The sequence below is a fragment of the Streptosporangium sp. NPDC002524 genome, from assembly GCF_040295985.1.
In the GTDB taxonomy this organism is placed as follows: Bacteria; Actinomycetota; Actinomycetes; order Streptosporangiales; family Streptosporangiaceae; genus Streptosporangium.
Genome location: NZ_JBEOWK010000015.1, coordinates 228419 through 286089 on the forward strand (window position 1 = coordinate 228419; position 57671 = coordinate 286089).

Genomic DNA, 57671 nt, shown 5'->3' on the forward strand with positions numbered 1-57671 from the left:
GTGACGAACGGCTTCCTGCCGCCGTGGTTCCGCTCCCGCGAGGACCAGGTCGTCGTGCAGACCTGGCACGGCACCCCGGTCAAGCGGCTGGGCAACGACCTGCCGCACATGTCTCGCGACCCCAGGCCGCCGGCCTGGCACCGGCAGGCCGTCGAGGTGCGCGGCTGGGACCTGCTGGTCTCCCAGAGCCCCTGGGCGACCCGCGTGCTGCGCAAGGCGTTCGGCTACCAGGGCGAGGTCCTGGAGAGCGGATACCCGCGCAACGACGTGCTCGTCGCCCCCGACCGTGACGAGCTGGCCGCGGCGGTGCGCGCGCGGCTCGGCATCGCCGCGGACGCCAGGGTGGTGCTCTACGCGCCGACCTACCGCGACTACGACCGCAAGAACGCCTCGATCCGCCTGGACCTGGCCGAGGCGCACCGGGTGCTTGGTCCCGGCCACGAGTTCCTGATCCGGGGTCACTCGATGCAGGCGGCGCCGAACGTGCGCGCCGGGCTCGGGCGTGACGTCACGACATATCCGGATATCACGGATCTGCTGTTGATCACGGACGTGTTGATCACGGACTACTCGTCGGTCATGTTCGACTTCGCGGCGACCGGCAGGCCGATGCTCTTCTTCACCCACGACCTGCAGCGCTACTCGTCCAAGCGGGGCGTCTACCTCGACCTGGCCGCCGAGGCCCCCGGGCCGCTGCTGTCCACCGGGGCGGAGGTCGTCAAGGCCCTGCGGTCGCTCGACGAGGTGGTCGCCGCCCACGCCGAGAAGTACGACCTGTTCCAGCGCACCTATGCGCCCCGCGACGACGGCAAGGCGACGGCGAGGCTCGTCGACCACGTCTTCCCGACCTGACCGTCCCGGACGGTTCGATCGGCTCCGGGGGCCGTTTCCCGAGGTTTCCTGGGAACGGCCCCCGGAGCCGTCTCCGGGCTCGCTCCCGGGGCGTTTCCCGCGCGTCCCCGGCCGTCTCGTGATCCCTGCTTGTTCCCTGACCGTCTCGCGCCCCTTGAACCGGCTCCTCGTGTCGCCCGGCGTCTCGTGATCCCTCTGCTCGTTTCCTGACCGTCTCGCGCCCCTTGGCCGGTTCCCCATCGTTTCCGGGCATTCCGCGATCCCCGGCCGGTTTCCGGCGATTCCATGAGGGGCCTGCGTGGCACCCGTACCACCCGTGAACCCGCCCTGACCTCACCCTCCGGAGGCTCCCGCCCAGGTCCGCGCGGTGCTCCGGCCGCCGGATCCTCCGGAAACCGCCCCCCGCCCGTCGCATCCGGTGGAGAATCCGCCATGCCGTACCCGCCGACTCGGCACGATCATCGTCCGGGATCTGGTGGAATGGCGAGTTGTGAGTGGTCAGGACTGGCGGCTGATACGTCGTGAGGGTGCGGGGAGGGCTGTTGCCCCTGTGCTCGACGAGCACCAGCGGGCGGTGGTGGCCCATGGGAGCGGCCCGCTCCTCGTGCTCGCGGGGCCCGGCACCGGCAAGACCACCACGATCGTCGAGACCGTCGTCGACAGGATCGAGCGCCGGGGCGTCGACCCCGAGCGGGTGCTCGTCCTCACCTTCAGCCGCAAGGCCGCCGAGGAGCTGCGCGAGCGCATCACCTCCCGGATGCGCCGGACCACCCGCACCCCCCTCGCCCTCACCTTCCACAGTTACGCCTACGCGCTGCTGCGCCGCGAGGCCGTGCTCGCCGGGGGGCTGCCGCCGCGCCTGCTGACCGGTCCCGAGCAGCTCCTGGAGATCCGCCGCCTGCTTCACGGCGAGCTGGAGGACGGCGCCGAGCACTGGCCCGGCGACATGCACGAGGCGCTCAAGACGCGCGGCTTCGCCCAGGAGCTCCGCGACTTCCTGGCCCGCGCCGCCGAGCGCGGCCTCGACGGGCCCGAGCTGAGGGAGCTGGGCCGCCGCCACGGCCGTGCCGACTGGGTGGCCGCGGGAGGGTTCGCCGACCGCTACCAGGCCAGGTTCGACCTCGACCTCGAACCGGTCCTCGACTACGCGGAGCTGATCCGCGCGGCCGGTGCCCTGCTCTCCGACCCCGAGGTGCGGACCCGCGAGCGGTCGGCGTACGACGCCGTCTTCGTCGACGAGTACCAGGACACCGACCCCGCGCAGGAGTTCCTGCTGCAGCAGCTGGCGGGGGAGGGGCGCGACCTGGTCGCGGTCGGCGACCCCGACCAGTCGATCTACGGTTTCCGCGGCGCCGACGTCCGCGGGATCATGAACTTCCCCGACCGGTTCCGCGACTCCGCCGGCGCGAAGGCCCCCGTCGTCGCGCTGCGCGTCTGCCGCCGCAGCGGCCGGGACCTGCTGCGGGCCACCCGCCGCGTCACCGCCCGCCTGCCCGCCACCCCCGGCGGCGCCGCCCACCGCGACCTGCGTGCCCTGCCGGACGCCGAGCCCGGCGACGTACGGGTGCTGGTGGCCGACGGCGCCACCCAGGAGGCCGCGATCGTGGCCGACACGCTCCGCAGGGCGCACCTGCTGGACGGCGTCCCCTGGTCGCGGATGGCCGTGCTGGTGCGGTCGGCGACGCGCCAGGTGCCGCTGCTGCGCCGCGCCCTGGTCACCGCCGGGGTGCCGGTCGTGGTCGGCGGCGGCGAGGTGCCGCTGTTCCAGGAGCCGGGCGTACGGCCGCTGATCAGGCTCATCCAGGTGGCGCTGCACCCGGAGACCCTCGACGAGGGGGTCGCGGAGGAGCTGCTGACCGGGGCGCTCGGCGGCACCGACATGATCGGGGTGCGCCGCCTGCGCCGCGCCCTGCGGATCGCCGAGCACGAGGCGCTCGCCGACCCGGGCGGACACGAGGCGTTCGCGGACCCCGGCGAGCACGAGACGCCGGACGGCCCCGGCGCGCGCGACGCGGACCGCGTGGACGACGCGGACGACGTGGACGCGATCGACGTGGACGAGATGGTGGAACGCGTCGCCGAGCGCGAGAGCCCCGGCCCGCGTTCCTCGGGCGAGCTGATGGTCGCGGCGCTGAAGGACGCGCGGGAGCTGGTGAGGGTGGAGGAGCACGTCGCGAAGCCCGCCGAGCGGCTCGCCGGTCTCATCTCCGCCGCCACCGAGGCCGTACGGCAGGGCGGCACCGCCGAGGACGTGCTGTGGGCCGTCTGGCAGGCCACCGGCCTGGCCAGGAAGTGGACCGACGTCAGCCTCAGGGGCGGTGTCAGGGGCACCATGGCCGACCGCGACCTCGACGCCGTCGTGGCGCTGTTCGACCACACGGCCAGGTTCGTCGACCGGCTCCCGCACGCCGGGGTGGACGTGTTCGTCGAGGACCTGGTCGCCCAGGAGATCCCCGGCGACTCCCTCGCCGACCGGGCCCCCGACGGGGACACGGTCCGCATCCTCACCGCGCACCGGTCCAAGGGCCTGGAGTGGGACGTGGTGATCGTCGCGGGGGTCCAGGAGGGCGCCTGGCCGGACCTGCGGCTGCGCGGGTCCATCCTGAGCACCGACGACATGGTCGCCAGGGCCGAGGGCTCCGAGCACGAGAACCCGGCGGCCGTCTCCGCCGCCCTCGCCTCCCAGCTGCTGGCCGAGGAGCGCCGCCTGTTCTACGTGGCCGCGACCAGGGCGAGGAAGCGGCTCATCGTCACCGCCGTGGGCGGCGACGACACCGAGGAGCGGCCCTCCCGCTTCCTCACCGAGCTCGTCCCCGGTTCGGCCGAGGACGCGGGGGTCGACGAGCGGTCCCGCTGGCTCAGCATGTCCGCGCTCGTCGCCGACCTGCGCTCGGCGGTCGCCGACTCCACCAGGCCCGAGCCGCTGCGCAGGTCCGCGGCCGAGCACCTGGCCAGGCTCGCCGCCTCCGGGGTGCCCGGCGCCCACCCCAACGAGTGGTACGCCCTCACCCCCATCTCCGACGACCGCCCGCTGAGCTGGCCCGACGACATCGTGCGCGTCTCGCCCTCGGCGGTGGAGAGCTTCAGCAAGTGCGGCCTGCGCTGGCTGCTGGAGACCTCCGTGGGCGCGGGCGGCACCGACGTGGCCCGGGGGCTGGGCACGGTCGTGCACGCGCTCGCCGTCCTCGCCGCGACGGGCATGCCCACCGAGGAGACCCTCGGCAAGCGCCTGGACGACGTCTGGCACGAGCTCGACTTCGGCGGCGTCTGGTACAACCGCAAGCAGCGCAGGGTCGCCGAGGAGATGATCTCCAAGTTCGTCCGCTGGCACGAGGAGAACCCCCGGGAGCTGGTCGGCCTGGAGGAGGCGTTCACGGCCATGGTCTCCGAGGGCGTGCAGATCAAGGGCAGGGTCGACCGGGTCGAGCGCGACGGCGACGGCCGGGCCGTGATCATCGACATCAAGACCGGCAAGAACGGCCCCAAGGACGCCGACCTCGAACGCCACCCCCAGCTCGGCGTCTACCAGCTCGCCGCGCTGCTGGGCGCCTTCCAGCGGCACGGCATGACCGAGCCGGGCGGCGCGGCCCTGGTCCAGGTGGGCGACGCGGCGGGCAAGAAGGCCGCCAAGGAGCAGACGCAACCTCCCCTGGCGGACGACGCGGACCCCGGCTGGGCCCGCGACATGGTCGACACCGTCGCCATCGGCATGTCGGGACCGTTCTTCCAGGCCAAGGTGAACGACGGCTGCCGCACCTGCGCCGTGCGGGCGAGCTGCCCGGTCAGCAAGAACGGAGATCAGGTGTGCTGAGCCGCACGACCCCGGGGGACGCCCCGTGCTGAACCGCGTCACGCGTACGGGGATCCCGCGCCCCGCACCCGAGCGTGCCGTGCGCAGGGGAGGCCGGGGTCCGGCGCTTGGTCGTGTCGTGCGTACGGGGAGCCGGGGTCCGGCGCTTGGTCGTGTCGTGCGTACGGGAGGCCGGGGTCCTGCGCTTGGTCGTGTTGTGTGTACGGGGGGATCGGGTTCGCGCCGCGCGGCCCGGCACGGGGGCGCCACGTGCTGAGTCCGGTCCAGCTCGCCGCCAAGCTGGGCATCCTGCCGCCGACCCCCGAACAGGCCGCCGTGATCGAGGCCGGTCTCGAACCGATGGTGGTGATGGCCGGAGCCGGTTCGGGCAAGAGCGAGACCATGGCCGGGCGCGTCGTCTGGCTGGTCGCCAACGGCCTGGTACGCCCCGAGCAGGTGCTCGGCCTCACCTTCACCAGGAAGGCCGCCGGAGAGCTGTCCGCGCGCGTGCGCGAGCGGCTCAACGGCCTGGTCGAGACCAAGCAGGTGCCCGCCGACCTGATGGAGGGCGAGCCGACCATCTCGACGTACCACGCCTACGCGGCCCGCCTGGTCACCGACCACGCCCTGCGTGAGGCGCTGGAGCCGACCATGCGCCTGGTCTCCCCGGCCGTCTCCTGGCAGCTCGCGGGACGGGTGGTCAGCGCGTACGACGGGCCGATGGAGCAGGTCGAGTGGAGCCCGGCGACCGTCACCCGGGCGGTGCTGGAGCTGGCCGGGGAGCTGGCCGAGCACCTGCGCACCCCGCGTGACGTGCGCGAGGTCGGCACCTGGCTCGCCCAGCGGTACGCCCGGCTGCCCGGCACGCCGGTCAAGGACCAGCGCAGGCCGCTCGTCGTCCAGCGGGCCAGGGAGCAGCTGCTGCCGCTGGTCGAGGCGTACGACCGGCTCAAGCGGAGCAGGGAGGTCGTCGACCACGGCGACCAGATGGCGCTCGCCGCCCGGATCGCGGCCAAGCACGCCGACGTCGGCGAGATCGAGCGCGGGCGGTTCGCCGTGGTCCTCCTGGACGAGTACCAGGACACCAGCCACGCCCAGCTCGTCCTGCTGCGCGCGCTGTTCGGCGGGGGCCACCCGGTGACGGCCGTGGGCGACCCCTGCCAGTCCATCTACGGCTGGCGCGGCGCCTCCGCGGGCAACCTGACCCGCTTCCCCCGCGACTTCAGGACGGCGTCCGGGGAGCTCGCCCCGATCAACCGCCTGTCGGTCAGCTTCCGCAACGGCGACGCCGTGCTGGACGTCGCCGCCCGGCTCCAGCTGCCGCTGCGGATGGAGGCCAGGGAGGTGCCGGTCCTGGTGCCCGGCGGCAACCGGGTCGACCGCGGCCGGGTGGTGTGCGCCTTCCACGAGACCGCCGACGACGAGGCGGAGTGGGTCGCGTCGGGGATCGCCAGGGTGCTGGGCGCGGAGAGCGCGCCCGACGGCATGCCCTGGGGCGAGGGCGAGCGCAAGCGGGCCAAGCAGAGCGCCTGGGGCGGCCCGCAGTGCCTCCAGCCGCACGACGTGGCGATCCTGGCGCGCAAGCGCTCGCAGTTCCCCGCGCTGCGCAGGGCGCTGGAGGCGCGCGGCATCCCGGTCGAGATCGTCGGCCTGGGCGGCCTGCTCACCGTGCCCGAGGTGGCCGACATCGTCTCCACCCTGCGCGTCGTCTACGACCCGAGCGCCGGGGACGCCCTGGTGCGGCTGCTGTCCGGTCCCCGCTGGCGGATCGGCCCCGCCGACCTCAAGGAGCTGGGCGAGCGGGCCCGCGAGCTGAACCGGGAGACCCGCGAGGGCTCCTCGCCGGTGGCCGACCCGCTGGACCAGGTCGTGGCGGACATGGCCGAGGAGCGCGGCAGCCTGGTCGACGCCCTCGACGAGCTGCCCGACCGCCCCGCGTGGCAGGACCTGTTCTCCCCCCTGGCCGCGGTGCGGCTGGTGGCGATGGCCCAGGAGCTGCGCGTGCTGCGCGCCCACACCGGCCAGCCGCTGCCCGACCTGATCCTGGAGATCGAGCGCACGCTCGGCCTGGACATCGAGGTGGCGGCCAGGGGGACCGCCGTCGGCCCGTTCGCCGCCCGCGCCGACCTCGACGCCTTCCTGGACGCCGCCTCCCGGTTCGCCGGAGACTCCGAGGACCCGACGCTGGGCGCGTTCCTGGCGTTCCTGAAGGCGGCCGACGAGGAGGAGAACGGGCTGGACGCCGGGCGGGTGGGCGAGAGCAACAGCGTGAAGCTGATGACCGTGCACGCCTCCAAGGGCCTGGAGTGGCCGGTCGTCGTGGTGCCCGGCCTGTCCCAGGCGCTGTCCAAGGCCGGGACGCTCACCGTCGGCACGATGTTCCCCGCCCGCGCCACGACCAGCCCGAAGTGGACGGAGAACCCCCGAAAGCTGCCCTACCCGCTGCGCGGCGACGCCTCGGACCTGCCGGAGCTGGCCGGGCTCGCCAAGGAGGAGCTCGCCGACTTCGACGAGCGCTGCCGCGACCGCGACCTGCTGGAGGAGCGCCGCCTGGCGTACGTCGCCGTCACCCGCGCCCACTACCTCCTGATCGCCTCCGGCTACCGCTGGGGGACCGCGGCCAAGCCGCTGGAGCCGTCCGACTTCCTGGTGGAGATCCGCGAGACCTGCGGCCGGGTGGCCTTCTGGGCGCCGGAGGTGGAGGAGGGGGCGACCAACCCGCTCCTCGCCGAGCCCGCCGAGTCCGTCTGGCCGATCGCCCCGGAGGACGTCCGGTACGCGGCGGTCCTCGACGGCGCCACCATGGTCGAGGCGGCCCTGGCCGCCCTGGCGGGGGGCGGCGCGGCTCCCGGGGGCGGTTCCGTGTCCGGTCCCGGTTCTGCGTCCGGAAGCGGTTCCGTGTCCGGGGCCGGTTCCGTGTCCGCGTACGAGGATGTCCCCTTCCCCGAATTCCCCGGGGCCCCGGGGGGCGGGGTGCCGTTCCCGGAGGAATCCGGTGAAGCGGACGTGCCCTTCCCGGACGACGAGAGCGTGCCCTTCCCCGGTGACCCGTGGGACGAGTCCTTCCCGGCGGACCCGGAGGACGAGGACGTGCCATTCTCATCCGGCCCGCAGGACGCGGGCGCTTCCACCGAGGCGCCCGGAGGTGTTCTCCCCACCCGGCGGAGCGAACCGGCCGGGACCGGCCCGGGAGCGGTGTCCGGGACGCTGCCCGAGGGCGGGGCCGGGCCGGAAAGGGTGTCCGAGCCGGTGTCCGGACCTCAAGCCAAGTCCGGACCCGAAGCAGAGTCCGGACCCGAAGTCGACTCCGGATCCGAAGCCGAGTCCGGATCCCAAGCCGAGTCCGGACCCGAAGCCAAGTCCGGATCCGAAGCAGAGGCCGCGCTCGAAGCCGGACCCGGACCCGGACCCGAGTCCAGGCCCGGAGCAGGGGTCGCGTTCGAAGCCGACTCCGGACCCCATGCCGGGTCCGCACCCGCACCCGAGACCGAGCCCGAGCCCGAGCCCGAGCCTGAGAACGAGAACGAGTTCGAGCCCTGGGCCGGGTTCGAGGCCGAGGCCGGGGAGTCGCCCGAGCGGTGGCCGGTTCCCGTGGCCGACCTGCGGGGATGGGACCGGGAGCGGGCGAAGGCGTGGGAGCGCGACATCGAGCTCCTGCTCAGGGAACGGGAGCTGAACCGGCGGCGCGGTAGCGGCCGGGTGGAGCTGCCCACCCACCTGACCGTCTCCTCCCTCGTCACCCTGGCCTCCGACGCCAAGGCGCTGGCCCGGCAGATCCGCCGCCCGGTGCCCAAGAAGCCCGCCCCGCTGGCGCGCCGGGGCACCTCCTTCCACCGCTGGCTGGAGGGGCGCTGGGGCCAGCAGCGGTTGATGGACGAGTTCGAGCTGCCCGGCGCGTCCGACGACTTCGAGGAGACCGACGCCCATCTCGACGAGCTGCGCGCCCGCTTCGAGGAGAGCGAGTGGGCGGGCAGGGAGCCGTTCGACGTCGAGGTCCCCTTCGAGACCATGATCGCCGACCGGGTGGTCCGCGGCCGGATGGACGCGGTCTTCCAGGTCTCCGACGACCGCTACGAGGTCGTCGACTGGAAGACCGGCCGCCGCCCCAACGGGAAGAAGGCCGAGGCCGCCGCCTCCGTCCAGCTCGCCGCCTACCGGCTGGCCTGGTCCCACCTGGCGGCGGTCCCCCTCGACCGGGTGAGCGCGGCCTTCCACTACGTCCTGCTCAACGAGACGGTCCGCCCGGTCAACCTCCTCGACGAGCGCGGCCTCGTCACCCTCGTCGAGTCGGTACCGGCCCTCCGCTGACGGTGGTGCCGCCACCGTCGACGACACCCGAGAACGTATTGCCCGTGCCCGAAAGGAGGTCTACTCTCTGACTTGTTGACCAGATTTCATATTTGGTCACGAAGTCAGGGCAATCAGGGTGAGCAGCGCGATTCAGGGCGAAGAGGTGCCGGGTGGCGGAGCGAGCGGGGCAGGCCGACGGGCGCGCCGACCGGATTCTCGACGCGGCGGCCGAGCTGCTCGTACGCCTCGGCTACCGGAAGGTGACGATCGAGGACATCGCCCAGCTGGCGGGCATCGGCAAGGGCACGGTCTACCTGCACTGGCGGACCAAGCAGCAGCTGTTCGAGGCCGTGCTGCTGCGCGAGTCCATCTCGTACGTCGAGCAGCTCCTCGACGGGCTGCGCCGGGATCCGGCGATGCTGCTGCCGCACCGGTTCGTGTCGGAGTCCTTCCTCATGGTCGGCGACCGGTCGGTGCTGCGGGCGTTATCCGAGGCGTACGTGCAGCAGAGGCAGCACAGGTTCGCCGACGCGTTCCTGCACAGCCAGGAGCTGCTCGCCTCCGAGCGGTTCTACGGCCTGATGATCCGGCACGGCCTGTTCCGCGACGACGTGCCCAACCTGTCGTACACGCTGAGCGCGATGATGATGGGGTTCCACCTCAACGACGCCGCGGACCTGATGGGCATCGAGGTGGACACGCGGGCCAAGGCCGAGTCGATCTCGTTCATCGTCAGGCACGCCTTCGAGCCGCCGGAGCCGCCGGACCCCGAGGAACTGGCCAAGGCCGCCTCCGAGGTCATCGACGTCTTCGAGGCCCTGATCCCGCCCTACCGCACCTGGATCTACGCGTACGAACGCACGCACGAGCCCGGTTGACCCCGGACCCGTCCCGACGAGAGAGGCGGACCATGACCACCATCGCCGACACATGGGGCCTGCACGAGGGGCACTTCTGGCTGCGCGGACGCCACCCGGACCAGCAGGTGAGCTTCGACGCCGCCACCGGGATGTGGAACGTCTTCGGTCACCCCGAGGCGTTGCGGATCCTCGGGGACCCGAAGACGTTCTCCTCCGACACCGCCCGCGTGCTGCCCAGCCTGGAGATGACCAGCGAGGGCATGCTGACGCAGATGGACCCGCCCGAGCACGGCAAGCTGCGCAAGCTCGTCAGCCACGCCTTCACCCCGAAGGTCGTCGCCGACCTCGAACCGCGCATCGCCGAGCTGACCCACGAGCTGCTCGACCAGGTGGCCGACCCGGACCGCCTGGAGCTGGTGACCGACCTCGCCTACCCGCTGCCGGTCATCGTCATCGCGGAGCTCCTGGGGGTGCCGGGCAGCGACCGCCACCTGTTCAAGCAGTGGGTGGACAGGATGTTCGAGAACACCCAGCAGTTCTCCCTCGTCGAGCAGAGCGAGGAGCAGGAGCGCAGCATCACGGTCGCGATGGAGCAGTTCAAGCACCTCGCCGACTACATCGGCGAGCACGCCGACGACCGCAGGCGCCACCCGCGTGCCGACCTGCTCACCAAACTCGTCGAGGCCGAGGTCGACGGCGAGCGGCTCACCCAGGCCGAGGTGGTGAACTTCGCGAACATCCTGCTCGTGGCCGGGCACATCACCACGACCATGCTGCTGGGCAACACGGTGCTGTGCCTGGACACCCACCCCGAGCAGCTCGCCAGGACCCGCGAGGACCGGTCGACGATCCCCGCCGTGATCGAGGAGTCCCTGCGCTTCTTCAGCCCGTTCGCGGCTCTCGGCCGGGTCACCAACGTCGACGTCGAGCTCGGCGGGCAGCACATCCCCGCCGACAAGCTGCTCATGGTGTGGATCGCGGCGGCCAACCGCGACCCGAGGGAGTTCGCCGACCCCGACGTGTTCGACCCCTCCCGGACCCCCAACCACCACCTCGGCTTCGGCAGGGGCATCCACTTCTGCATCGGCGCGCCGCTGGCACGCCTGGAGGGCAAGGTCGCGCTCGACATCCTGCTCGACCGCTTCCCCCACCTGCGCACCGACCCGGACGAGCCGCCGCGCTTCATCCCGAGCCCGAGCATGACCGGGGTGCAGAGGCTGCCGCTGCTCACCTCCGGCGTCTGAACGGGCTTCTCGCGGTCGCGGGGGCGCGTGCGGTCGCCGTGAGGGACTCCCGGTTTCTCACGGCGACCGCCGCCGTATCAGGCCGATGAGCGGTCGTTCATTACTCCGAGGGTGAATTCGGCGCGAAACTATCCCGGGAAGCGGACGCACCATACCGGCGAACCCCTTATGTTGTGCAGTAATTGATCACAACAGAAGAGAACGCCACATGACCGACATCTCCGGCATCAATCCCAACGTTCCGCACCAGGCCAGGGTGTGGGACTACCTGGGCGGCGGCAAGAACAACTACGAGGCCGACAGGATCGCCGCGGAGTACATCCTGCAGAGCTACCCGCAGATGGAGAGCGTCGTGCGGCAGGCGCGGGCCTTCCAGGGCCGTGCCGTCCGGTTCCTCGTGAAGGAGGCCGGGGTCCGGCAGTTCCTCGACGTCGGCACCGGCCTGCCCACCCTCGACCACACCCACGACGTCGCGCAGCGGGCGGACCCGACGTGCCGGATCGTGTACGTGGACAACGACCCGCTGGTGCTCACGCACGCCCAGGCCCTGCTCTCCAGCAGCCCGGAGGGGAGGTGCGACTACATCCAGGCCGACGCCCGCGATCCCGAGGCGATCCTGCGCGCCGCGGCGGACACCCTCGACTTCACCAGGCCGATCGCGTTGATGCTGTTCGGGGTGATGGGCACCATCCACGACAACGACGAGGCACGGGCCCTCGTCCACCGGTTCCTGGACGCGCTGCCCTCGGGGAGCTACCTGGTGTTCGAGGACGGTACGAACGTGGTGATCCCGGACGCGGCCAAGGAGGTGGAGCAGCTCGTGGAGGAGGGCCGCACCTACGACTACCGGCTGCGGACCCCCGAGCAGATCGCCTGGTTCTTCGAGGGCCTGGAGGTGCTGGACCCGGGCGTGGTGTCGGTGTCGCGGTGGCGTCCCGAGCACAGCACGTGGGGGGCGCCGGACGAGGTGGACGCGTTCGGCGGAGTCGGCCGCAAGGCCTGACCGGGCCGGGGCCGGCCGCGAAGCCTGATCGGTCGAAGTCGGCCGTGAAGCCCGACCGGCCGGGACGTGAAGCCCGACCGGTCAGGGGCGGCTGTGAGCCCCGGCCGTTTGAAGCCGGCCGCGAGGCCCGACCCGCACGCCGTGTCGCGGAGGTGACACCCGCACGCCGTGTCGCCGGGGTGACACCAGCGCGGGCGTCACCCCCGCGACGGCAGTTCTCCCGAACCGCGCACGACGAGCTCGACCGGCACGATCACCCGCTGCCTCGGGCGCGCGGGGTCCAGGAGCCGGGCGAGCAGGAGCTCCACCGCCGCGCCGCCGAGGCGGCCGACGTCGTAGCGGACCACGGTGATCCCCGGGTCGAAGACCCCCGCCATCTCGAAGTCGTCGAAGCCGACGAAGGCCGGGCGGGGACCCGGGTGGCCGCGCAGGGCCTGGACGAGGCCGAGCGCGGCGCGGTTGTTGGTCGCGAAGAAGGCGGTCGGCGGATCGGGCAGCGCGAGCAGCCGCCGTACCTCCTGCTCGACGCGCCAGGGTTCGAACACGCCGGTCACGCACAGCGCCGGGTCCGCGGCGACCCCGGCCGCGCGCAGCGCCGCGCGGTACCCGTCCGCCCGCGCGCGCACCGAGCTCAGCGGGTCGTCGTCGGAGACCAGGGCGATCCGCCGGTGGCCGTACGCGAGCAGGTGCTCGGTGGCGATCCGGCCGCCCGCGCCGGCGTCGAGGAGGACGGCGTCCACCTCCGGCATCCCCTCGGGCACGCGGTCGACGAAGACCGCGGTGAGCCCGCTCGCGACGTACTCCGCCAGCCAGGCGTGGTCACCGGCCGCCGGGACGATGACCATGGCGTCCACGCCGCGCCCGTACATCGTCTCGATGATCATGACCTCGCGGTCGGCCCGCTCCTCGTAGCTGCCGAACACCACCAGGGCCGCGTGCGCGGAGGCGGCCGACTCCACGGCCTTGGCGAGCCGCGAGTAGAACTCGTTGGAGATGTTCTCGATCACCAGGCCCAGGGTGAGGACCGAGCCGCCCCTGGCCAGCCGGCTGGCGGCCTCGTTGCGCCGGAAGCCCAGCGCCGTGATCGCGTCCTGGACGCGCCGGACCACGTCCTGCCGTACGTGGGGCTCCTGGTTCACCACCCGGGAGACCGTCTTGAGGCTCACCCCCGCGTGGCGCGCGACGTCGGCCATCGTGGTCCTGCGAGGGCTCGTCCCCATCCTTCTCCCCGGCTGGTCGCGTTGATCTTCCGCACCATGTTGTACCTTGCGCAGTCATGTACGAACACATCGACGACGACTGGATCTGCGGCCGGTACGGCGAGGACGAGCCCTGGACGCTCGGCGCGGTCAACCCGCCGGTCTTCGAGAGCTCGCTGTTCACCTTTCCCACGGCGGAGGCGTTGTCGGGGAGCCTCGCGGCCGAGGACGAGAACTACGTCTACTCGCGCGGCACCAACCCCACGGTGGACCTGCTCCAGCGCAAGCTCGCCGCGCTGGAACGGGCGGAGCGGGCCAAGTGTTTCGGCTCCGGCATGGGCGCCATCGCCGCGACGATCTCCTCGCTGGTCTCCGCGGGCGGCCACGTGATCGTGCTCGGGGCGGTCTACGGCCCGACCACCCAGTTCCTCCGCTATCTGGAGAAGTTCGGGGTCTCGCACACGACGGTGCACACCGATGATCCCGCCGCCCTTGATAGCGCTGTCAGGCCGAGCAGCCGGATGCTCTATCTGGAGTCGCCGTCGTACATGCGGTACGGGGTCGTCGACATCCGTGCCTTCGCCGGGTGGGCGCGCGGGCGCGGCCTGACCACCGTGATGGACAACACCTGGGCGACGCCGATCTTCCAGAAGCCCCTCACGATGGGGGTCGACCTGGTCGTGCACTCGCTGTCCAAGTACATCGGCGGCCACAGCGACCTCGTCGGCGGCGTCGTGGCGGGCCCCGCGCGCCTGGTCAGGCCGCTGGCGCTGACCGAGTACCAGCTGTACGGCGCCGCGCTGCCGGCCCACGAGGCGAGCAAGGCGATCAGGGGGCTGCGCACCCTGCCGATCCGCATGGCGGCACACCGGGAACGCGGGCTGCGGGTGGCGGAGTTCCTGGCCGGACACCCCGCGATCCGGGCGGTCAACCACCCGGGCCTGCCGGGTCACCCCGGGCACGAGCTCGCGAGCGCCCAGATGACGGGCTTCTCCAGCGTCTTCAGCGTCGAGCTGGACACCGAGGACGTCACCGAGGTGGGCCGGTTCGTGGACGCGCTGCGGCACTTCCGCATCGGTGTGTCGTGGGGCGGTCACGAGAGCCTGGTCAACGCGCCGGCGCTCACCACCCTGGACTCCGTGCGCGCGACCATGGAGATCCCGGTGGGACTGGTCCGCCTCTCGGTGGGACTGGAGGACCCCGCCACGCTGATCGCCGATCTCGCGAACGCCCTGGAGAAGTCCTGACGGCCGCCGAGGCTCCATGACGTTCCCGTCGCCCAGAGTGGTGACAGCGTTGTCGGAAGCGAGCCCCTGTTTCGGCCGCGCCGGGACTCCCGGCAGGCGATCCGGCTCACCGGCAACCCCCGATCCACGCCCGATCCGCGCCCGATTCACGGTCGCGGCGAGCGGGAGACCCCGCCCTCCGGGGCGAGGATTGGAGGGAGGGACCGCGGCCTCGGCGCGGGTCAGAGCTTGCGGCCCACTCCGACGTAGCCGATCGGGGCGCCCCGCTCGCCGAACAGGGGCGGCTCGGTGGAACGCCAGTCCTGGGGGAACACCAGGCCGGGCTCGGCCAGCTCGTAGCCGTCGAAGAAGCGGACGATCTCCTCGTGCGTGCGCAGGCTCAGCGCCTCGGTGGCCCGCTTGTAGATCTCCAGCGCCTCCGGCGTGCTGTCGGGGCGGGCGTCGATCGCGTGACTGAGCACTAAGTAACTGCCCGGCGCGCTCACCTCGCGCAGCCGCTCGATGATCTGGTACGCGCCCGCGCCGTCGGGGTTCTCGTCCGGGACGAAGTGCAGGATGGCGAGGAGCAGGAACGCCACGGGCCGGTCGAAGTCGATGTGCTCGCGCAGCTGGGCCAGCAGCGCCTCCGGGTCGCGCACGTCGGCCTGCACGACGGTGACGTTGTCGCCCTTACCCAGGATCGCCCGGCTGTGCGCGCACACGACGGGGTCGTAGTCCACGTAGGCCACGTGGGTGTCGGGCGCCACCGCGTGCGCGATCTCGTGCGTGTTGCCCCGCGTGGGCAGCCCGGAGCCCAGGTCCACGATCTGCCGGATACCCGACTCGACGACATGGCGTACGGCGCGTGCGAGGAAAGCCCGGTTCTCCTTCGCGGAGTCGCGGGTGTCGGGGAAGAGTTTCAGCATCCGCTCGGCCGCGGCCCGGTCGGCGGCGAAGTTGTCCTTGCCGTCCAGGTAGTAGTCGTACATCCGGGCGACGTTGGGCACACTCGGGTCAACTCCGGCCGGCGAAGCCTGATCATCCACGGTCTCTCCAGACTCTCCAGCATTTGTCTGGGTTTGATCTTAGAGAATCTTTCACGTTCTGGCAGCGAGATACGGCGATCGTCGACTCGGCGTACCGTCGTGATCGCTCCCGGCGTACCGTCACCCGGCGGGGAGCGAGAGGCGCGCGCGCCGCCGCTCGCCACTGTTCGCCGCCGTTCGCCGAAACCGGTCGCGGGTCGCCGAACCGGTCGCGTACGGCGACCCTGGCGAGGCCGATCGCTCCGCCGCCTGATCATCCCTTCATCCCCGCGAAATACGGAACGGCAATGATGAAATGGACTTTCCATGCTTTTTTGGCAAGGGAGGACCATGGAGACCCAGGACTGGGAGTCGATCGGCTCCGCGGAGGAGTTGCGGGAGCTGCTCGGCGCCCCCAAACCGGCCGTGATCGCGAAGGAGCGCAAGACCCTGCACGAGCTGGACCGGTCCTGGCTGGCCGCCTCGCCGTTCTGCCTCGTCGCGACCTCGGACGCCGACGGCCGCTGTGACGTCTCACCCAAGGGCGACCCGCCCGGATTCACGCTGGTCCTGGACGACTCGACGATCGCGATCCCCGAACGGCCCGGCAACCGCAGGGCGGACGGGTTCCACAACATCCTGCGCAACCCGCACGTCGGCCTCATCTACTTCGTCCCCGGTCGCGGCGACACCCTGCGCGTCAACGGCAGGGCGCGCCTCGTGCGCGAGGCCCCCTTCTTCGACCGGATGGTGGTCAAGGGACACCGTCCGCAGCTCGCGATCGTGGTCGAGATCGAGCAGATCTTCCACCACTGCGCCAAGGCGTTCCTCCGCTCGGAACTGTGGCGCCCGGAGAGCTGGAACCCGGACGCCATGCCCTCACGGGCACGCATCGCCCAGGCACTGGAACGACCGGAGGACCCGATCGAGGAACTGGAGCGCTACTACGGCCCCTCCTACGCGAAGGGCATGTACGGCTGACCGGCTGGGCCGCCGGTGGGGATGTACGGCTGGCCGGGCGGACCGGTGGTGAAGTGCGTCAGGTGGGCCGGTACTCCGCGTGGTCGACGTTCCGTTCCCAGACGGCCTCGAACGCCGTCAGGCACAGCTTGATCACGGCGGGGTCGTCACACAACTCGTGGCCGGTGGGTTCGCCGTCTCCGGAGAAATGGCCGAACCGAATCAACCGCTCGTCGAACAGCCAGAAGTCGTTGCCGGGCAGGGACAGGTCGGACACCAGTCGCCGGGGGAGCCAGCGCACCTGCTCGCCTCCGGCGAGGTTGGCGTAGGGGGTGGCCGAGTGCTCGTAGCGGATGTAGTCGCTCACCGGTTCGGACACGATCCGGGCACGCCGTACGGCCACCCCCCGGGCGACCGCGCCACCGGCCAATGTCACCCACGGGGCGTCGAAGTCAGCGCGGTCGAAGGGGACACCGTCACGCCAGGCGACGAATCCCGGACTGGAGGTGCCGTAGTCGTCACGCATCTCCAGACGCAGCGCGGAACGACGGCACTGGCCGAACAGGTCATCGAACGTCGCTTCCACCGTCACCACACGCCTCCAATGCCGGGCAGACCAAGTACGCAGGTCGACCATGATGTTCTTTTCAGTGTGAGATATGGCATGTGGAATCCAGGATCAGAGGCGTTGGAACATTCGTATTCGACACTAGATGGCAGCTTGCTTGGCAGACAATGAACTTGCACGAATGTGCGGACGAGTTTTTGGTAAGGTCGTCAGCCCCCTGTCGGCAGTTGACGAATAAGCGATCTATCCGATAGTGATTCATACTTCCCAAGATGGGCTTTTGGGGTTCGGAGTGAACTTTCTTTGGATCGTAGAATGCCATTGACTGATTTGGAATCTCCGGTCAAGCTCACAACTGCGCAAGTCCGCGCATACCCCAGGCAAGGGAGATGGCCATGGCGCTACGGTTCATCGGAATCGACCCCAACACCGGAGGTAACAACTGTCCGTCGGTGTGGATCGACAACAGCGACGGGTCGATCGTCATTCAGGGCTGGGAAGTCACCGATCCGGCGGAGCTGGCAGAGGTTTCGGCTCGTAGTCCGATCCTGGCCCATGAGAAGATCGTTCGACTTCCCAGACGTATGGTGCCCTTCCTGCTGGAGGCGTGTGGTGACGAGCTCACCGATGACATTCGCTGAGATGATTGCCACCGCGCAACACTCCGCCGTACACCTGGAGATGCGCGACGTCTACACCCCTGACGATCCCGCCTACCTTCGCTGGAAGGTGGACGGGACCATCGACGTGGACGCTTACTGGCGTGAGTGGCTGGAGCTGGTGGGTGCGACGGTCGCCCGGGGAGTGGGCGTCCGCCGGGCTCGCATCGTTTCCGAGCCGGTAACCGACTACATCCGGCATGAATACGACCTCACAACTCCGCTGAACATCGCGGCCGGCGAGTCGGTGCGATGGCTTCCTCGCAGGCAGGCGTCGGATCTGGCGCTTCCCGGGAATGATTTCTGGGTGTTCGACGACCACTTGGTCCGATTCGGTTTTTTCTCTGGCGACGGCGACTACCTAGGCGAGGAGCTGACCAGCGATCCCGCGCTGATCAAACTGTGTCTTTCCGCCTTCGACTCCGTCTGGGATCGCGCCGTCGACCACGCGGCGTACCGGCCCGTCTGAAGATCACTGCGCTTGTGTCCACCTCGCCGCATTCCGGTAGCCAGCAGGCCCGTCAGGCTCTGGCCGACCGTCTCCGTGAGATTCGCCTTGATGCGGGCTTGACCGCCCGTGCGATCGCGGAGGCCGCGGGATGGCACGAGTCCAAGTGTTCCCGGATCGAGCACGCCCGTACGCTCCCCTCCGATGCCGACATCCGGGCGTGGTGTACGGCGTGCGACGCTCAAGACCAGATAAACGATTTGATCGCCGTGTCGCGTGCGGTCGATTCGATGTATGTCGAATGGCGCCGACTCCAGAAATCAGGACTGCGCGGGCTCCAGGACTCCAAGGTTCCGCTCTACGAAGCTACCCGCCACTTTCGCGTGTACTGCTCCCATGTGATACCCGGATTTCTCCAGACTTCTGAGTACGCCCACGCCCTTCTGGCGGCGTTCGGAGCGTTTCATGGTGTACACGACACGGAGAAAGCCGTTGCCGCTCGGATCGCACGCTCACGCGTTCTGTACGGAGGAAATCACCGTTTCGCTTTGCTGGTCGAGGAGTCGGTGTTGCGTTACCGCATCGGCGATGCCGAGGTGATGGCCGGGCAGCTCGCTCATCTGCTGACAGTCATGTCGCTGCCCTCGATATCCCTTGGAGTGATTCCCTTCACGGCCGAGCGTCGCATCTGGGCATTGGAGGGCTTCAACATCTTCGATGAGGAGCTGGTCCAGGTAGAACTGCTTACGGCATCTCTTTCTGTCACTCAGCCCTCAGAGGTCGCCCTGTACAAGAAGGGCTTCGCGGAGCTGGCCGAGGTGGCCGTCTACGGCCTTCACGCCCGTGCTCTGATCACGGCGGCGATCGAGGCCGTCGATCCTCCGCATGCTCGCTGAGGGTCGGCGCGACCCATCTCGGTCGTCGTGGCAGCAATCCGACGTTCTGGCTTCCGTTCCTCTCGGAAGCGCTGAACGTTCCCTTGAATGTCTTGGAGTCCGGGGAAGTGAGACGACGTACGTTCGTGATCGGGGCAACCCTCGGCGCATTGAGTCCGCTTGTGCGGACGGCCACGAGAGACACGGCATCCGAGATCGTGTCATCGATCGCCGGTGGCGACTCTGGCCCGCTGGCCACCGTGCAGACCTCGCACGAGATCGACCTGCTCATCTCGCACTTCGCTTCCCAGGACTCAGGAAGCGTGCGCCGTCTCGTCAGGTGGCTGGACGAAGGCTCTGCCGTCCTGCGCGTCAACGCGTGCGGGATCGTCGCGAAGACAGAGAAGCCCGACCTGATCGACTCGGCGTCACACGCGCTACGGCGAGACGCGGACATGCGCGCTCTGTACCTGTCGGCCGTCTCGAAGCGGGTCGGCGAGAGTCCGCAGGCCCTGATCCGGGAGCTGTACAACCCGAAGGACGCGGGGGCGCGGTGGTGCTCGGCGATGTTGCTCCGTGACGCACCGAGCAAAGTCACGACGTCGGCGCTTCTCGCTGCCCTACGATCTGAGCCGGTTTCGGAGAACATCCGAACCATCGGCCTGATCCTGAACGGAGTGGACCCGTGCATCTGATCGAGATCAAGAACGGCGAACTGATCGAGACGCTTACGGCCAGGGTCGCCGAACTCGGCATCACGAACGGTGCGATCGTCTCCCTTGTCGGCGCTGTGGATTCCTTCCGGATCTCTACCATGTCCGCCGACGACGCGCTGAAAGACATCATCACGGACTACGACCAGCCTGCCGAGATGACCGGTACCGGTGAGATCGTCAACGGAAAGCCTCACATTCACGCCGTGATGGCCGTCGAAGGCGATCGGGGCCTGTCCGGCCACCTGCACACGGCTTCCGTCGGGACGTTCTTCGCGAATGTCTATATTGTCCCGCTTGGCGCCTGACCGTTCTCGCGGGGCCACCAGCCCGGGCTACCCCCGAAACGGTCGCGTTCTCGTTTCCTGGGAAGCGTGGAGCACGAATCCTCTCAGCGTACGGACGCGGGAAAAATTCCCGTGCGGCCCGAACTCGCTACAGCGATTCCAGATTTCGACGTTTCGCGTGACCCTGACGGCCGATGGCGAGGACGCCACCGGCCAACGGGAAACGAGATCATCGCGAACTCGTGGATCGAGCTGGAAGTCATGGCGTGCGGTGTGCGCGTCATCGCGACGTACCACGCCATGTGGGGGAACGTCCGATGACCACGTCCGAACCCTCTCGAGGTTCCACACTCACGATCAGCGCGTGTCCGGCGTGCTCCGGCATGTTCAGTTGCCCGTTTCCTTGCCCCCGCTGTGGGGCGAACGCGGGCGGCACGATTACGGATCGCGTGCTTTGTCGGCGTGAGCCAAGTACGGAAGATGCGAAATGAAAGCGTCGGAACCGCTTCCCGATCTGGAATGGCAGCCGTACTTCTTGCGAGGTTCGCGCTCTCGCGTGAAGCAATTCGTCGTACGTGGCGGTGTCGAGTACGAGCTGTGCGCCGAAGGCGGTAACCACGTCATCGACGGACCGAACGGAAGGGCGACCGAGCCGCCGTGACCGAGACGGCGCGCGGTTCCCAACGAGACGCCGAAGCCGTGTGGGGGAATCGTTCACGGCGCCGGGTAGCCGTCGACCGTCCAGCAGGTCCGGGTTCGTCGACCGGTGCCTCTGACAACGAGTCACAAGTGGTACGGGCGATTATCACAGCGGCCATTGATTCGCTGTTGGCCTGAACGTATGTTCCTCTCACCATCCGAGTACGCCTCATGTTTAGGGGACCCTCCTAATGCATGCACGTCTCCGGCGGGTGATCACTGCGGCCTCCGGGTTGTCGCTGGTCCTCGCGCTGGCATCCCCCGTCGTGCCCGCATCCGCCACCGCGTCCGAAACCGTGGCCGAAACCACGTCCGGAACCACGTCTGGAACCACGGCGGCGGCCGTTCTCCCTCCCGACGACTACTGCCTCGGCGAGTGCTCCGACATCCTGCCCCCGGGGCAGAACGGCAACGCCACCCTGGCCGGGATCCTCGCCCACCAGACCCTGGGCACCAAGCCGAGGCACAGCGACGACCAGCTCGGCAGGTACGCGAACCTCCTCTCCGGCTACACCGGCCTGACCAACGACCAGATCGCCGACTTCTTCAACGACGCGTCGTTCGGCGTCCCGGCCGGGCAGGTGGAGAGCACCACGAGCCCGCGCTCCGACGTGACGATCGTCCGCGACAGGGCGACCGGGACCCCGCACATCACCGGGACGACCCGCGAGGGCACGATGTTCGGCGCCGGGTACGCGGGCGCGCAGGACCGCCTGTGGGTGATGGACCTGATGCGGCACGTGGGCCGCGGCGAGCTGACCCCGTTCGCCGGGGGCGCGCCGGGCAACCGGGCGCTGGAGCAGAGCGCGTGGCGCAACTCCCCGTACACCGAGACGGACCTGCAGGCGCAGATCAACAGGGTCAGGGACTCCGGCCCCCGGGGCGCGCAGCTCTACACCGACGTGCAGAACTACATCGCCGGGGTCAACGCCTACATCGACCGCTGCATGGCGGACCGCAACTGCCCCGGCGAGTACGTCCTGACCGGCCACCTCGACGCGATCACCAACGCGGGCGGGCCGGTGGACTTCACCATGACCGACCTCGTCTCGATCTCCGGCGTGATCGGCGGCCTGTTCGGCGGCGGTGGCGGCGCGGAGATGCAGTCCGCGCTGGTCCGGGTCGCGGCCCGCGCCAAGTACGGCACGGCTGTCGGCGACCAGGTCTGGTCGGCGTTCCGGGCGCAGAACGACCCGGAGACGACGCTCACCCTGCACAACGGCCAGAGCTTCCCGTTCGGCAACGCGCCCGCCGGGGCCACCGGGGTCGTCCTCCCCGACCCGTCGACGGCGCCCGTCGACATCACCGCGAACGAGACCGGCTCGGCCACCTCGACCACCACTTCGGCTTCGGCTGAGAAGGGCGTGCTCGACGGGCTGCTCGTCGACAACTCCAAGCCCGGCATGTCCAACGCCGTGGTGGTGTCGGCGGCCAAGTCGTCGACCGGGAACCCGGTCGCGGTCTTCGGCCCGCAGACGGGCTACTTCGCCCCCCAGCTGCTCATGCTGCAGGAGCTCTCCGGCCCCGGCATCCGGGCGCGCGGCGCCGCCTTCGCCGGGCTCAACCTCTACGTGCTGCTCGGCCGGGGCACCGACTACGCCTGGAGCGCGACCTCCAGCGGCCAGGACATCACCGACACGTACGCCCTCCAGCTCTGCGCGCCCGGCGGCGGCGCGGTGACCACCGCGTCCAACCACTACCTCTACCGGGGCGTGTGCACGGAGATGGAGACGCTGCGGAAGACCAACTCGTGGAAGCCCACCGTCGCCGACTCCACCGCGCGCGGCTCGTACGACCTCGTCATCCAGCGCACGAAGTACGGCCTGGTGAGCTGGCGCGGCACCGTCGGCGGGCAGCCCACCGCCTTCGCCACGCTGCGGTCGACGTACCACCACGAGGTCGACTCGGCGATCGGCTTCCAGATGTTCAACGACCCGGCGGCGATGGGCGACCCGGCGGCGTTCACGAACTCGGCCTCCACCATCGGCTTCGCGTTCAACTGGTTCTACGTCAACTCCAGGGACTCGGCGTACTTCATGTCCGGCAACACCCCGGTCAGGTCCGCGGTGTCCGACCCGAACCTGCCGATGACGGCCGACGCGGCCCACGAGTGGGCGGGCTACGACCCGGCCGCCAACACCGCGACCTACACCGCCCCCGCCACCCACCCGCAGGCGGTCAACCAGGACTACTTCGTCAGCTGGAACAACAAGCAGGCCAAGGACTACGGCGCCGCGGACGGCAACTTCAGCTTCGGCCCCGTCCACCGCGTCGACCTGCTGGACGCCCCGATCAAGGCGGCCCTGTCGGGAAGCGGCAAGCTCGACCGGGCGGGCACCACGAAGATCGTGGCCGACGCCGCGGTGACCGACCTGCGCGGCAAGAAGGTCCTGCCCGACCTGCTCCGGGTGATCAACAGCGCCGCGGTGACCGACCCGGCCCTCGCCTCGGCGGTCGCCAGACTGTCGGCCTGGACGTCGTCGGGATCCCGGCGGTTGGAGACCACGCCGGGCAGCAGGGCGTACGCCCACGCCGAGGCGATCCGCGCGTTCGACGCGTGGTGGCCCAAGCTCGTCCGCGCGCAGTTCAGGCCGGGGCTGGGCGACGGCCTCTACCAGTCGGTGGTGAACGCCATCCAGATCAACGAGTCACCCTCCGGCCACCAGCAGGGCGACCTGTCCACCCTGCCCACCTCCGCGAACGAGGCCCAGGCGCACAAGGGGTCGGCGTTCCAGTACGGCTGGTGGGGCTACGTGAGCAAGGATCTCAGGAGCGTCCTCGGGGACCCGGTCTCCGGGCCGCTGCCCGCCAAGTACTGCGGGAACGGCACGGTGGCCGGCTGCCGTACCGTCCTGCTGGAGAGCCTGGCGGCGGCGCTCGCCGAGCCCGCGACCACGACCTACCCGGCCGACGACGTGTGCTCGGCGGGCGACCAGTGGTGCTCCGACGCCGTCGAGCAGTCGCCGCTCGGCGGGATCACGCACTCGCTGATCTCCTGGCAGAACCGGCCGACCTACCAGCAGGTCCTGTCGTTCCCCGCCCACCGGGGGGACGCGATCGCCAACGTCGCGGAGGGGAGGAGTGCCAGGGCGTCGAGCACCCAGCTCTTCTACCCGGCGAGCAGGGCCGTCGACGGCGACCCGACCACCCGGTGGTCGAGCTCGTCCAGCGACAACCAGTATCTCCAGGTCGACCTCGGGGCCCCCACCACCGTGGCCAGGGCCCTGCTGCGCTGGGAGGCGGCCTACGGGGCCGCGTACTCGATCCAGACCTCGGCCGACGGCTCCACCTGGACCACCGTCCACTCCACCACCACCGGGAACGGCGGGGTGGACAACGTGAGGTTCACCCCGACCACCGCCCGCTACGTCCGCATGCAGGGTGTCACGCGCGGGACGTCATACGGGTACTCCCTCTACGAGCTGGAGGTCTATCCCCGCTGACACAGCGGGTGGGGGAGGGCGGTGACCGTCACCACCCTCCCCCACCGTCTCCCGCCGTCAAGCCGGAAGCCGCTGCCGTCAAGCCGGAAGCCGCTGCCGTCAAGCCGGAAGCCGCTGCCGTCAGGACGGGAACCGTCGCCGTCAGGCTCGGACCCGTCGGCGGGCCGGAGGCCGGATCCCGTGGGAGGCGACGCTCTCGCTCAGGCCGTGGCCAGCGGGTTGGCGACCGTTACGGCCTTTCCCCCTCGCTCAGGCCGTGGCCAGCGGGTTGGCGACCGTCACGTATCCCGCCGAGCGGTCCGCGGAGCGCGCCCACCGGACCGACAGGTTGGCCTTGGCCGGGAGCGGCGCTCCCGACAGCAGCTCCGACAGCGGCCGGGGCCACCCGCGCGACGCCGCGTACTCCGTCAGCACCTCCCCGGCCACCGCCCACAGCTCCCGGGTGGACCCGGTCCCCGCGATGGAGGCGGCGATCTCGGCGAGGTGGTTGACCATCAGGCAGTAGACCACCCGGTTCCAGCCGGAGGCCGCGTCGTAGGTGAGCGCCTCGGCGACCCGGCCGGGCAGCCCGGACAGGTCGTGCCGCCCGGCGACGAGCTTCGTGCCCTCCAGGTCGCGGAAGACGGCCTCCACGGGCCATCCTTCCGCGTCCACGCCGATCAGGACGTTCTGCAGGTGGGGTTCGAGCACCACGCCGTGGCCGAGGTAGGCGTCGAGCACCGGCGGCGCCACACGCTCCACGTACGCCCGCCACCAGCGCACCGGATCGGCCATCGGCCACCCGGCCATGGTCGGCGCGCCGCCCGGTGCCGGATCCACCGGTCCCGGTACGCCGCCCGGCACCGCTCCGGCCCCCTGCCGCCCGGCGGCCAGCGCGCCGCTCAGCAGGGGGGTCACCCCCGGCCTGCAGACCGACCACGGGCCCATCCGGACGATCACGCCGAGCCCCTCCAGCAGCCGGGTGCCCAGCTCCGCCGAGCGGTAGCCAGGTTCGGGCAGCCAGCGGGTGCCGGGGAAGGCGGCCGCCAGGTCGAGGAACACCGGTTCGAGGCGACGGCTCAGCTCGACCGCGCCCGCCAGCTCGTACCAGGAGTTCTTCCGCACGCAGTTGGTGATCCGCACGTCGAGGCTGAACTTCAGGCACCGGTCGATCAGCGGTTCGTAGACCGTGCGGACCGACGACGTGGGAACCGCCGGACGGGAGCCGTCGCCCAGGTCGATCAGGCGGCCGTCGGCCAGGGGCGCGGCCAGGTCCGACGCGAGCAGTTCCAGCTGCCACGGGTGCGCGGGCAGCAGCGAGTAACCGGGCGGCGCCTGGCCGAGCTTGTCGAGCACGCCGGTGTCACCCGCCTCGGCCAGCACGTCGTCCCGCACCCCGAGCAGCCGCAGCGGGAAACTCGCGTGCGCCTCGGGCGCGTAACGCAGCCAGCCCTCGCCGCCACGCGCCTTCGGGCTGGGATGGAACGGGTGCCCGAAGACCAGCGCCTGCTCCGAGGCGAGCCACGGGTCGGCGGGCGGCGGGACCTCCCGCCGGGCCGCGATCAGCGTCGCCAGGGCGTCCCGGCTCGCGGCCACCTGGACGGCGAACTCCTCGTTGCCCGCGCCCGCGCCTCTGCCATCACCCCCGCCCGTGCCCGCGCCCGTGTCCGCGCCCCCGCCCGCGCCCGCATGCCCGCCCCTGCCATCACCTCCGCCCGCGTTCCCGCCTCCGGCCGCGTCACTGCCCCCGCCCTCGCCGAGTTCGGTCTCCACCAGCCGGACGAGCAGGTCCGCGGAGAGTGGCTGCCAGGAGCCGTTCTCCAGCCACTCGGGCCGCCCTTCGAAGCGCAGCGCGAGCCCGCCGTGCGCGCGCGCCCGCAGACGGGTGCTCGCGACGCGCAGCAGCACGTACGGCCCCTCGTGCCCGACCTGCCCGCGAGGTCCCGCGATCTCCCTCACGCAGCAGCGCAGCAGCGCCGACACGGAGGCCTCCTCGGCGATGGCGGCGGCTACGGCGGCGGGGGAGTCGAGGGCGAGGCTCGTCATGTCGTCCTTTGCATGATCTGAGAGGGTTGGCGGAGATAGTTCGGCCCGCTCGTGCCGTAGAACTTGTTCACGTCCCGCGCACCGGTGCGCGCCTTGTCCACCAGGGTTCCGGCGGTGATCATCGATTTCCCGACGAGCCGGGCGGCGTCGAGGGTCCTGGCCCGCAGCAGCCTGGCCATCGGATCCTCCCCGTACTCGTCGAGCGCCTCGGCGAGCGTGCCCCGGACCAGCTCGGAGGCCGTCGGCGGCGGCAGCGCGCCGAACGTCACGGCGGCGGCGGCCAGGTGCAGGGTGATGGTCACGAACACGTCGGCGAGCGCGTGCGGGTCGTCGGTGAACATCCGCGCGTCGGCGAACCCCGGCACCGCGAGCCCCGCGCCCCGCAGCCTGTCGGGGGAGGTCAACATGCCGTCGTTGTCCTTGACGAGCAGCCGCATGACACCCTCGCCCGTGGTTCCCTCGGCGCCGAACACCAGCGAGAGGTTCTGCTGATGGGCCTCCAGCGCCGTGCCGTACCTGACGAAGAGCCGCACGTTGAAGCGGAACAGCACCCGCAGGTACCGGCCGAGCAGCCCGGCGACGTCCCCGCCGAACCACCTCCCGGCGAGCTCCTCCACGACCAGCCCGCCCCCCGGCAGCGGCGCCGGCAGCGCCGCGACCGAGACGATCTCCCCCTCGGGGTGCCGGCGCAGGAGCCAGCCCAGGTATTCGTGCCCGGCGTGCCCGTACGTCTGCTCGTCGGCCAGGAGCACCTCCGGGTCGGGCATGGCCCGCAGGAGCAGCTCCGCCCGCGCCCCGTCGGCGAGCGTGTCCGGTTTGAGGGACCTCCGGTTGCGCAGCCCGAGGGTGCTGGTGGTCAGCGGCAGCTTCAGGTGCGTGCCCGGGGCGATCTCGACCGTGCGCATCGACAGCGTGGGCCTCACCCGCAGGTGTGCCTGCGGGGCCAGGACCGCCCACGGGATCCCCTCGACCGCGGGGACCGTCAGCGGGTGCACGGGGAACAGCGTGTGGGTCTCCGCGAGGTCCGCGGCCAGGCCGACGTCGGGGAACCCGGGCGCCCCCGGCAGCTCCGCCCCGGTGAGCCGCTCCCGGGGCACCCCGGCCCAGCGCAGCTCGAAGGCGGGCGCGAACTCCGGCGCGTACGCGGTCAGATCCTCGTCGGACAGGCCGCTCCGGTACCGGGCCGTCGGGTAGACGGGGTGGTCGACGAACGCGGCCAGCGTCTCGTACCACATGCCGTCGCGTCCGCCCCCGCCGCCCGCCACCCGCGCGCTCCCGTTCTCCGCCGCGCCTCCACTCCCGTTCGCCGTGGCACGCCCGCTTTCGTGGTCCGGTGTACGCGTGAAGCCGGGGCGGGTGGCGGGGCCGACAGCGGTGGCGGGGCCGACGGCGGTGGCGGTGGCGGTGGCGGTGGAACCGGTGGCGGAACCGGTGGCGGAACCGGTGACGGGGCGCCCGGTGGCGACGGTCGCGTCCAGCCTGGCGAGCACCTCCTCGCGGTGGGCGTCGTGAAGGTCGAGGGCGCGCAGCGCCTCGCGGCACTCCGTGACGAACGACTCGACCCCGGCGGCGTCGGCGGGAGCGGAGATCTCCCGCAGGGCGTTCAGCACCTCCTCCAGGCGGAGCGCCTCCTCCGGGGCCGCCACGAAGTCCTGGAACAGCGAGCCGGGGGTGAGCCGGACCCGCCTGCCCCCGGGCAGGACCAGCGCGACGCCGTCCTTGCTGCGGGTCACCCGCCCGGCCAGGCCGCCGTAGTCCTCCCGCAGGAGCGCGTTCAGCACGCGGGTGGCGAGATATCGTTCCCGCCCGCTCACGGAACCCCCGCCGATCCCACGATCACTCACAACCCCCCGTCGCACGCGGTCGTTCGCGGTTCCTCGGCTCACGCGGTCACCTGCGGGTTCCCCTCGCGTACGGTCACCTGTGGATCCGCGGCCCGCGCGGTCATTCGCGGTGCCCCGGCTCACGCGGTCACCTGCGGGTTCCCCTCGCGTACGGTCACCTGTGGATCCGCGGCCCGCGCGGTCATTCGCGGTTCCCCGGCCCACGCGGCCGCCCGTGGACTCCCGGCTCACGCGATCACCCACGGGTTCTCCGCGGTGAAGGCCGCGACGGCCGCGTCCACGCGTGCCCGGTCGGGGCCGATCGCGCGGACGATGCCCATGTAGTCGCGGTTGGTGTTGCTCAGGTCGATCCGGTCGCCCACGGCGCGCAGCGGCCGGTGCCAGATCCGGACCGGATCGCCGGGCGCGGGAACGACCGTCCCGGGAGACCTCACCACGGTCCCCGGACGGTCGGCGACCAGGCTCAGCGCGGTCGCGTGCCCCTCCGCCCGGTCGGGAAGCCCGGGCTCCGCGCCGAGATGCACCCTGAGCACGAGCTCGAACAGGGGCGCGTCCAGCATGCTCGCCAGCAGGAAGTCGCAGTGGTCGCCGATCACCCGGTAGTTGACCTCGACGATCCGCGGCCCGGCCGGGGTCATCACGTACTCGGTGTGGCAGGCCCCGAACCCCACCCGCAACGCCTCCAGCGCCCGCAGCACGTGGTCGCGGCCGGGGGGCGGCTCCCAGTCGAGCCGTTCCTCCACGAAGTGCGGCAGCGGCCCGAGGGTGGTGCGGAAACCGCCGAGCACCCTGGTCCGCTCGCCGTCGCCGAGCGTCTCCATCGTGTGCAGCGGCCCGTCGAGATACTCCTCCACGACCAGCGTCTCTCCCGGCCGCCGGTCCCGGATGTCCGCGACGGCCGTCGCCAGCTCGCCCGCGTCGCGGACCAGCACCACGTCCTCGCTGGCCACGCCCTCGCGCGGCTTCACGACCGCGGGGAACGGCATGTCGGCGGGCGGCGGGTCCGCCGGTGCCAGCCGCGCGGAACGGACGGTCTCGACCCCGGCGTCGGCCAGGCGCCGCCGGGTGAGCGCCTTGTTCTTGGTGTCGACGCAGGCCCGCCAGTCCTTGCCGGGGAGGCCGAAGTAGGCGGCGGCGAGCGCGGTCTCCGCCTGGATGTGGTCGGAGTTCGAGAAGATCGCGTCCGGGACGCGGTGGTGCGCGACGGTGTCGATCACGGCCCGCGCGTCGCGTACGTCGCAGCGGAGCACCTCCGCCCCGGAGTCGCGGTACCGCTCGGGGCGGTCGGTGAGGATCGTGACCTCACAGCCGAGCGCGCGCGCCGCCGGGAGGAAGCCGTCGCTGACCGAGTCGGTCGGTTTGAGCGCGGTGAGGTACAGCCGCAATGCAGGGACCCCCGATATCAGGCAAGGCTAACCTAACTCGGTGATCCTAGCCTGAGGCCGATCAGCACGCGGAGGTGATCGGCCTATTGACAGTACATGTCCGTGTCGCCCGATGATGAGAGTCTTCTCATCTCCATCCCAGCCTGATCTCCTGTCGCGGCACCTAGCGTGGACGCCATGAGCCGCAGGACGTCAACCGTCAGCATGATGATCGGGATACTCGTCACCGCGGTCGCGATGTTCGCGGTCGTGGTGCTGGTCCAGGGCGATCCCGGCAGCCTTGGTGAGGCCGTCGTGGTCGACCGGGACCGGGGCGGTGAGACGGCCGAGACGGGCACCGCGCAGCCGCGGCCCTCCGGAGACCCCACGGCACCGGCCGGCTCCCGGACCTCGGACGGCTCCGGGGCGCCCGGCGACTCGCGGGCCCGTGACGACCGGACGCCTCCGGGGTCCGCGACCTCCGGAAAGCCCGGCGGGCCCGGCGGGTCCGGCGAACCCGGCGCGTCCCGCGTGACCGGCAAGGAGCGGGCCGAACGGGTGCAGCCCCCACCGCCGCCGCGCGGCGGAGGAGACGACGATGACGACGGCGGCGATGACGACGGCGGCGGCGATGACGGCGACGACTGAGACGACCGCGATGACCGCGACGACTAAGACGACCGCGACGACCGCGATGACTGAGACGACCGCGACAAAGACGGCAGAGACGGCAGAGACGGCAGAGACGGCAGAGACGGCAATGACCACGACGGTGACGGTGACGGCCGGAGCGGTGGCGGCAGAGGCGACGGCCGGGCGGTGAGCGCACGGGCCCGCATCGTGGGTTGGACGCTCGCGGTCGTCGCCCTCGCCCTGAGCGTCTCGGTGTTCGCCACCTGGACCATCCTGCTGGTCAGGCTCGAAGACCGGGTGAACGCCGAGCTCGCCAACGAGGTGGAGAAACTCCACTGGTACGCGAAGAACTCGTCCGCCTCCCCACCGGCGCTGCTGGAGGAGTACCTGAAGGTCAACGCGCCCGACCGCCACGAGACCTTCTTCGTGATCCTGGACGGGAAGGTCCGCTGGCGCACGTACGCCGAACCCCCGGCCGTGCTGGACACCGACCGGGCGCTGGTGGCGCGGATGGCCGCCGCGACCGAACCCGAGTGGGACTGGGCCCCCAGCACGGCCGGGGTCGTCCGCTGGGTGGTCGCACCCGTGATCGCCGACGGCGAGGTCGAGGGCGCCTTCGTGGCCATCGTCTTCTACGACCTCGAACGCCGCGAGGTCGACGAGGCGGTACGCGTGCTGGGCCTCACCGCGCTGGCGGCGCTGCTCCTGGCCGGGGCGGGCGGGTGGTTCGTCGCGGGAAGGGTCCTCGCCCCCGTGCGGCTGGTCCGCCGGACGGCGGAGCGGATCGGCGGCTCCAGCGACCTCAGCCGGCGCCTCACCGTCTCCGGCGACGACGACGTCTCCGCGCTGGCCGCGACCTTCAACCACATGCTCGACCGGCTGGAACGCGCCTTCGCCGTGCAGCGCGACTTCCTCGACGACGCCGGGCACGAGCTGCGCACCCCGATCACGGTCGTCCGCGGTCACCTCGAACTCATGGGCGACGACCCCGAGGAACGGGCCGCCACCCTCACCCTGGTCACCGACGAGCTGGGGCGGATGAACAGGCTCGTCGACGACCTGATCATGCTCGCAAGGTCGGAGCAGCCGGGCTTCCTCACCCTCGGCGAGGTCGAGCTCGCCGACCTCACCGTCGAGGTCGTGGCCAAGGCCCGCGCCCTGGGAGAGCGCCGCTGGCGGGTGGACGAGGTGGCCGAGGAACAGGTCACGGCCGACCGGCAGCGCCTCACCCAGGCGCTGATCCAGCTCGTGGCCAACGCCGTGCGGCACACCGGTCCCGGCGACCTGATCGCGGTCGGTTCCGCCGTACGGGAGGGCCGGGTGGAGCTGTGGGTGCGCGACACCGGTCCCGGCGTGCCCGCCCAGGACCGCGAACGGATCTTCAACCGCTTCGTCCGGGGCGCGGGCCGCGCGGGGTCGCACGACGGCGCGGGGCTCGGCCTCGCCATCGTCCGCTCCATCGCCGAGGCGCACAGGGGCACCGCGCGGGTCCGCGAGGCCGACGGCGGCGGAGCGCTCTTCCTGGTCTCCTTCCCGTACGAGGAGATCCCCGTGACGCTCTCGTACGAGCACTGATGTCCTTTCGCACCGTGCCGTGGGGAAGGCGAGACCGTGACAGTCCCCGAGGGAGGAGTCGAGGGTGAACCGCATCCTGATAGCCGAGGACGAGGGCCGCATCGCGTCCTTCCTGGAGAAGGGCCTGAGAGGCAACGGGTTCACGACCACCGTCGTCGCGGACGGGGTCGCGGCGTACGAGTACGCCCGCGCCGGTCGCTTCGACCTGATGATCCTGGACATCGGGCTTCCGCTGAGCGACGGCTTCACGGTCCTGCGGCGGCTCCGGCAGGAGATGGCGACCATCCCCGTGATCATCCTCACCGCCCGCGACAGCGTCGCCGACACCGTCGCGGGCCTCGAGGGCGGGGCCGACGACTACCTCGCCAAGCCCTTCTCCTTCGAGGAACTGCTGGCGCGCGTACGGCTCCGCCTGCGCCCGGAACGCGTCCCGGAGACGACCGTGCTGCGCGTCGGCGACCTCGCCCTGGACCTGCGGACCCGGCGGGCCCACGTGGGCGAGCGCTCCGTCGACCTGTCCACCCGCGAGTTCGCCCTCGCGGAGATCTTCTGCCGCCACCCCGACCAGGTTCTCACCCGCCAGCAGCTGCTCAGCCACGTGTGGGGGTTCGACTTCGACCCCGGCTCGAACGTGGTGGACGTCTACGTCCGCTACCTGCGCCGCAAGCTGGGCAACGAGCGGATCGAGACCGTCAGGGGGTCCGGCTACCGCCTGCGGGTCCGGTGAGAGTCCTCTCATCCCGCCCTCATGGTGGGTCCACCGGCCACCGGAAATCTGGAGTCATCCGCACAGAAGGTGCGGAACGAACTTCAGGAGGGCCAGATGAGCCTGGTACTACGGCGGACCCTGCTCGCCATCGCGATCACCCTCGGACTCGGGACCACCGGCGTCCTCGCCGGAATCCCGGCGGCCCAGGCCTCCACGTTCCCGGCTCCGCCCACGGCGGTGGTCAACCTCGCGGACGACGACGATGACGATGATGATGACGACGACAGGGGCGGTGATGACGACGACGGCGACGACGACCGCGATGACCGGGACGACCGCGACGACCGGCGATCCGGCCCCGCCGGCGACCGGGACGACGACCTCCCCCGGGGCGGCGTGGAAACCGGCCAGGGCAGCACGTCGCGCGACGACGACGATGACGACGACGACCGGGCACCCACGGGCGGTACGGACACTGGCCAGGGTGGTACGTCGCGCGACGACGACGATGATGACGACCGCGCCCCGGCCGGTGGGACGGACACGGGCCAGGGTGGCACGTCGCGCGACGATGACGACGATGACGACCGCGTCCCGGCCGGGGGCACGGAAACCGGTCAGGGCGGCGTCTCCCGTGACGACGACGATGACGACGACCGCGCCCCGGCCGGAGGGACGGACACGGGCCAGGGCGGCACGTCGCGCGACGATGACGACGACGACCGCGCCCCGGCCGGTGGCGTGGACACCGGCCAGGGCGGCACGTCGCGCGACGACGATGACGACGACGACCGCGCCCCGGCCGGTGGGGTGGAGACCGGGTTCGGCGGGACGGCGGAGAAGGAGGGCGTGCCGCTCTGGGTGCCGGCGGGACTGGCCGGTGCCGGGCTGCTGGCTGCCGGTGGCTTCTGGTTCAACCGTCGACTCACCTCGGGGAGCTGACCGTGCGAACCCCCACCACCCTCGTGGCCGCTCTCTCCACTCTTTCCGCCCTCGTGGCCATGACCGCGTGCTCCACCGAGGTCGCCGCGCACAGCGTCCCCACGGCCTACGAAGCCTCCGCCACTTCCGGAATCTCCACGACCTCCACGACCTCCACGGCCGCCCAGGTCGTACGACCTCCGGCCAGAGATGAGGTGGCCAACCCCGTGCGGCTCCGCGTCCCGGCGATCGGGGTCTCCACCGCGGTGATCGCGTTGAGGCTGGACGCGAGGAACAAGCTGGTCGCTCCGGTCCGCTTCGACAGGGTGGGCTGGAACAAGGCCGGTCCCGAGCCCGGCGAGGCCGGTGCGGCGGTCATCGCCGGGCACGTGGACTCCAGGACGGGGCCCGCCGTCTTCCACCGGCTCGGGAAACTCCGTCCGGGACACCGCGTCCACGTCGACAGGGCCGACGGAAGCACGGTCACGTTCACCGTCCGGCGCCTGGCCCGCTTTCCGAAGAGCAGGATCCCCGACAGGCAGGTGTACGGCTCCGCTAAGGGAGCCGAGCTGAGGCTCATCACCTGCGGCGGGACCTTCGACCGCAAGCGGCGCAGCTACCGTGACAACGTGATCGTGTTCGCGAGCTGACGCCCCAGCACCACGAAGGCACCTCAAAGGCACCTCCAAAGCACCTCGAAGGCACCATGGAAGCATCACCGAAGCACCGCGAGGCCCTCCAAAGACCTCGTAAAAACAGTGCGAGGACAGCTCAAAGCCAACGGGTGGAGCGTGCCACGAGAGGCGCGGGTACCGGGAGAAACCCCGATACCCGCGCCTCTGCCCATATCCCCGGCACCCGGACACCCCCGGCACCCCCAGCCCCCGGCCTCCCCGGTATCCCGGCCCCCGGCCGCACCACGACCCACCCCGGAAACCCCGGCGGAACCCGCCAGGACCCGCCAAACCCACCGCTCCGCCAGACCCGCCAGGCTCCACCAGACTCGCCAGGGCCCAGCCAGACCCACCAGGACCCGGCCAGACCCCGGCAGAGGTCCGACGCCCCCGGAAGGGCACGGGAAACCCGGGAGAGGACAATGAAAAGCCGGTGATGTGCCGAGACGCGTACCACCCCCTCCTCCCGTACGCGGAGAACCCCTCCCGCCCGTACGCGGGGAAGAGCGGGGAGGGCCCCGTCCGGAGACGTAGTATGTGCACTCGGTTGGGGAGGCGGAACAGCGTGGAGAACGTGGAGAGCACCGCACAAGAAGGACTGCTGGGACCGCTGCTGCTCGCGCGCAGTGCCATCGACCGGTCGGCGGTGCTTCGCGGCGACGCCGAATGGCTCGAGAAGACCTGGGCGGACGCCGCGACCAGGGTCGTGGTCGTCGACGACGGGCAGGCGCTGGTCCGGCGCAGTGGCGGAGAGGTCAGGCTGGTCCTGCTGCCCACGGCCGACGCGCCGGAGGGGGAGCGCTACCTGCTCGGCGTCGACGCCGAGGGCGTCGCCTACTTCGCCGTGGCGGCGCCGCTGGCCGGCAGCACCCACAACGGTTCCCTCACCCGGATCCTCTCCCCGCTGGCCCCCTCGGAGCTGGTGGAGGACCAGACCCTCACCGCGGGGCTCCGCCAGGTGGGGTCGCTGCTGGGTGACCTGGACGCCGGGCTGCTGGTGTACGCGGTCGCCCTGGACGCCTGGCACTCCACCCACGAGTTCTGCCCCCGGTGCGGGAGCGGCACCGAGGTGCGCGCGGGCGGGCACGTGCGCGTCTGTCCCAAGGACGGCAGCCAGCACTTCCCCCGGGTCGACCCCGCGGTGATCATGCTGATCCACGACGACGACGACAGGTGCCTGCTGGCCAGGGGGCCGCAGTGGCCCGAGGGGCGGCTGTCGGTGCTGGCCGGGTTCGTCGAGCCTGGCGAGTCGCTGGAGCACGCCGTGGCGCGCGAGGTGGCCGAGGAGGTCGGTGTGCGCGTCGCCGAGCCGCGCTACATGGGCAGCCAGCCCTGGCCGTTCCCGCGCAGCCTGATGCTCGGCTTCTTCGCGCGGGCCACGTCCACGGAGTTCGTCCTCGATCCCGAGGAGATCGCCGAGGCCCACTGGTTCAGCCGCGCCGAGCTGCTGGCCGCCACGCAGAGCGGCGAGGTGCGCCTGCCGTCCGAGGTGTCGATCGCCCGCAGGCTCATCGAGACCTGGTACGGCGAACCGCTGGCCGGCGGCTGGTGACCCCGGGCCCCGTCACCCACCGGCGGGCGTGAACCCTTTAAAATCCACCGGCGGACGTGAACCCCCGAAAAAGGGAGTCCGCCCCTTGACCCGGGCAACGGCGGGCGGACGCGAGCCCCGGCCTCCCGCGAAGGAAGGACCGGGGCCCGGACGCCGACGGGAGGGCTACGCGCCCGTGCCCGCCAGGATGCGCTTGACCTCGATCACCGAGGGGTTGGTCCTGACGACCCGGCCGGTGGGAGAGTCGACCACGACGGTGGGTACGACCTGGTTGCCGTTGTTGACGCTCATGACGAACGTGGCGGCGTCCGGGTTGCTCTCGATGTCGATCTCGTTGTAGGAGATCCCCTCGCGGCTCAGCTGGCTCTTCAGTCGCTTGCAGGGGCCGCACCAGGTCGTGGTGTACACAGTCAGCGCCATGTCGTGAGAAATCCCCTCATGTGATGTCCGGCGCCATTGGCAACAAAGCGAGGGCCGTTCATCTTCCCGATAACCGATGACCGATGAGACGTTCGTCTTCCCGGTCCCGGTGAGACGGTCACCTTCCCAGCGAGACGTTCACCTTCCCAGTGAGACGTTCACCTTCCCGGTGAGAGCAGCTTCTCCGCGACCCACTCCTGAACCCGCTCCGCCACGCCGGGCAGCCGGTAAAGAGGCGCGCTGTGCTCGATGCCGGGCTCGGAGACGATCGTCACCGGCACGCCGACCTGGCGCAGGTGCTCCTTGAGCTGCTTGCCGTGCTCCGCCGACACGAACTCGTCCTCCGAGTGCACGACCAGCATGGGCGCGTCCCCGCGGCTCGCGTGCCACGGGACCTCCATGCTCGCCCAGACCCTGGCGCACTTGCCGGTCGGCTCACAGCCCCCGGCGAGCCTGATGGCCGACTCGCGCAGCTTGCGCTTCTCCAGGTCGAAGGTGTCGGTGCCCTCGGTGTACGCCGTGAGCGGGGAGATCACCGGGGAGATGCCGACCACGCCGCGCAGGCCGGGCAGGCCGCTCTTGTAGGTGCCCGCGGCCCCGGCCAGGTGGCCCCCGGCGGAGAATCCGACGATCACGTAGTTGCTCGGGTCGAAGGACCACAGCGCCGCGTGCCGCCGCGCGGTGGCGATGGCGTCGAGGGTGTCGGTGCGCTGGGCCGGCCAGGAGGCGTCGGTGGAGAGGCGGTAGTTGATGTTGAAGACGACGTAGCCCTGCTCGGCGTAGCTCCGGCTGATCTCGGTCATGTACTTCTTGTCACCCGACGACCACCAGCCGCCGTGGATCAGGAAGACGCCGGGCCGCTTCAGCTCGTCGGTCTGGTACCAGACGTCCATGCGCTGGCGGACGTGCGGGCCGTACGAGACGGTGTTGATGACGGTGCCCTGGGTCAGCGGGTCGGGCTCCGCCACCGGAGGGGGTGTCGGGTCGCCCCCGCCGGACCTTCCGGTGCCGCTCTTCGGGGTACCGGCCCTGCCGGTGTCGTTCGTCCCCGCGCCGGCCATACCGGTCCCGGCCTTCGTCCCGGCCCTGGTCTTGGCCGCGCCCGTCTCGGCCCTGCCGACACTGGCCACTCCCGTGCTGGCCCTCGCCAGGCCGTACGTTCGGGTGTCCGCCTCGCCCGCTCCGGGAGTCGCCGCCCTGGACTTCGCGGTTCCAGAAGTCGCGGTTCCGGAAGTCGCCGCTCCGGACTTCGCCGTGCCGGAGGTCCTCTCGCCACCGGCCCCGGCCGTGCTGGCGGTCTCCCCGGTACCGGCCTTCGCCGGGGCGGGTGTCCCGCTGGGCTGGGCCGAAGCCGAGATCGCGTGTGCGTGCGCGGTCGTGTACGCCACCGCGGGCCCGACCATCGCCGCCGCCAGGGCGAGCGCACCCACGGTTACCCCAGTTCGCACGGGCCTCTTCCTTCCCCGGAATCGTTCGGCCCCCATTGTGGAGTAAAAAGCCCACTTTGTGCATCTCGGCGAACCACATAGGTTGACGGCGGCGAGTTGCCAGAATGACTGATGCTTGGCCTGTGACTGGGAGGATGTTGCCGCCCGGTCCGTTCGACCGCGTGTGTTCGACTGCGTGTAAGGAGGCTCCGTGGAGCCCGACAACGTTCTGGCGGCACTGGACCCCGAGCAGCGTGAGGTGGCCGAAGCCGTCCGTGGGCCGGTCTGCGTCCTCGCCGGAGCCGGGACGGGCAAGACCCGCGCCATCACCCACCGCATCGCGCACGCGGTCCACAGCGGGGTGGTCGACGCCCAGGGCGTGCTGGCGGTGACGTTCACCACACGCGCGGCCGGTGAGCTCAGGCAGCGGCTGCGGCAGCTCGGCACGCCGGGCGTGCAGGCGCGCACCTTCCACGCCGCCGCGCTGCGCCAGCTCACCTACTTCTGGCCGCGCGTCATCGGCGGAGACCCGCCCAGGGTGATCGAGTCGAAGCTGCCGCTGCTGATCGACGCCTGCCGCACCCTGCGCAAGAACCAGGACCGTTCCGAGCTGCGCGACATCGCCTCCGAGATCGAATGGGCCAAGGTCACCCAGATCGCCCCCGAGGACTACGCGGAGGCCGCCAAGAAGGCGGGCCGCACCTCGCCCGTGGCCCCCGAGGAGGTCTTCCGGCTCTACGAGGCCTACGAGGACCTCCGCCGCGAGCGGCACCTGGTCGACTTCGAGACCATCCTGGAACTCACCGCGGCCGTGATGACCGAGCACCGCGAGGTGGCCTCCCAGATCCGCCAGCAGTACCGCTACTTCGTGGTCGACGAGTACCAGGACGTCAACCCGCTGCAGAAGCTGCTGCTCGACACCTGGCTCGGCGGGCGCGACGACCTGTGCGTGGTCGGCGACCCCAACCAGACGATCTACTCCTTCACCGGCGCCACCCCCCGCTACCTGACCGGCTTCTCGGTCGAGCACCCCAACGCCACCGTGATCAAACTGGTCCGCGACTACCGCTCCACCCCCCAGGTCGTCTCGCTGGCCAACCGCGTGCTCGACAGGGCGCGCACCCCGCACAAGCTCTCCCTGATCGCCCAGCGCCCGGACGGCCCCGAGCCGGTCTTCACCGAGTACGACGACGAGACCGCCGAGGCCGAGGGCGTGGCGCGGGCGGTCAAGAAGCTCGTCGGCGGCGGCGTGCCGACCCGCGAGGTCGCCGTGCTGTTCCGGGTCAACGCCCAGTCCGAGGCGTACGAGCAGGCCTTCGCCAAGGCCGGCCTGCCGTACGTGCTGCGCGGCGCCGACCGCTTCTTCGAGCGCCCCGAGGTCCGCCAGGCGGTCGTGCTGCTGCGCGGCGCCGCCCGCTCCGCCGAACCCGGCGACACGCTCGCCTCGACCGTGCACCACATCCTGTCCGGCATCGGGCTCACCCCCGAGGCGCCCGGCGGCGGCAAGGCCCGCGAGAAGTGGGAGTCGCTCAAGGCCCTCGCCGACCTCGCCGAGGACCTCGCCGCCACCGGCGCCGACCTGCCCGCCTTCGTCGCCGAGCTGGAGCGCCGGGCCGGGGAGCAGCACGCGCCGCCGGTCGAGGGCGTCACCCTGGCCTCGCTGCACGCCGCCAAGGGCCTGGAGTGGGACGCGGTCTTCCTCGTCGGCGTCACCGAGGGCATGCTGCCGATCATCTACGCGGAGACGCTCGACCAGATCGAGGAGGAGCGCCGTCTCCTGTACGTCGGCGTCACCCGCGCCCGCGCCCACCTGGGGCTGTCGTGGGCGCTGGCCCGCTCACCCGGCGGGCGGCGGTCCCGCAAACCCTCCCGCTTCCTGGACGGGCTCACCGGCCGCTCCGCGCAGAAGAGCCGCGCCGCCGCCTCGGCCTCGGCGACCTCGGCGGCCTCGGCGGCCGACCGCCGCCAGGTCGCCGCTCCGATCAGCTGCCGGGTCTGCGGCAAGACCCTGGCCGCCGCCGCCGAGCAGAAGCTCGGCAGGTGCGCCGGATGCCCCGCCGACTACGACGAGGCGCTGCTCGACGCGCTCAAGTCCTGGCGTACGGGAGTGGCGAGGCACGAGAAGATCCCCCAGTGGGCGATCTTCACCGACGTCACCCTCCAGGCCATCGCCGAACGGGCGCCGCTCTCGGAACAGGACCTGCTGGCGATCACCGGAATCGGACGCGTCAAACTGGATCGTTATGGCGAGGCGGTGATCGAACTATGCCGTATAGCCGCGAACCGGACGGAGGGCGCGTGAACGAGGCGTTGAAGGAGCTCCTGGACCTGCTCGACCTGGAGCAGATCGAGCTCGACATCTTCAGAGGGCGTAGCCCGGAGGAGCGCATCCAGCGTGTCTTCGGCGGCCAGGTGGCCGCCCAGGCCCTGTTCGCCGCGGGACGGACGGTGCCCGACGGCCGCGACGTCCACTCGCTGCACGCCTACTTCATCCGGCCCGGCGACCCGGCCATCCCGATCGTCTACAACGTCGAGCGCGTCCGCGACGGCCGGTCCTTCACCACCCGGCGGGTGGTGGCCGTCCAGCACGGCAAGGCGATATTCACGATGTCGGCCTCCTTCCACGTGACGGAGACCGGTGTCGAGCACCAGGCGACCACGATGCCCCAGGTGGCCGATCCCGAGGGCCTGCCGCTCTTCCAGGACCGGATGCTCCAGGCCGTGGGGGAGGAGTCACCGCTGCGCGAGTGGCTGGCCAAGCCGAGGCCGGTGGACGTCCGCTACGTGACCCCCCTCACCTGGGAGGCCTACCGCGACCCGGAGCTGCGCGGGTCGAACACCAACGTGTGGTTCCGCTACGACGCGGAGCTGCCGGACGATCCGCTGCTGCACGTGGTGCTCGCCGCCTACGCCTCCGATTTCACCCTGGTCGACACGGTGCTGCTCACCCACGGCCTGGCGTGGGGCGCGTCCAACCTCTCCGGCGCCTCGCTGGACCACGCGATGTGGTTCCACCGCCCCTTCCGGGTGGACGAGTGGATGCTCTACGCCCAGGAGTCGCCGTGGTCGGGGGCGGCGCGAGGGCTCGCCAAGGGCGAGATGTTCACCCGGTCCGGAGAACTGGCCGTGTCGGTAGTGCAGGAGGCGATGATCCGCGTGAGATAGTCGCAAAGTCGCAGGTAGAAAATATGTTGCCCCCTCCCCGGGCCGGGGTTTAGGGTCATGGTCAAGCAAGTCGGACGCTACTGTCCGACGATCCACGAATGGAGGTGAGTCCGCTGTGAGGAACATTCCGATGACGTCCCAGTCGGGGCTCACTTCCGCGCGCCGTAACACCGTTCTGTCTTGCGACAGCCAGATCATCCTCGCCGGCGGCGTGGCTGTTCTGGCTCAGCAGGCCAATCCCGCCCATCTTCAGGTCGAAACCGGCGGTTGGTTCGCTCCGATCGCCTTCCCGGCGACGGACGTCCCGGCTGCTCGTAACCGAGTGGGCGACAGCTACGCAGCAACGACCAAGCACATCGGAAACGGTGGACTGCGCGGTCCGCAACCCTGGGGGCATCCTCCGGTCATAACCTGACCGAGGAAAAAGCCTTCAGGCCGCGGATCCGCACCCAGGATCCGCGGCCTTCTTGTTTGTCCGCGTCATTCCTGACCCCCACCCCAAGAGGTAACCGAAGATCAACACCTAGCTGAGAGGTGAAGCAGATGGGGGCCCAGACGGTCATGGACCTGATCGACGAAGCCACAATCCCCTGTCGTACCGACCCCGACCTGTGGTTCGCCGAGTCTCCGGAGGACGTGGAGTTCGCCAAGGCGCTCTGCGGAGGCTGCCCGATCCGTGAGGCCTGCCTGGCCCGCGCGCTGGAGCGCGAGGAGCCGTGGGGCGTCTGGGGCGGCGAGCTCGTCCTGCGGGGGGCGATCGTCCCCCGGAAGCGTCCGCGCGGGCGTCCCCGCAAGAACCCGGTCGCTGCCTGAACAACCCGGTCGCTGCCCAGATCCACCGAGAACCAGCACCACCGAGAACCAGCATCACCGAGAACCTGAAACACCGAGAACCAGCATCACCGAGAACCAGCACCACCGAGAACCAGCATCACCGAGAACCAGCACCACCGAGACCCGAGCCACCACGAGCCGCACGTTTCCGAAAGGACCACTCCGATGAGCTACTTCACCGCCAGAGGCCTCGACCTGTCTTCTATGCAAGAAGAACTGGTCCGTGACCGAATACGAACCCTCCACCGCGAGGCGGAGGAGCATCGCAGGGCCGTCGGCCTTCAGCGCCTCCAGCGTGCCCAGCGCAACGCGGAGCGCGCCTCGGCCCGCCTGCGAAGCGCGATCCTGCGCCTCGTCTGATCGGTCTTGTCTGTTCGGTAAGAACCGGCGGCGACGCGTAGAGGACGCACGAGAGAAACCCGAAGCCGCACGGGAGACTGACCGAAGAGCGAGACGGACGAGAAGAGCGAGACGAACGAACGAGGGGTGACCCGCTCAGGCGGGCCACCCCTCAAACGTCTCCCGGACCCACCACATCGCGGGCCACCGCAGAAGATCCGGAAAGCAGAAGATCCGGAAAACCGTTGGACACCCCGGAGCGTCCGGGATCTACGGAGCATCCGGGATCTACGAAACACCCGGTGACGTCCATGCCGCAGGGATGCCCTGGATACCACCGGATGGCCCCTGAGCATCACAAACATCGCGGAGCATCGGGCATCGCGGAACATCGGGCGGAGGAGAATACCCCTCAGGCGCTGGTGAGGGTGGGTTCTCCGGAATCCTCGTCGGTGAAGCCGGGGACCCAGCGGATGACCTCCGCGCGGAAGCGGGCGGTGGCGCCGAGCTGGCAGAGGACGCCGACCCCCGCCGCGTGCACACGGTGGATGAGGACGTACGAGGCGGGCAGGTTGAGCTGGCGCACCACGTTGCCGGGACGCAGGTCGGTGGCCGTGGCGGCCTGCCGCTGGAGCCACTCCCTGCTGAACGAGAACTCCTCCACGGCGGTCGGCTCGACGTAGGGAGCGAGGAACGCCCGCAGGGCTTCGGGGTCGATCTCGATGTGCGGCTGGATGAAGCCCTCGTCACGCAGGCCCTGCACCACGGTCGACATGTCGCCGTTGTTGAAGATGCGGGTCAGCTTTCCGAAGACCGGTGGGTATCCGTCGGGCATCCGGTTGACCGCGCCGAAGTCGAGCACGCACATCCGGCCGTCCTCGACGATCCGGAAGTTGCCCGGATGGGGGTCGGCGTGGAGCATGCCCAACCGCGCGGGCGAGGAGAACAGGAAACGGACGAGCTGGAGCCCGGCCCGGTCGCGTTCCTCCTGGGTGCCGTCGGTGATGATCCGCGACAGCGGGGTGCCGTCGACCCACTCGGAGACGAGGACCTGCTCGTTGGCGGCGATCACGTCCGGGATCAGGAAGTCGGGGTCGTCCTTGTACTCCAGGGCGAAGGCGTGCTGGGCCTCGGCCTCGTGGAGATAGTCGAGCTCCTCGACCACCCGCTCGCGCAACTCGCTCAGGACGGCCTTGATGTCGAGGCCGGGCAGCAGGACCCCGAAGAGCTTGCCGAGCCGGGCCAGCTGGGTGAAGTCGGAGAGCAGGGCCTTCCCCGCCCCCGGATACTGGATCTTGACCGCGACCGTCCGGCCGTCGTGCCAGACCGCCTTGTGCACCTGCCCGATCGACGCGGCGGCGGTGGGTTTGTCGTCGAACGACAGGAAGTTCTCCCGCCAGTCGGCGCCCAGCTGCTCGACGAGGACCTTGTGCACGGTCGTCGCGGGAAGCGGCGGAGCCGCGTCCTGGAGCTTGGTCAGGGTGGCGCGGTAGGGGCCGGCGATCTCGGACGGCAGCGCCGCCTCGAAGATGGACAGCGCCTGGCCGAGCTTCATCGCCCCGCCCTTGAGCTCGCCGAGGACCTTGAAGATCTGCTCGGCGGTGCGTTCCTGGATTTCCTGGGCGACGATCTCGGCGGACTTGCCCCCGATTCGTTTTCCGAGACCGAGAGCGGTACGGCCGGCGAACCCGATCGGCAGGGCCGCCAGCTTGGCGGAGCGCGCAACGGCGCGGCGCGGAAGGTCACTCACCTTGGTTGGCGGCGTATCCGCTGGCACAGCGAGACGCCGCTCCCTCCCTTCGCTGTGTGTCCGTCAGCGGCAGGTAGCCGACGCGACCATTGTTAGCGAACCCAACTCGTTTCGGAAGCAACGACATTGAGGATGAACACTCCAGGATCGCCTCTTCCAGCTCCAATCTGGCAATACTTCCATTGTGCTGTTTGTCACAGCGGGTTCACGGCCGTCGATCGCGGCGAGTGCGTGACCTGCCGCCGACGCCGCCACCAGCGCCGACAGCGCCGTGCCACACGCGATTTCTCCCGCGGGGAAGCCACCGAGCCGAGCACTGACGACGGGCCATCCGGGGTCGCGGTCTCGCCGGGTCAAATCTAAACAGTGCAGGCATGTGCTTCGTCCGGGGAGCACAAGGGGGCCGACCGACCCGGAGCCCTCGAACGCGGTGACCAGCAGATGCGGGATCTCCCACTCGACGAGCTCCCTGACCAGGAGGCCGTCCAGCGGCACCACCGGCGCGAGCACCGCCAGGTCCGGGGGCCTGGCCCCGTCGGCCAGCTGGGCCGCCCCGTCGCCGGTCCATGCCGTGAGACCGGGCGCGAGCCTTTTGGCCACCGCGACCGCGCCGTCCTGCCTGCTCATTCCCACCTCCGTCCAGCCGAGGCCGCCGGGGACGACATCCCGTCGCCGCGCCGTACCGGGATCGATGACGCAGATCCGGCCGACCCCGGAGGCGGCGAGCAGGCAGACGACCTGCGCGCCCACCCGGCCCGCGCCGTAGACCCGCACCTGGGCCGCTCGCCGGCGCTCCAGCGCGGCGAGCCCGCCGTCGATCGTGCCCGGGGTGAGGGAGAGTACGTCGAGATCCGGCTGGAGCCGATCACGCTCGGCCATCGCGAGCGCGCGCAGCGGCCCCGGACCCGCACTCGCGTCGTCCACCACGCCACGGCTGACCAGCAGGTCGAGCAGGGTCCGGCCGTGCTCCTCGCCGAGACCCGCCTCGGCGGCACCGGCCAGCACGCCCGCGAGATCCCGTACGCCGTCGAGACTCTCCACCCAGCGGCGGACCTCGGGCTCAAGGTCGGTCAGCACCACCGTGTGACGGGGATGCAACCCGAACTGCAGGGTGCGCCCGTCGCGGGCGACACGGCGCAGAGCGGGCTTCAGACGTGGTCGCATTCGGAGAGCCTTTCTTCGGGGCGGCCCATGGGGTGAGCCGGTGAACAGGGAAAGAGCAGTGCTGAGCAGTGCTGAGTAAGGCTGGGTGGGGCTGAGCGGGGTTGAGCAGAGAAAAGAGCACAGCTGAGCAGGGGAAGGGCAGGGACTGAGCGGGGCTGAGCGGGGCTGAGCAGGCCGGGGGTGGCTGGGTGTGCCAGCGTGGCACGGCCCCACAAGGTCGCGGACGCCTTTTCCTCCGCCTGTGGATAACTCGCCCGGCGAACAACGCCCCTGTGGATAACCCGCCCTGGACACCCCCGGATACCCCCGCCCCCGGATACCCCCGCCCCCTGGACATCCCCGCCCCCTGGACGCCCTTCCTCCAGGGGCGCCCTTGCCTGGGTGCACCTCGCTCGTCGCCGGGAGAACCTCTCTGGGAGGACCCCTCCCCCTCTGGGAGAACCTCTGAGAGGCCCTTCCCTGAGAAGGCACTTCCTCTGGGGAGACTCCCTCTGGAGATCGACCGTCCCGGGCGATATGCCCGGACTAATCCTCAGGAGGAGGTATATCCGTTCCGCCCACCAAGGCGGGGCATCCGTCTCGCCTCCCGGCACGGGAGATCTCCGGGAGCGGCGGACCCAGAAGAGACGGATCCAGGGAAGGTAGATCTAGGAAGGCGGATCCGGGGAGGCGGATCTAAAAAGGGCGGATCCGGGAGGAAGCGAGTCGAGAGACGATGAGCCAGGAGGTCGAGAGAGCACAAGGGCAGGAACACAGGAGGACAGGAAGACAGGAGGGCAGGAGGGCCCTCAAGGGTGGACGGGAGAGGGTGGGTTACGCTCCCCGGCATGGACGAGCTCTTGATCGACCGGCGTGACGACGGCGTCGCGGTGCTCACTCTGAACCGCCCCGACCGGCGCAACGCGATGACCGACGAAATGACCGCCCGGTGGCGGCTCGCCATCGCGGATCTCGCGGCGGACCGCGACCTCCGATGCGTCGTCGTCACCGGGGCCGGAAACGCGTTCTGCTCCGGGGGAGACCTGTCCTGGCTCGCCGAGCGGGCCTCCGAGGGGGTGCCCGCGCTGCGCGATCGGATGCTCGGTTTCTACCGGACCTGGCTGGCGATCGCCGACCTCGAGGTGCCGACCATCGCCGCCGTCAACGGGGCGGCAGTCGGGGCGGGCCTGTGCCTCGCCCTCGCCTGCGATCTGGTCTACGCCGCCGAGGAGGCCAAGCTGCTCGCCCCCTTCACCTCGCTCGGCCTGCACCCCGGCATGGCGGCCACCTACCTGCTGCCCAGGGTCGCGGGGGTGGGCGTGGCCAGGGAGATGTTGCTCACAGGACGGACGATGACGGGCGCGGAGGCGGCGCCCGCGGGCTTGGTGACCAGGGCGTTCCCCCGCGAGTCGCTGATGGACGAGGTGATGGGGATCGCGTCGCGTACGGCGGCCAACGCGCCGATCGCCACCAGGCTCACCAAAATCGCCCTGGCGGGCGGCGGGCACGCCGACCTCGACGCCGCGCTGCGCTGGGAATCCCTCGCCCAGCCGGTCACGATGATCTCCGCCGACATGCTTGAAGGGCTGGCGGCCCAGAGAGAACGGCGGGCCCCGCGATTCGGCAACGCATGAGACGGCTGATATCCAGGTTAATTAGATAAGTCACGGTCATAGTTGATCACCCGTGTTGAACAATCGACGAACGGGGATTGACCAGCGGGAACGTGTTCTACCCCCTGGTGTGAATTCGTCATTCTCGGCTACCGTTCATATGTGCCCCCCGAGACAGTCGAGGTCCGCCGCAGTTCTCGCCGCCGGCGGACGGTTTCTGCGTACCGCGACGGCGAGAAAACGATCGTGCTCCTCCCCGCCGGTCTGAGTAGCACCGATGAGGAACAATGGGTGCGCCGTATGCTCGATCGCCTCGCGGCCAAGGAACAGCGCAGACGTCCCTCCGACGACGATCTCCTCGATCGGGCCGTCGATCTGTCGGCCCGCTATCTGGGCGGGGAGGCGAAGCCGTCGAGCGTGCGCTGGGTGGAGAACCAGCAGCATCGCTGGGGCTCGTGCACCCCTGATCACGGCACCATCAGGATCTCCACGCGGCTGCGGGGCATGCCGTCGTGGGTGGTCGACTACGTGATCATGCATGAGCTCGTCCACCTGCTGGTGCCGAGTCACGGCTCGCGCTTCTGGGCGCTCGTGGAACGCTATCCCAAGGCCGAGCGGGCGCGAGGCTTCCTGGAGGGATTCTCCACGGCGGCTCACGGTTCCGCGGAGGAATGTTGACGGAAGATCGGGTGGTGGCCGTTCTCGTCACGCCCTCCGTGGCGGACGCGGCCCCGCCGGGAGTCGACGCCGCCGACTTTCTCACGGCCGTCGCCGAGGACGCCTACGAGCTCGTCGCCGGCCTGGACTTCGTCGCTCCCGTCGTGGTGACGAGCGTCCCCGGCATGGAGGAGATCGTCTGGCCGGGCACCCCGGTCGTCGAGATCCCCGATCTTTCCGGCAGCGCCCTGGTGGAGGCCGCCTTCGCGGCCCTGCCGTACGGCGAGCAGGCGGTCCTGCTGAGTGCCGACGCGCCCGACCTGCCCCCTTTGCTCATCGGGAAGCTCTTCCGCGAGCTCGGCAGGGCCAGGATCGCCGTCTGCCCGGACGCGGGGGGCGGTACGGTCGCGTTCGCCGCCCACCTGCCCTACCCGGACTGGGCCGCGGTGGGCTTCGACGACCTCGATCCGATCAAGGCGCTCCGTGCCTCCGCGCCCGGCAGCCGCATGGTCGCGAGGGGCCCCGGCTGGCACCGCCTGCGTACTCCTGGCGACATCCGCCTCCTCGACCCGGGCCTGGAGGGCTGGGACAACACCCGGGCCCTGCTCTCCCCTGAGCCCTGAGCCTTCAACCCTGAGCCCTCAACTCCGAGTCCTCGGGCGATCAAGTGCCCGAACCGTCCGGGAATCCAAACAGCCCAGGTACCCCGGGTGCCCGGCCCCGTCATCAAGGCGGAGGCAGGCGCAGGTCGGCGAAGACGGCCCGGTGGTCGGTGCCGGGAACGGTGTGCACGCTCACCGCGTTCACTCCCACCCGCTGGTCCGCCACGACATGGTCGATCGTGATCAGCGCGGGGACGCGCTTGTTGACCGGCCAGGTGGGGGTGAGGCCTTCCCCGGCGCTGTCGGCCGCGTCCACATAGCCGCGGTCCAGGAAACGCCGCATGGCCGCGTGGTCGAGGCTGGCGTTGAAGTCGCCCGCGAGGATGCGGATCGTGTCGGGCGCGGCGGAGGGCAGCGCCTCCAGCGCCGCCGTCCAGTCGTACACCTGCCTGCCCAGCGGCGGGAAGGGATGCACGTCGACGATCTCGACGGGCTTGGAGCCGGGCACGGTCATCAGCGCGGCGGGCATGTTGTGCCCGATCGCCTCGAACAGGTTCTTCCTCGGGGTCAGCGGATACCGCGCGTACAGGCCGCTGCCCCCGGCGCTCCACTCCGGCTCCAGCACCTTGTACGGCAGCACCTTCTCCAGCCCGGCCGCCTCCAGCTTCTCGACCATCCCCGGTGTCAGCTCCTGGGTGCTGAGCACGTCCGGGTTCAGCCGCCGGACCAGGTCCATCACGGCGTCGGGTTCGGCGTGCCCGAACAGCGTGTTGAGCGTCAGCACCCGCAGGGGCGTTCCCGTCACGGGGTCCCCGGAGCGGAACGCCCTGGGGAGCACGCTGAGGCCGAGCGCCGCGGTGGTGATCAGCGCCACGGCCGTCGCCGCCCGGTTGCGGGCCAGCGCGGCCAGCAGCACCGGCACGAGCGAGGCCGCGGCCACGTACGGGGTGCCGGTCATGAGCTGGGTGGTCAGCGAATCGCGTTCGAGCCCGGCCACCCGGGCCACCGCCCAGGCGGCGAACGGGGTCACCGCGGCCCAGGCGAGGGTCCTGGGAATCCTCCAGCGGCGACGGCGCGCCGGCTGCACGACTGCGCCCCCGACGCCCCCGACGCCCTCGGCGCTCCTGCCGGCCACGATGTCCACACTCACAGTGCCCCGATCCGCTCCGTACGACCCGATGGACCCGATGGACCCACTGAGAACGAAGATATCCGGGGAAAGGTGAGACAAGCGTAAAACGGTCCAACGCCCTCGGGACACGCCCCGGACAGGCTGGAACCAGTCGCGGAACCGGCCGCGGAACCGATCTCCGGACCGATCTCCGGACCGATCTCCGGACCGATCTCCAGGCCGATCTCCGGGCCGTCGTACGAAGCCGGGCGCCCGGTCACCCGGATCGCAGGGCCTCGCGGGCGCGGCGGGCCAGGCGGCGGGTCGCCTCGTCGGACAGCTCGGGGATCTCCTCCACCGGGAACCAGCGCAGGTCGAGCGACTCGGCGCTGATCACGGCCTCGACACCGGCGGGGGCGACGGCGCCGTACTCGATGTCGAGGTGGCTGGTGTACGGCGGGTGGCACCAGACCTTGTGACGGTCGAGCGCCAGCGGGCCCGGCAGCAGCCGCAGGCCCGGGATGCCGGACTCCTCGGTGGCCTCACGCAGCGCCACCGCCTCCAGGGAGGCGTCGCCGCGCTCGCAGTGCCCTCCCATGGGCAGCCACATCCCGGCCTTGGGGTGCAGCGTCAGCAGCACCCGCTCGCCGTCGTGGGAGAGCACCGCGGTCGTGGCCGTCAGGTGGCCGGTGACGCACTCGCGCCACATCGCGTCGTCGTTGGCGTGGACGTGCCCCAGGAACTCCTTGCGGAGGATCTCCTCCTCCGCCGTGGGCGCGGCCCACCCCGTGAGCACGTCCTCCGCGTCGGCGCGCAGGCTCACGCGCCGCCGTCCCCGCCGTCGTCCTTGCGGCCCTTCCTCTCGTCGTCGCCGTCCTCACCCGAGGCGGCCGGAGTATCCGAAGTACCAGAATCACCCGAAGACTCCCGGAGCGTCCCCTCCAGCGATGACAGGTCGAGCTCGGGCTCGCCCCGTACGAACCTCTCGGGGTCGTCGAGGTCGTCGGCGGTGGGCATCAGGTCGGGGTGGTCCCAGACCGCGTCGCGGCCGTCGACGCCCCGGTCGGCCTCCAGGGCCTGCCACAGGGCGGCGGCCTCACGCAGGCGGCGGGGCCTGAGCTCAAGACCGACGAGTGTGGCGAAGGTCTGCTCGGCGGGGCCGCCGGTCGCCCTGCGGCGCCGTACGGTCTCCGACAGCGCGGTCGCCGAGGGGAGCTTGCCGTCCGCGGCGCCGTCCACGACGGTGCCGACCCAGCCCTCGACCAGGGCGAGCATGGTCTCCAGCCGGGACAGGGCGGCCTTCTGCCGCTCGGTCTCCTCGGGCTTGAGCAGGTTGCCGCCGCTCAGCGCCTGCTGGAGCTGCTCGGGGTTGTTGATGTCGAGCCCGCGGAGCTGCTCCTCCAGCGCGGACGCGTCCACCGTGATGCCCCTGGCGTACTCCTCCACGGCCCCGAGCAGGTGCGCGCGCAGCCACGGCACGTGCTGGAACAGCCGGTGGTGGGCCGCCTCGCGCAGGGCGAGATAGAGGCGGATCTCCTCGGCGGGGGTCTCCAGACCCTGGCTGAACGCCGCGACGCCGCCGGGCAGCAGGGCGGCGCTGTCCGACAGCGGCAGGCCGATGTCGGTGGAGCCGATCACCTCCAGGGCGAGCGAGCCGACGGCCTGGCCGATCTGCTGGCCGACCATCATGCCGCCCATCTGCTTCATCATCCCCATCAGCGGCCCGGCCATGGCCTGGGCCTCGGGGGGCAGACCGGTGGCGCCGAGCGTGCCGCTCATGGTCTCGACCATGCGGGCGGCGATCGGGTCGCAGAGTTTCTGCCAGACCGGGACGGTCTTCTCGATCCACTCGGAACGGCTCCACGCCTGGGGATTGCTCACCCCGCTCGGCAGGGAGGTGGCCTCGTTGAGCCACAGATCGGCCAGATTCAGGGCGTCGACGATCTGGCGCCGCTCGCCCTCCATGACACTGGGATCGCCCTCGGCGACCACGACGTGCCGTGCGATGTTCTTCGCCATGTCCCAGTTGACGGGACCAGAGGTCGGCGGAGCGGAGAGCATGTCGGCGAACTGGCGCATTGCCGCTGCGATCTGCTCCGGGTTGCCGAACATGGCGAACGGATTCTCGTTGGGGTCGTTTTCCCGACCTGGCAAGTCAGTCACCGCTCTACCTCGTGCAGGATGGAGGAGTCCACATCCGCCACGTTATCCGTCGCATGGCGGGTCAGTGCAAAGTGAGGACCTGGTGCCTACCTCGAAACGCTCCCGGCCCCCCGTCGTCGCCGTCACCGGCGCCGCCTCGGGCATAGGCCGTGCCTTCCTCGCGAAGGTCGCCTCGTCTGCGGATTTCCGCAGGGTCGTGGCCATCGACGAGCAGCGTGGTGACGTCCCCGACGTCACCTGGCGGGTCCTCGATGTCCGAGATCCGCTCTTGGCGAACCGCATATCTGATATTGACGTGCTCGTGCACCTGTCGGCCGACTACGCGCTCGACGTCAACCCAGCGGAGCGGCGCGCCTACAATCTGCGAGCGGCCCAGACGGTGCTCACCGCCAGCGCCGCCGCCCGGGTGCGGCGCGTCGTGCTCCTCACCAGCGCCATGGTGTACGGCGCCGTCCCCGAGAACCCCGTCCCGCTGCCGGAGGACTCCGCGGTCGCCGCGGAGCCCGACACGGGCATGGTCGGCGACCACCTGGAGATCGAGGCGCTGGCCCGGCGCTCCCTGCGCAGCCATCCAGGCCTCGACGTGACCGTGGTCCGGCCCGCCGCGGTGGTCGGGCCCGGCGTCGACAGCGTGGTGACCCGGCACTTCGAGGCGCCCAGGCTGCTCACCGTCAAGGGGTGCAGCCCCCGCTGGCAGTTCTGCCACGTGGACGATCTCGTCTCGGCCCTTGAGATGGCGGCGCTGGGCACGGTCTCGGGGGTGGTCGCCGTCGGCGGCGAGGGCTGGCTGGAGCAGGAGCAGGTGGAGGAGATCTCCGGGCTGCGCCGGCTGGAGCTGCCCGCCGGGCTCACCTTCGGGACCGCCCAGCGCCTGCACCGCCTCGGCGTCACCCCGGCCCCGGCCACCGACCTGCACTACGTCGTCTACCCCTGGGTGGTCGACTGCGCCGCGCTGCGCGAGGCCGGATGGAAGCCCCAGTGGAGCAACGAGGCCGCGTTCGAGCAGCTCCTGGAGCTGCGTGAGGGCAGGCACGCCGTCGTGGGCCGCCGCCTGTCCGGCAAGGAGGCCACGCTCACCGCGGCCGGCGCCACCGTCGCCGTCCTCGGCACCGCGGCGATCGTCCGCGCCGCCCGCAAGAAGCGCCGCACCTGACGGCCGCGCCTGCCCGTTCGCGCGGGGCGAACGTCCCGCGGACGGCGCGTGACCTCGTACGGCCTCGCACAATCGGCAAGAGGTCCTCGTACGGGCTCGCCATCCGTACGGGGCGCGGAGGGCGGCCCCGGGGGTGCGCGGCCGAAGGCCGTTTTTCCCGGGCGGTACGCTTTGCGGCGTGGATGTCATCCGGTTGCTCGATATTCGCGACAGCGCGCTCTCCGTCGACGAGGTGCTCGCCGCCGTCGGCGACCACGCCGCGGGCGGCACGACCGTCTTCGTCGGCACGGTGCGCGAGCAGGACCACGGAAAGCCGGTCACGAGCCTGTCCTACTCGGCGCACCCGAGCGCCGTGGACGAGCTCCGCCGGGTGGCCGAGAAGATCGCCGCGGACTTCCCCGTGACCGCCCTGGCCGCCGTCCACCGGGTCGGCGACCTGGAGCTCGGCGACGTCGCGGTCGTCGTGGCGGTCGCCGCGCCACACCGGGGCGAGGCGTTCGAGGCCTCCCGCAGGCTGATCGACGATCTCAAGAGCCAGGTCCCCATCTGGAAGAACCAGCTGTTCACCGACGGCTCCTCCGAGTGGGTCGGGGCCTGCGAGTGAGCTCGCCTGTCGGGCGCGCGGCCGTCGGCGCGGCGGCGTCCGGGTGCGGTTTCATGACCTGTCGTACGGCATAGGCTTTGTCCATGTCCCGACGAGCGCTGACCCTCATGGTGGCGGGCTTCCTCACACTCATGCTCGCGCTGGTCGGCGCCGTGCTGCCGGTGCCGTACGTCGTGCTGAGTCCCGGGCCGACCGAGAACACGATCGGCGACGTCGACGGCAAGCCGGTGATCAGCGTCGAGGGGCGCCAGACGTATCCGACGGAGGGCAAGCTCAGCCTCGTCACCGTCGCCTACCAGGGCGGGCCCGGCACCAGGATCGACCTGTTCAGCGCGCTCAGGGGATGGATCGATCCCACCATCGCGGTCGTGCCCGAGGAGACGATCTTCCCCCCGACGACCACCGCCAAGGAGGTCGAGCAGCAGAACACCCAGGAGATGACCAACTCCCAGGACGACGCGACCGCGGCGGCGCTGACGGAGTTGAAGATCCCCTACAGCTCGGTCGTGACCGTGGCCTCCACCGAGAAGGGCCTGCCGGCCGACGGGAAGTTCAAGGTCGGCGACGAGATCGTCTCGGTGGACGGCACCCCCGTGTCCGACCGTGAGACCGTCTCCGCCTCCGTCCGCAGGCACAAGGCGGGCGAGCAGGTCGGTTTCGTCGTCAACCGGGGCGCCCAGAGCGTGACCGTCGCCGTCCCGACCATCGCCGGCAAGGACGGCAACCCCATCGTGGGCATCACCATGCGGGTCGGCTACAAGTTCCCCTTCCAGGTCAAGATCAACGTCGGTGACGTCGGCGGGCCGAGCGCGGGGATGATGTTCTCCCTGGGCATCGTCGACAAGCTCACCCCCGGGGCGCTGACCGGCGGCAGGTCCATCGCCGGGACCGGGACGATCACCGCCGAGGGCGCGGTCGGCCCGATCGGCGGCATCCAGCAGAAGATGGTCGGCGCCAGGAAGGCGGGGGCGACGGTCTTCCTGACCCCCGCGGAGAACTGCGCCGAGGCAGTCAAGGCGATCCCGGCCGGCCTCAGGCTGATCAAGGTCTCGACCCTGCGCGAGGCCGTCCAGGCGGTCGACGCGCTCCGCACCGGCTCGGGCTCCGTGCCGAGCTGCCCGGCCGGCTGACCCCGGGGCCGTACGAGGCCCCGCTGATTCCGGGACCGTACGAGACCGCTGATCCCAGGACCGGACGAACCCGCTGATCCCGGAATCGGACGGGAGCGCTGATTCCGGGGCCGGACGCGACCGGCCGGCCCCGGAAACGGGCGGGACGGGAGGCCCGGGAAGCGGGGCGCCACGCCCGATCCACGAAAAGATCAGGTTTTCCGGTCCCCGCCCTCGTCGCGGGGCACTCATCGGACTTCTCGTACGTTGGACCTATGGACCCGAGACCAGCGGGCGTTGTGGCCGGACCGTGCCCGAAAGGCCGACCGCGCCCCAACTCCCGCCGGTGTAGGTTGCCAGACACGGACCGTGCTCTTACGACAAGGGGTTGGCCTTGAGCTTCCGGACCCCCGGAGCCGGCAGGGCAATGCGCTTGCCCCGCCGGCCACGACTGCTAGTTCCCGTCGCGATCGCGCTGGTCGCGATAGTCGCGTTGTTCTTTCTCTTCGCCAGTATTTTCACTGATTACCTCTGGTACGACTCGGTCGACTACACGGCCGTGTTCTCGGGCGTGGTCGTCACGCAGATCCTGCTGTTCGTCGTGGGCGCGCTGCTGATGGTCGGCATCGTCGGCGGCAACATGCTGATGGCGTACCGGATGCGGCCGATGTTCGGCCCCGGGATGTTCGGCGGCGCCAGCGGCGCCGACCGATACCGGATGGCCCTCGACCCGCACCGCAAGCTGATCTTCCTGGTCGGTGTGGCGGTGCTCGGCCTGTTCTCGGGATCGTCCTTCTCCGGCCAGTGGAAGACCTGGCTGGAGTTCGTCAACGCGACGCCGTTCGGCGAGGTCGACCCGCAGTTCAAGATCGACATCTCCTTCTTCATGTTCACCTATCCGTTCATCCGGATGGTGCTGAACTTCCTGTTCGTCGCGGTGGTGCTCTCCGCCCTGCTGGCGGCGATCGTGCACTACCTGTACGGCGGGTTCCGCCTCCAGTCGCCCGGCGTGCACGCCTCGCGCGGCGCCAGGGCGCACCTGTCGGTGCTGCTCGGCGTCTTCGTGCTGCTGAAGGCGATCGCCTACTGGGTCGACCGCTACGGGCTGGTCTTCTCCGACCGGGGATTCCGGCACGGCGCCTCGTACACCGACGTCAACGCGGTGCTGCCCGCCAAGAGCATCCTGGCGGTCATCGCCCTGATCTGCGCGGTCCTGTTCTTCGCGGGGGTCGTGCGATCCGGCGGAATGCTGCCCGGCGTCGGCTTCGGGCTCCTGGTGCTCTCGGCCATCCTGATCGGCGGGGTCTACCCGGCCCTGGTCGAGCAGTTCCAGGTCAAGCCGAACCAGCAGGGCAAGGAGCAGGAGTACATCAAGCGCAACATCGACGCGACCCGAAAAGCCTACGGCGTCAACAACGCCGAGGTGATCGACTACACGGCTCAGGGCGACCCGACCAAGGTCAACGTCACCGCCGACAGCTCCATCTCCGGCGTGCGCCTGCTCGACCCGAGCCTGGTCGCGAAGACGTACCAGCAGAAGCAGCGGATCCGCGGTTACTACGACTTCCACGAGCCGCTCGACGTCGACCGCTACCCCGACGCGAACGGCACGATGCGCGACACCGTCGTGGCCGTGCGAGAGCTCACCGGACCGCCGGCGGAGCAGAACAACTGGATCAACCGGCACCTCGTCTACACCCACGGCAACGGTTTCGTGGCCGCGCCCGGCAACGAGGTCGACTCCGAGGGCCTGCCCAACTTCGACGCCAAGGACATGCCGGTCACCGGCGCCCTGGTGGACCGGACGAAGCTCAAGGAGTCGCGGATCTACTTCGGCGAGGCTCCCGGCTCGACCGAGTACGTCGTCGTCGGCGGCACCGGCCAGCAGAAGCAGGAGCTCGACTACCCCGAGAGCGGCGGCACCGGCCAGAAGAACACCACCTACGACGGCAAGGGCGGCGTCCCGGTCGGGTCCTTCCTCAACCGGATGCTCTACGCCGCCAAGTACGGCGAGATCAACCTGCTGCTGTCGGGTGACGTCAACGCGAACTCCAAGATCCTCTACGAGCGCAACCCGCAGGCGCGGATCGCCAAGGTGGCGCCGTTCCTGAGCCTGGACGACAACCCCTACCCGGCCATCGTCGGCGGCAGGGTGGTCTGGATCGCCGACGCGTACACCACGTCCAACGCCTACCCGTACTCCCAGAGCAAGAGCCTGGAGGCGATGACGAAGGACACCGTCACCGACCCGCGCCTGGTGGTCCCGCAGCCGCGCGACCAGATCAACTACATGCGCAACTCGGTGAAGGCCGTGGTGGACGCCTACGACGGCACCGTCAGCCTGTACGCCTGGGACGAGAAGGACCCCATCCTGCAGACCTGGCGCAAGGCCTTCCCCGGCGTCATCAAGTCGCAGACGGAGATGTCGACCGAGCTCAAGCAGCACCTCCGCTACCCGGAGGCGCTGTTCAAGGTCCAGCGTGACGTGCTCTCCCAGTACCACATCTCCGACCCGAACGCCTTCTACAGCGGCCAGGACTTCTGGAACGTCCCGAACGACCCGTCGTCGGGCGAGCGCGACATCAAGCAGCCGCCGTACTACCTGTCGGTCAAGATGCCGAAGACCGAGACGCCGTCGTTCTCGCTGACCACCACGTTCGTGCCGCGCCAGGGACCCAACCTGGCCGCGTTCATGGCCGTGGACGCCACCCCGGGAGCCGACTACGGAAAGCTGCGCATCCTGCGCATGCCGTCCAACACCACGATCCCCGGGCCGGGTCAGGTACAGAACAACTTCCAGAACAAGTTCTCCGGCGAGCTCAACCTGCTCGGCCTCGGCCAGGCGAAGGTCCGCTACGGCAACCTGCTGACCCTGCCGTTCGCCGACGGCCTGGTCTACGTCGAGCCGGTCTACGTGGAGATCGCGGCCGCCTCCGGCCAGGAGCCGTACCCGATCCTCCGCCGCGTCCTGGTGGCGTACGGCAGCAAGGTCGGTTCGGCCGACACGCTCAAGGGCGCGCTGGAGCAGGTCTTCGGCGGCGGCACCCAGGCGGCGCCGCAGGAGGAGACCCAGCAGGGCGAGGCCAAGCCCGAGGAGGCCCAGCCCGCCACCGCGCTGGCCCAGGCCATCGACGAGGCGCAGGCGGCGTACGACAAGGCGCAGAAGGCCCTCCAGGCCAACCCGCCCAACTGGACCGACTACGGCAACGCCCAGAAGGAGCTCCAGGCGGCGCTGTCGAAGCTGAAGGGCACCGAGGCGACGCCGGGTGCCACCCCCACCCCGTCACCTTCGGCGTCGGGAACCCCGGCGCCGTCGGCGACACCGTCCGCCACTCCGGTGCCGTCGGCCACCCCGTCGCCGGCCCCGAGCCCATAGGAGAGACCTGAGGGCCCAGCGCCATTCGATTCGCGTCCACCACCAAAGCCGGGTATGGTTGAGACATACACCGACGCGGGGTGGAGCAGCTCGGTAGCTCGCTGGGCTCATAACCCAGAGGTCGCAGGTTCAAATCCTGTCCCCGCTACAAAAGAAGGCCCCGGTCGCCGGAAACGGCGACCGGGGCTTTTGTGTTCTCCCACCTTTGCGAAAACCGCCTTTCTCCCGAAAGGCCCACTTCCCCGAGCCCGCTCTCCTCGAAGACCGGACGAGCGTCTCGCGAACCGCGCCCGCACCGGCCGGTACGCGGATCCATGGCACTGACCGTGATCGGGGTCGTCCCGGCCCCGTAGAGGCCTGCCATCGCCCTGCGGAGGGCTGACCGCAGGGCGGGGTCTTCAGCGGCGCCGGGGACGCCCTGAGTCCGCACGGCCCGGGTGTAGCCCGGGTTTGGCTGCCCGGTCCATGTGCCCGGACTCATCGGGTCGGTGAGCGCGGCGTCGCTCTGGCACCCCGGCCACGGCTCTGGCAGGCCTTGCCTTCTTTCCCGGTTCATCCGTTTTCTCGGTGCTTTCTTCCTCGGTGATTTCGCGTGGTCGGCGAACGGCGGCGTGGACATCACCGTCGTTCGCGCGCCTCTCGCCCCCGGGGTCGGCGTGCTCACCGTGGCCACGCTGACCTGCGTGATCACCTCTTCGCCGGGCGGGACGACGTGAGGCGCGCCACCCCGCGTTCCCATACTGATTTGCAGCCGGAGGGGGATTCCG

General features: G+C 70.6%; 47 protein-coding genes and 1 tRNA gene (1 of these 48 cut by a window edge). 35 read left to right on the forward strand and 13 right to left on the reverse strand.

Translation table 11 applies throughout. The features are described from left to right. The 6 genes from ABT053_RS25940 to ABT053_RS25965 form a co-directional block, all read left to right on the forward strand. Nucleotides 1-852: the final stretch of a CDP-glycerol glycerophosphotransferase family protein gene (locus ABT053_RS25940; protein WP_350972085.1), read on the forward strand. Its footprint begins 2049 nt before the window's first position; the window shows 852 of its 2901 coding nt (coding positions 2050-2901); the start codon falls outside the window, past its left edge; it ends in the stop codon at nucleotides 850-852. 550 nt (nucleotides 853-1402) lie between these two features. Beyond that, nucleotides 1403-4663, forward strand: a complete 3261-nt coding sequence (locus tag ABT053_RS25945; protein WP_350972088.1) for an ATP-dependent helicase — start codon at nucleotides 1403-1405, stop codon at nucleotides 4661-4663. Between the two features lie 249 nt (nucleotides 4664-4912). Further along, nucleotides 4913-8950 (forward strand): ATP-dependent helicase, encoded by a 4038-nt coding sequence (locus tag ABT053_RS25950; protein ID WP_350972090.1) that lies wholly within the window; start codon nucleotides 4913-4915, stop codon nucleotides 8948-8950. A gap of 152 nt (nucleotides 8951-9102) precedes the next feature. After that, entirely contained in the window at nucleotides 9103-9810 is a 708-nt protein-coding gene (locus tag ABT053_RS25955) for a TetR/AcrR family transcriptional regulator (RefSeq protein WP_350972091.1), read from the forward strand. A 32-nt stretch (nucleotides 9811-9842) separates the two neighbouring features. Beyond that, nucleotides 9843-11036: a cytochrome P450 gene (locus ABT053_RS25960; RefSeq protein WP_350972092.1), complete on the forward strand. Its 1194-nt coding sequence runs from the start codon at nucleotides 9843-9845 to the stop codon at nucleotides 11034-11036. A 208-nt stretch (nucleotides 11037-11244) separates the two neighbouring features. After that, complete coding sequence (locus tag ABT053_RS25965; protein ID WP_350972094.1) at nucleotides 11245-12039, forward strand: SAM-dependent methyltransferase; 795 nt, start codon at nucleotides 11245-11247, stop codon at nucleotides 12037-12039. Between the two features lie 197 nt (nucleotides 12040-12236). Here the strand turns inward: ABT053_RS25965 and ABT053_RS25970 are convergent, their stop codons facing one another. Then, the gene (locus tag ABT053_RS25970; RefSeq protein ID WP_350972095.1) at nucleotides 12237-13259 is read right to left on the reverse strand and encodes a LacI family DNA-binding transcriptional regulator; all 1023 of its coding nucleotides are present in this window, start codon (nucleotides 13257-13259) and stop codon (nucleotides 12237-12239) included. A 56-nt stretch (nucleotides 13260-13315) separates the two neighbouring features. Here ABT053_RS25970 and ABT053_RS25975 point away from each other — a divergent pair, with 56 nt between their 5' ends. Next, nucleotides 13316-14485, forward strand: coding sequence for a trans-sulfuration enzyme family protein (locus ABT053_RS25975; protein WP_350972097.1), 1170 nt, complete (start codon nucleotides 13316-13318; stop codon nucleotides 14483-14485). 221 nt (nucleotides 14486-14706) lie between these two features. On the opposite strand, the gene ABT053_RS25980 is transcribed toward ABT053_RS25975, so the two are convergent. Continuing rightward, complete coding sequence (locus ABT053_RS25980; RefSeq protein WP_350972098.1) at nucleotides 14707-15510, reverse strand: SAM-dependent methyltransferase; 804 nt, start codon at nucleotides 15508-15510, stop codon at nucleotides 14707-14709. A gap of 330 nt (nucleotides 15511-15840) precedes the next feature. Between ABT053_RS25980 and ABT053_RS25985 the strand changes: the two genes are divergently transcribed. Further along, nucleotides 15841-16470, forward strand: a complete 630-nt coding sequence (locus ABT053_RS25985) for a pyridoxamine 5'-phosphate oxidase family protein (protein WP_350972100.1) — start codon at nucleotides 15841-15843, stop codon at nucleotides 16468-16470. 58 nt (nucleotides 16471-16528) lie between these two features. Here the strand turns inward: ABT053_RS25985 and ABT053_RS25990 are convergent, their stop codons facing one another. Continuing rightward, nucleotides 16529-17041 carry a DUF6879 family protein gene (locus ABT053_RS25990; RefSeq protein WP_350972102.1) on the reverse strand — a complete coding sequence of 171 codons (513 nt, stop codon included), beginning with the start codon at nucleotides 17039-17041 and terminating at the stop codon, nucleotides 16529-16531. A gap of 371 nt (nucleotides 17042-17412) precedes the next feature. Here ABT053_RS25990 and ABT053_RS25995 point away from each other — a divergent pair, with 371 nt between their 5' ends. The 6 genes from ABT053_RS25995 (at nucleotide 17413) to ABT053_RS26020 (ending at nucleotide 24141) form a co-directional block, all read left to right on the forward strand. After that, nucleotides 17413-17658: a hypothetical protein gene (locus ABT053_RS25995; protein WP_350972104.1), complete on the forward strand. Its 246-nt coding sequence runs from the start codon at nucleotides 17413-17415 to the stop codon at nucleotides 17656-17658. A gap of 1 nt (nucleotide 17659) precedes the next feature. Then, a complete protein-coding gene (locus tag ABT053_RS26000; protein WP_350972106.1) occupies nucleotides 17660-18145 on the forward strand; it encodes a DUF6879 family protein in 486 nt (161 codons plus the stop codon). A 14-nt stretch (nucleotides 18146-18159) separates the two neighbouring features. After that, on the forward strand, nucleotides 18160-19020 hold the full coding sequence (locus ABT053_RS26005; protein WP_350972108.1) for a helix-turn-helix domain-containing protein: 861 nt from the start codon (nucleotides 18160-18162) through the stop codon (nucleotides 19018-19020). Between the two features lie 197 nt (nucleotides 19021-19217). After that, on the forward strand, nucleotides 19218-19694 hold the full coding sequence (locus tag ABT053_RS26010) for a hypothetical protein (protein WP_350972110.1): 477 nt from the start codon (nucleotides 19218-19220) through the stop codon (nucleotides 19692-19694). Next, entirely contained in the window at nucleotides 19685-20020 is a 336-nt protein-coding gene (locus tag ABT053_RS26015; protein ID WP_350972112.1) for a PCC domain-containing protein, read from the forward strand. Before ABT053_RS26010 ends, ABT053_RS26015 begins: the two co-directional genes overlap by 10 nt. Before the next feature lie 869 nt (nucleotides 20021-20889). Beyond that, nucleotides 20890-24141, forward strand: coding sequence for a penicillin acylase family protein (locus tag ABT053_RS26020; RefSeq protein ID WP_350972114.1), 3252 nt, complete (start codon nucleotides 20890-20892; stop codon nucleotides 24139-24141). A gap of 249 nt (nucleotides 24142-24390) precedes the next feature. Here the strand turns inward: ABT053_RS26020 and ABT053_RS26025 are convergent, their stop codons facing one another. The 3 genes from ABT053_RS26025 to ABT053_RS26035 form a co-directional block, all read right to left on the reverse strand. Beyond that, entirely contained in the window at nucleotides 24391-26166 is a 1776-nt protein-coding gene (locus tag ABT053_RS26025) for an IucA/IucC family protein (protein WP_350972115.1), read from the reverse strand. Then, nucleotides 26163-27980 (reverse strand): IucA/IucC family protein, encoded by a 1818-nt coding sequence (locus ABT053_RS26030; protein WP_350972116.1) that lies wholly within the window; start codon nucleotides 27978-27980, stop codon nucleotides 26163-26165. The genes ABT053_RS26025 and ABT053_RS26030 overlap by 4 nt, the downstream gene beginning before the upstream one ends. 257 nt (nucleotides 27981-28237) lie before the next feature. Continuing rightward, nucleotides 28238-29395 (reverse strand): ATP-grasp domain-containing protein, encoded by a 1158-nt coding sequence (locus ABT053_RS26035; protein ID WP_350972119.1) that lies wholly within the window; start codon nucleotides 29393-29395, stop codon nucleotides 28238-28240. A gap of 177 nt (nucleotides 29396-29572) precedes the next feature. On the opposite strand from ABT053_RS26035, the gene ABT053_RS26040 reads away from it, so the two are divergent. The 7 genes from ABT053_RS26040 to nudC all read left to right on the forward strand — a co-directional run bounded on the left by ABT053_RS26040 (nucleotide 29573) and on the right by nudC (nucleotide 35438). Further along, nucleotides 29573-30022, forward strand: a complete 450-nt coding sequence (locus ABT053_RS26040) for a hypothetical protein (RefSeq protein WP_350972121.1) — start codon at nucleotides 29573-29575, stop codon at nucleotides 30020-30022. Next, nucleotides 29973-30197 (forward strand): hypothetical protein, encoded by a 225-nt coding sequence (locus ABT053_RS26045; RefSeq protein ID WP_350972124.1) that lies wholly within the window; start codon nucleotides 29973-29975, stop codon nucleotides 30195-30197. Before ABT053_RS26040 ends, ABT053_RS26045 begins: the two co-directional genes overlap by 50 nt. Continuing rightward, entirely contained in the window at nucleotides 30194-31582 is a 1389-nt protein-coding gene (locus ABT053_RS26050) for a sensor histidine kinase (RefSeq protein ID WP_350972125.1), read from the forward strand. Before ABT053_RS26045 ends, ABT053_RS26050 begins: the two co-directional genes overlap by 4 nt. A gap of 64 nt (nucleotides 31583-31646) precedes the next feature. Further along, the gene (locus ABT053_RS26055) at nucleotides 31647-32309 is read left to right on the forward strand and encodes a response regulator transcription factor (RefSeq protein WP_350972127.1); all 663 of its coding nucleotides are present in this window, start codon (nucleotides 31647-31649) and stop codon (nucleotides 32307-32309) included. A 96-nt stretch (nucleotides 32310-32405) separates the two neighbouring features. Beyond that, complete coding sequence (locus ABT053_RS26060; protein ID WP_350972129.1) at nucleotides 32406-33233, forward strand: GVDTG sorting domain-containing protein; 828 nt, start codon at nucleotides 32406-32408, stop codon at nucleotides 33231-33233. 2 nt (nucleotides 33234-33235) lie between these two features. Then, nucleotides 33236-33862, forward strand: coding sequence for a class F sortase (locus tag ABT053_RS26065; protein WP_350972131.1), 627 nt, complete (start codon nucleotides 33236-33238; stop codon nucleotides 33860-33862). Nucleotides 33863-34460: 598 nt separating this feature from the next. Continuing rightward, nucleotides 34461-35438, forward strand: coding sequence for an NAD(+) diphosphatase (gene nudC, locus ABT053_RS26070; RefSeq protein WP_350972176.1), 978 nt, complete (start codon nucleotides 34461-34463; stop codon nucleotides 35436-35438). Between the two features lie 165 nt (nucleotides 35439-35603). Here the strand turns inward: nudC and ABT053_RS26075 are convergent, their stop codons facing one another. Both ABT053_RS26075 and ABT053_RS26080 read right to left on the reverse strand, forming a co-directional pair. Further along, the gene (locus ABT053_RS26075) at nucleotides 35604-35858 is read right to left on the reverse strand and encodes a glutaredoxin domain-containing protein (protein WP_350972132.1); all 255 of its coding nucleotides are present in this window, start codon (nucleotides 35856-35858) and stop codon (nucleotides 35604-35606) included. A gap of 158 nt (nucleotides 35859-36016) precedes the next feature. Further along, nucleotides 36017-37306, reverse strand: a complete 1290-nt coding sequence (locus ABT053_RS26080) for an alpha/beta hydrolase fold domain-containing protein (protein ID WP_350972134.1) — start codon at nucleotides 37304-37306, stop codon at nucleotides 36017-36019. Between the two features lie 190 nt (nucleotides 37307-37496). Between ABT053_RS26080 and ABT053_RS26085 the strand changes: the two genes are divergently transcribed. The 5 genes from ABT053_RS26085 (at nucleotide 37497) to ABT053_RS26105 (ending at nucleotide 41644) form a co-directional block, all read left to right on the forward strand. Further along, the gene (locus ABT053_RS26085) at nucleotides 37497-39587 is read left to right on the forward strand and encodes an ATP-dependent DNA helicase UvrD2 (protein ID WP_350972135.1); all 2091 of its coding nucleotides are present in this window, start codon (nucleotides 37497-37499) and stop codon (nucleotides 39585-39587) included. Further along, entirely contained in the window at nucleotides 39584-40450 is an 867-nt protein-coding gene (tesB, locus tag ABT053_RS26090; RefSeq protein ID WP_350972137.1) for an acyl-CoA thioesterase II, read from the forward strand. The genes ABT053_RS26085 and tesB overlap by 4 nt, the downstream gene beginning before the upstream one ends. 130 nt (nucleotides 40451-40580) lie before the next feature. Beyond that, complete coding sequence (locus ABT053_RS26095) at nucleotides 40581-40865, forward strand: hypothetical protein (RefSeq protein WP_350972139.1); 285 nt, start codon at nucleotides 40581-40583, stop codon at nucleotides 40863-40865. Nucleotides 40866-40993: 128 nt separating this feature from the next. Then, a complete protein-coding gene (locus tag ABT053_RS26100) occupies nucleotides 40994-41263 on the forward strand; it encodes a WhiB family transcriptional regulator (protein ID WP_329085648.1) in 270 nt (89 codons plus the stop codon). Between the two features lie 117 nt (nucleotides 41264-41380). Continuing rightward, entirely contained in the window at nucleotides 41381-41644 is a 264-nt protein-coding gene (locus tag ABT053_RS26105; RefSeq protein ID WP_502991857.1) for a putative WhiB-interacting protein, read from the forward strand. A 391-nt stretch (nucleotides 41645-42035) separates the two neighbouring features. Here ABT053_RS26105 and ABT053_RS26110 read toward each other — a convergent pair whose 3' ends face one another. Together ABT053_RS26110 and ABT053_RS26115 are read right to left on the reverse strand one after the other, a co-directional pair. Next, nucleotides 42036-43373, reverse strand: coding sequence for an ABC1 kinase family protein (locus ABT053_RS26110; RefSeq protein ID WP_350972142.1), 1338 nt, complete (start codon nucleotides 43371-43373; stop codon nucleotides 42036-42038). A 63-nt stretch (nucleotides 43374-43436) separates the two neighbouring features. Beyond that, nucleotides 43437-44537, reverse strand: a complete 1101-nt coding sequence (locus ABT053_RS26115; protein WP_350972143.1) for a ThiF family adenylyltransferase — start codon at nucleotides 44535-44537, stop codon at nucleotides 43437-43439. Nucleotides 44538-45364: 827 nt separating this feature from the next. Between ABT053_RS26115 and ABT053_RS26120 the strand changes: the two genes are divergently transcribed. From ABT053_RS26120 to ABT053_RS26130, 3 genes are all read left to right on the forward strand, one after another. Further along, nucleotides 45365-46150, forward strand: coding sequence for an enoyl-CoA hydratase/isomerase family protein (locus tag ABT053_RS26120; RefSeq protein ID WP_350972145.1), 786 nt, complete (start codon nucleotides 45365-45367; stop codon nucleotides 46148-46150). A gap of 141 nt (nucleotides 46151-46291) precedes the next feature. Next, nucleotides 46292-46807, forward strand: coding sequence for a M48 metallopeptidase family protein (locus ABT053_RS26125; RefSeq protein ID WP_329085638.1), 516 nt, complete (start codon nucleotides 46292-46294; stop codon nucleotides 46805-46807). Between the two features lie 14 nt (nucleotides 46808-46821). Then, nucleotides 46822-47409 (forward strand): glycosyltransferase family protein, encoded by a 588-nt coding sequence (locus tag ABT053_RS26130; protein WP_350972147.1) that lies wholly within the window; start codon nucleotides 46822-46824, stop codon nucleotides 47407-47409. 103 nt (nucleotides 47410-47512) lie between these two features. Here the strand turns inward: ABT053_RS26130 and ABT053_RS26135 are convergent, their stop codons facing one another. From ABT053_RS26135 to ABT053_RS26145, 3 genes are all read right to left on the reverse strand, one after another. Next, entirely contained in the window at nucleotides 47513-48538 is a 1026-nt protein-coding gene (locus ABT053_RS26135) for an endonuclease/exonuclease/phosphatase family protein (RefSeq protein ID WP_350972148.1), read from the reverse strand. Nucleotides 48539-48776: 238 nt separating this feature from the next. After that, a complete protein-coding gene (locus ABT053_RS26140; RefSeq protein WP_350972149.1) occupies nucleotides 48777-49322 on the reverse strand; it encodes an NUDIX hydrolase in 546 nt (181 codons plus the stop codon). Beyond that, nucleotides 49319-50662: a zinc-dependent metalloprotease gene (locus tag ABT053_RS26145; RefSeq protein ID WP_350972150.1), complete on the reverse strand. Its 1344-nt coding sequence runs from the start codon at nucleotides 50660-50662 to the stop codon at nucleotides 49319-49321. Before ABT053_RS26145 ends, ABT053_RS26140 begins: the two co-directional genes overlap by 4 nt. 79 nt (nucleotides 50663-50741) lie before the next feature. On the opposite strand from ABT053_RS26145, the gene ABT053_RS26150 reads away from it, so the two are divergent. From ABT053_RS26150 to ABT053_RS26175, 6 genes are all read left to right on the forward strand, one after another. Beyond that, complete coding sequence (locus ABT053_RS26150) at nucleotides 50742-51815, forward strand: NAD-dependent epimerase/dehydratase family protein (protein WP_350972178.1); 1074 nt, start codon at nucleotides 50742-50744, stop codon at nucleotides 51813-51815. Between the two features lie 178 nt (nucleotides 51816-51993). Beyond that, nucleotides 51994-52419, forward strand: coding sequence for a molybdenum cofactor biosynthesis protein MoaE (locus ABT053_RS26155; RefSeq protein WP_350972152.1), 426 nt, complete (start codon nucleotides 51994-51996; stop codon nucleotides 52417-52419). An 83-nt stretch (nucleotides 52420-52502) separates the two neighbouring features. Then, entirely contained in the window at nucleotides 52503-53549 is a 1047-nt protein-coding gene (locus ABT053_RS26160) for a YlbL family protein (RefSeq protein ID WP_350972154.1), read from the forward strand. Nucleotides 53550-53955: 406 nt separating this feature from the next. Beyond that, nucleotides 53956-56904: a UPF0182 family protein gene (locus tag ABT053_RS26165; protein ID WP_350972155.1), complete on the forward strand. Its 2949-nt coding sequence runs from the start codon at nucleotides 53956-53958 to the stop codon at nucleotides 56902-56904. Nucleotides 56905-56978: 74 nt separating this feature from the next. Further along, nucleotides 56979-57052: transfer RNA gene (locus tag ABT053_RS26170), tRNA-Met, on the forward strand. A gap of 340 nt (nucleotides 57053-57392) precedes the next feature. Further along, complete coding sequence (locus tag ABT053_RS26175) at nucleotides 57393-57620, forward strand: hypothetical protein (RefSeq protein ID WP_350972156.1); 228 nt, start codon at nucleotides 57393-57395, stop codon at nucleotides 57618-57620. Nucleotides 57621-57671 lie beyond the last annotated feature (51 nt).

What these genes read in the sequence shown, in the direction of transcription:
- ABT053_RS25960 (WP_350972092.1), top strand. Translation starts at nt 9,843, where the DNA reads ATGACCACCATCGCCGACACATGGGGCCTGCACGAGGGGCACTTCTGG.
- ABT053_RS25965 (WP_350972094.1), top strand. Translation starts at nt 11,245, where the DNA reads ATGACCGACATCTCCGGCATCAATCCCAACGTTCCGCACCAGGCCAGG.
- ABT053_RS25970 (WP_350972095.1), bottom strand. Translation starts at nt 13,259, where the DNA reads ATGGGGACGAGCCCTCGCAGGACCACGATGGCCGACGTCGCGCGCCAC.
- ABT053_RS25975 (WP_350972097.1), top strand. Translation starts at nt 13,316, where the DNA reads ATGTACGAACACATCGACGACGACTGGATCTGCGGCCGGTACGGCGAG.
- ABT053_RS25985 (WP_350972100.1), top strand. Translation starts at nt 15,841, where the DNA reads ATGGAGACCCAGGACTGGGAGTCGATCGGCTCCGCGGAGGAGTTGCGG.
- ABT053_RS25995 (WP_350972104.1), top strand. Translation starts at nt 17,413, where the DNA reads ATGGCGCTACGGTTCATCGGAATCGACCCCAACACCGGAGGTAACAAC.
- ABT053_RS26000 (WP_350972106.1), top strand. Translation starts at nt 17,660, where the DNA reads ATGATTGCCACCGCGCAACACTCCGCCGTACACCTGGAGATGCGCGAC.
- ABT053_RS26020 (WP_350972114.1), top strand. Translation starts at nt 20,890, where the DNA reads ATGCATGCACGTCTCCGGCGGGTGATCACTGCGGCCTCCGGGTTGTCG.
- ABT053_RS26025 (WP_350972115.1), bottom strand. Translation starts at nt 26,166, where the DNA reads ATGACGAGCCTCGCCCTCGACTCCCCCGCCGCCGTAGCCGCCGCCATC.
- ABT053_RS26040 (WP_350972121.1), top strand. Translation starts at nt 29,573, where the DNA reads ATGAGCCGCAGGACGTCAACCGTCAGCATGATGATCGGGATACTCGTC.
- ABT053_RS26045 (WP_350972124.1), top strand. Translation starts at nt 29,973, where the DNA reads ATGACGACGGCGGCGATGACGACGGCGGCGGCGATGACGGCGACGACT.
- ABT053_RS26060 (WP_350972129.1), top strand. Translation starts at nt 32,406, where the DNA reads ATGAGCCTGGTACTACGGCGGACCCTGCTCGCCATCGCGATCACCCTC.
- ABT053_RS26075 (WP_350972132.1), bottom strand. Translation starts at nt 35,858, where the DNA reads ATGGCGCTGACTGTGTACACCACGACCTGGTGCGGCCCCTGCAAGCGA.
- ABT053_RS26095 (WP_350972139.1), top strand. Translation starts at nt 40,581, where the DNA reads ATGACGTCCCAGTCGGGGCTCACTTCCGCGCGCCGTAACACCGTTCTG.
- ABT053_RS26100 (WP_329085648.1), top strand. Translation starts at nt 40,994, where the DNA reads ATGGGGGCCCAGACGGTCATGGACCTGATCGACGAAGCCACAATCCCC.
- ABT053_RS26115 (WP_350972143.1), bottom strand. Translation starts at nt 44,537, where the DNA reads ATGCGACCACGTCTGAAGCCCGCTCTGCGCCGTGTCGCCCGCGACGGG.
- ABT053_RS26120 (WP_350972145.1), top strand. Translation starts at nt 45,365, where the DNA reads ATGGACGAGCTCTTGATCGACCGGCGTGACGACGGCGTCGCGGTGCTC.
- ABT053_RS26160 (WP_350972154.1), top strand. Translation starts at nt 52,503, where the DNA reads ATGTCCCGACGAGCGCTGACCCTCATGGTGGCGGGCTTCCTCACACTC.
- ABT053_RS26165 (WP_350972155.1), top strand. Translation starts at nt 53,956, where the DNA reads ATGCGCTTGCCCCGCCGGCCACGACTGCTAGTTCCCGTCGCGATCGCG.